The sequence below is a fragment of the Aurantivibrio infirmus genome, assembly GCF_054767315.1.
In genome coordinates this window covers 288,358-334,724 of sequence record NZ_BAAFSK010000006.1, presented here as the reverse complement: position 1 = coordinate 334,724, position 46,367 = coordinate 288,358, and the positions used below count along the sequence as shown (strand labels likewise).

The 46,367-nt window shown below is 43.1% G+C and carries 45 protein-coding genes (1 of these 45 running past the window's edge); 33 read left to right on the top strand and 12 right to left on the bottom strand.

Features of this window, described 5'->3' with window-relative positions; genetic code table 11:
* Nucleotides 1–790: 790 nt before the first annotated feature.
* The 24 genes from rpmH (at nucleotide 791) to ACYUCY_RS15205 (ending at nucleotide 24,500) form a co-directional block, all read left to right on the top strand.
* Complete coding sequence (gene rpmH / locus ACYUCY_RS15320; protein ID WP_460227390.1) at nucleotides 791–925, top strand: 50S ribosomal protein L34; 135 nt, start codon at nucleotides 791–793, stop codon at nucleotides 923–925.
* Between the two features lie 76 nt (nucleotides 926–1,001).
* Nucleotides 1,002–1,388 carry a ribonuclease P protein component gene (gene rnpA / locus ACYUCY_RS15315; RefSeq protein WP_460227389.1) on the top strand — a complete coding sequence of 129 codons (387 nt, stop codon included), beginning with the start codon at nucleotides 1,002–1,004 and terminating at the stop codon, nucleotides 1,386–1,388.
* Entirely contained in the window at nucleotides 1,376–1,684 is a 309-nt protein-coding gene (yidD, locus tag ACYUCY_RS15310) for a membrane protein insertion efficiency factor YidD (RefSeq protein WP_460227388.1), read from the top strand. The genes rnpA and yidD overlap by 13 nt, the downstream gene beginning before the upstream one ends.
* 6 nt (nucleotides 1,685–1,690) lie before the next feature.
* Nucleotides 1,691–3,391 (top strand): membrane protein insertase YidC, encoded by a 1,701-nt coding sequence (gene yidC / locus ACYUCY_RS15305; protein ID WP_460227398.1) that lies wholly within the window; start codon nucleotides 1,691–1,693, stop codon nucleotides 3,389–3,391.
* 22 nt (nucleotides 3,392–3,413) lie between these two features.
* Nucleotides 3,414–4,796, top strand: coding sequence for a tRNA uridine-5-carboxymethylaminomethyl(34) synthesis GTPase MnmE (gene mnmE / locus ACYUCY_RS15300; RefSeq protein WP_460227387.1), 1,383 nt, complete (start codon nucleotides 3,414–3,416; stop codon nucleotides 4,794–4,796).
* 492 nt (nucleotides 4,797–5,288) lie between these two features.
* Nucleotides 5,289–7,208 (top strand): tRNA uridine-5-carboxymethylaminomethyl(34) synthesis enzyme MnmG, encoded by a 1,920-nt coding sequence (gene mnmG / locus ACYUCY_RS15295; protein ID WP_460227386.1) that lies wholly within the window; start codon nucleotides 5,289–5,291, stop codon nucleotides 7,206–7,208.
* On the top strand, nucleotides 7,205–7,858 hold the full coding sequence (rsmG, locus tag ACYUCY_RS15290; RefSeq protein WP_460227385.1) for a 16S rRNA (guanine(527)-N(7))-methyltransferase RsmG: 654 nt from the start codon (nucleotides 7,205–7,207) through the stop codon (nucleotides 7,856–7,858). Before mnmG ends, rsmG begins: the two co-directional genes overlap by 4 nt.
* A 19-nt stretch (nucleotides 7,859–7,877) precedes the next feature.
* Complete coding sequence (locus ACYUCY_RS15285) at nucleotides 7,878–8,702, top strand: ParA family protein (protein WP_460227384.1); 825 nt, start codon at nucleotides 7,878–7,880, stop codon at nucleotides 8,700–8,702.
* A gap of 64 nt (nucleotides 8,703–8,766) precedes the next feature.
* Nucleotides 8,767–9,675: a ParB/RepB/Spo0J family partition protein gene (locus ACYUCY_RS15280; RefSeq protein ID WP_460227383.1), complete on the top strand. Its 909-nt coding sequence runs from the start codon at nucleotides 8,767–8,769 to the stop codon at nucleotides 9,673–9,675.
* A gap of 235 nt (nucleotides 9,676–9,910) precedes the next feature.
* Nucleotides 9,911–10,294: an ATP synthase subunit I gene (locus tag ACYUCY_RS15275; protein WP_460227382.1), complete on the top strand. Its 384-nt coding sequence runs from the start codon at nucleotides 9,911–9,913 to the stop codon at nucleotides 10,292–10,294.
* An 80-nt stretch (nucleotides 10,295–10,374) separates the two neighbouring features.
* Complete coding sequence (gene atpB / locus ACYUCY_RS15270; RefSeq protein WP_460227381.1) at nucleotides 10,375–11,289, top strand: F0F1 ATP synthase subunit A; 915 nt, start codon at nucleotides 10,375–10,377, stop codon at nucleotides 11,287–11,289.
* A 45-nt stretch (nucleotides 11,290–11,334) separates the two neighbouring features.
* Nucleotides 11,335–11,577: a F0F1 ATP synthase subunit C gene (gene atpE, locus ACYUCY_RS15265; protein ID WP_460227397.1), complete on the top strand. Its 243-nt coding sequence runs from the start codon at nucleotides 11,335–11,337 to the stop codon at nucleotides 11,575–11,577.
* A gap of 52 nt (nucleotides 11,578–11,629) precedes the next feature.
* Nucleotides 11,630–12,100 (top strand): F0F1 ATP synthase subunit B, encoded by a 471-nt coding sequence (locus ACYUCY_RS15260; protein ID WP_460227380.1) that lies wholly within the window; start codon nucleotides 11,630–11,632, stop codon nucleotides 12,098–12,100.
* Nucleotides 12,101–12,112: 12 nt separating this feature from the next.
* Complete coding sequence (locus ACYUCY_RS15255) at nucleotides 12,113–12,649, top strand: F0F1 ATP synthase subunit delta (RefSeq protein WP_460227379.1); 537 nt, start codon at nucleotides 12,113–12,115, stop codon at nucleotides 12,647–12,649.
* Nucleotides 12,650–12,688: 39 nt separating this feature from the next.
* Entirely contained in the window at nucleotides 12,689–14,233 is a 1,545-nt protein-coding gene (gene atpA, locus ACYUCY_RS15250) for a F0F1 ATP synthase subunit alpha (protein ID WP_460227378.1), read from the top strand.
* Nucleotides 14,234–14,248: 15 nt separating this feature from the next.
* Nucleotides 14,249–15,115 carry a F0F1 ATP synthase subunit gamma gene (gene atpG / locus ACYUCY_RS15245; protein WP_460227377.1) on the top strand — a complete coding sequence of 289 codons (867 nt, stop codon included), beginning with the start codon at nucleotides 14,249–14,251 and terminating at the stop codon, nucleotides 15,113–15,115.
* A 63-nt stretch (nucleotides 15,116–15,178) separates the two neighbouring features.
* Nucleotides 15,179–16,579, top strand: coding sequence for a F0F1 ATP synthase subunit beta (gene atpD / locus ACYUCY_RS15240; protein WP_460227376.1), 1,401 nt, complete (start codon nucleotides 15,179–15,181; stop codon nucleotides 16,577–16,579).
* A gap of 122 nt (nucleotides 16,580–16,701) precedes the next feature.
* Entirely contained in the window at nucleotides 16,702–17,130 is a 429-nt protein-coding gene (locus ACYUCY_RS15235) for a F0F1 ATP synthase subunit epsilon (RefSeq protein ID WP_460227375.1), read from the top strand.
* 261 nt (nucleotides 17,131–17,391) lie between these two features.
* Nucleotides 17,392–18,771, top strand: coding sequence for a bifunctional UDP-N-acetylglucosamine diphosphorylase/glucosamine-1-phosphate N-acetyltransferase GlmU (gene glmU / locus ACYUCY_RS15230; RefSeq protein WP_460227374.1), 1,380 nt, complete (start codon nucleotides 17,392–17,394; stop codon nucleotides 18,769–18,771).
* Nucleotides 18,772–18,897: 126 nt separating this feature from the next.
* Nucleotides 18,898–19,668 carry a DeoR/GlpR family DNA-binding transcription regulator gene (locus tag ACYUCY_RS15225; RefSeq protein ID WP_460227373.1) on the top strand — a complete coding sequence of 257 codons (771 nt, stop codon included), beginning with the start codon at nucleotides 18,898–18,900 and terminating at the stop codon, nucleotides 19,666–19,668.
* A gap of 70 nt (nucleotides 19,669–19,738) precedes the next feature.
* A complete protein-coding gene (glmS, locus tag ACYUCY_RS15220; protein WP_460227372.1) occupies nucleotides 19,739–21,574 on the top strand; it encodes a glutamine--fructose-6-phosphate transaminase (isomerizing) in 1,836 nt (611 codons plus the stop codon).
* 255 nt (nucleotides 21,575–21,829) lie between these two features.
* Nucleotides 21,830–22,750, top strand: a complete 921-nt coding sequence (gene rimK, locus ACYUCY_RS15215; protein ID WP_460227371.1) for a 30S ribosomal protein S6--L-glutamate ligase — start codon at nucleotides 21,830–21,832, stop codon at nucleotides 22,748–22,750.
* A gap of 64 nt (nucleotides 22,751–22,814) precedes the next feature.
* Nucleotides 22,815–23,879, top strand: a complete 1,065-nt coding sequence (locus ACYUCY_RS15210) for a succinylglutamate desuccinylase/aspartoacylase family protein (RefSeq protein WP_460227370.1) — start codon at nucleotides 22,815–22,817, stop codon at nucleotides 23,877–23,879.
* A gap of 249 nt (nucleotides 23,880–24,128) precedes the next feature.
* Nucleotides 24,129–24,500, top strand: a complete 372-nt coding sequence (locus ACYUCY_RS15205) for a hypothetical protein (protein WP_460227369.1) — start codon at nucleotides 24,129–24,131, stop codon at nucleotides 24,498–24,500.
* Between the two features lie 98 nt (nucleotides 24,501–24,598).
* On the opposite strand, the gene ACYUCY_RS15200 is transcribed toward ACYUCY_RS15205, so the two are convergent.
* From ACYUCY_RS15200 to ACYUCY_RS15185, 4 genes are all read right to left on the bottom strand, one after another.
* Entirely contained in the window at nucleotides 24,599–25,447 is an 849-nt protein-coding gene (locus tag ACYUCY_RS15200; protein WP_460227368.1) for a mechanosensitive ion channel family protein, read from the bottom strand.
* 30 nt (nucleotides 25,448–25,477) lie between these two features.
* On the bottom strand, nucleotides 25,478–25,963 hold the full coding sequence (locus ACYUCY_RS15195) for an arsinothricin resistance N-acetyltransferase ArsN1 family B (RefSeq protein ID WP_460227367.1): 486 nt from the start codon (nucleotides 25,961–25,963) through the stop codon (nucleotides 25,478–25,480).
* A 36-nt stretch (nucleotides 25,964–25,999) separates the two neighbouring features.
* A complete protein-coding gene (locus ACYUCY_RS15190) occupies nucleotides 26,000–26,506 on the bottom strand; it encodes a GNAT family N-acetyltransferase (protein ID WP_460227366.1) in 507 nt (168 codons plus the stop codon).
* Between the two features lie 140 nt (nucleotides 26,507–26,646).
* Nucleotides 26,647–27,069: a GNAT family N-acetyltransferase gene (locus ACYUCY_RS15185; protein WP_460227365.1), complete on the bottom strand. Its 423-nt coding sequence runs from the start codon at nucleotides 27,067–27,069 to the stop codon at nucleotides 26,647–26,649.
* Nucleotides 27,070–27,301: 232 nt separating this feature from the next.
* Between ACYUCY_RS15185 and hisC the strand changes: the two genes are divergently transcribed.
* From hisC to ACYUCY_RS15160, 5 genes are all read left to right on the top strand, one after another.
* Nucleotides 27,302–28,366: a histidinol-phosphate transaminase gene (hisC, locus tag ACYUCY_RS15180; protein WP_460227364.1), complete on the top strand. Its 1,065-nt coding sequence runs from the start codon at nucleotides 27,302–27,304 to the stop codon at nucleotides 28,364–28,366.
* A gap of 160 nt (nucleotides 28,367–28,526) precedes the next feature.
* Nucleotides 28,527–29,714, top strand: a complete 1,188-nt coding sequence (locus ACYUCY_RS15175) for an acyl-CoA dehydrogenase (protein ID WP_460227363.1) — start codon at nucleotides 28,527–28,529, stop codon at nucleotides 29,712–29,714.
* A 70-nt stretch (nucleotides 29,715–29,784) separates the two neighbouring features.
* On the top strand, nucleotides 29,785–30,318 hold the full coding sequence (locus tag ACYUCY_RS15170; protein ID WP_460227362.1) for an NnrU family protein: 534 nt from the start codon (nucleotides 29,785–29,787) through the stop codon (nucleotides 30,316–30,318).
* Between the two features lie 21 nt (nucleotides 30,319–30,339).
* Entirely contained in the window at nucleotides 30,340–30,771 is a 432-nt protein-coding gene (locus ACYUCY_RS15165; protein ID WP_460227361.1) for a PaaI family thioesterase, read from the top strand.
* Between the two features lie 50 nt (nucleotides 30,772–30,821).
* A complete protein-coding gene (locus tag ACYUCY_RS15160) occupies nucleotides 30,822–31,253 on the top strand; it encodes a PaaI family thioesterase (protein WP_460227360.1) in 432 nt (143 codons plus the stop codon).
* 16 nt (nucleotides 31,254–31,269) lie between these two features.
* Here the strand turns inward: ACYUCY_RS15160 and phoU are convergent, their stop codons facing one another.
* The 5 genes from phoU to ACYUCY_RS15135 form a co-directional block, all read right to left on the bottom strand.
* Nucleotides 31,270–31,983: a phosphate signaling complex protein PhoU gene (gene phoU, locus ACYUCY_RS15155; RefSeq protein WP_460227359.1), complete on the bottom strand. Its 714-nt coding sequence runs from the start codon at nucleotides 31,981–31,983 to the stop codon at nucleotides 31,270–31,272.
* Between the two features lie 50 nt (nucleotides 31,984–32,033).
* Nucleotides 32,034–32,780, bottom strand: coding sequence for a phosphate ABC transporter ATP-binding protein PstB (gene pstB / locus ACYUCY_RS15150; protein WP_460227396.1), 747 nt, complete (start codon nucleotides 32,778–32,780; stop codon nucleotides 32,034–32,036).
* A gap of 243 nt (nucleotides 32,781–33,023) precedes the next feature.
* Nucleotides 33,024–34,310, bottom strand: coding sequence for a phosphate ABC transporter permease PstA (gene pstA / locus ACYUCY_RS15145; RefSeq protein WP_460227358.1), 1,287 nt, complete (start codon nucleotides 34,308–34,310; stop codon nucleotides 33,024–33,026).
* Nucleotides 34,303–35,691, bottom strand: a complete 1,389-nt coding sequence (gene pstC / locus ACYUCY_RS15140; RefSeq protein ID WP_460227357.1) for a phosphate ABC transporter permease subunit PstC — start codon at nucleotides 35,689–35,691, stop codon at nucleotides 34,303–34,305. The genes pstA and pstC overlap by 8 nt, the downstream gene beginning before the upstream one ends.
* A 221-nt stretch (nucleotides 35,692–35,912) precedes the next feature.
* Nucleotides 35,913–36,962 (bottom strand): PstS family phosphate ABC transporter substrate-binding protein, encoded by a 1,050-nt coding sequence (locus ACYUCY_RS15135; RefSeq protein ID WP_460227356.1) that lies wholly within the window; start codon nucleotides 36,960–36,962, stop codon nucleotides 35,913–35,915.
* Between the two features lie 265 nt (nucleotides 36,963–37,227).
* Here ACYUCY_RS15135 and ACYUCY_RS15130 point away from each other — a divergent pair, with 265 nt between their 5' ends.
* The 3 genes from ACYUCY_RS15130 (at nucleotide 37,228) to ACYUCY_RS15120 (ending at nucleotide 39,718) form a co-directional block, all read left to right on the top strand.
* The gene (locus ACYUCY_RS15130) at nucleotides 37,228–37,740 is read left to right on the top strand and encodes a TRAP transporter small permease subunit (protein WP_460227355.1); all 513 of its coding nucleotides are present in this window, start codon (nucleotides 37,228–37,230) and stop codon (nucleotides 37,738–37,740) included.
* A gap of 46 nt (nucleotides 37,741–37,786) precedes the next feature.
* A complete protein-coding gene (locus ACYUCY_RS15125; RefSeq protein ID WP_460227354.1) occupies nucleotides 37,787–39,184 on the top strand; it encodes a TRAP transporter large permease in 1,398 nt (465 codons plus the stop codon).
* 135 nt (nucleotides 39,185–39,319) lie between these two features.
* Nucleotides 39,320–39,718 carry an acyl-CoA thioesterase gene (locus tag ACYUCY_RS15120; protein ID WP_460227353.1) on the top strand — a complete coding sequence of 133 codons (399 nt, stop codon included), beginning with the start codon at nucleotides 39,320–39,322 and terminating at the stop codon, nucleotides 39,716–39,718.
* Nucleotides 39,719–39,798: 80 nt separating this feature from the next.
* Here ACYUCY_RS15120 and ACYUCY_RS15115 read toward each other — a convergent pair whose 3' ends face one another.
* On the bottom strand, nucleotides 39,799–40,944 hold the full coding sequence (locus ACYUCY_RS15115) for a TRAP transporter substrate-binding protein (protein ID WP_460227352.1): 1,146 nt from the start codon (nucleotides 40,942–40,944) through the stop codon (nucleotides 39,799–39,801).
* Nucleotides 40,945–41,051: 107 nt separating this feature from the next.
* Nucleotides 41,052–43,274 (bottom strand): DNA helicase II, encoded by a 2,223-nt coding sequence (gene uvrD / locus ACYUCY_RS15110; RefSeq protein WP_460227395.1) that lies wholly within the window; start codon nucleotides 43,272–43,274, stop codon nucleotides 41,052–41,054.
* 526 nt (nucleotides 43,275–43,800) lie between these two features.
* Between uvrD and ACYUCY_RS15105 the strand changes: the two genes are divergently transcribed.
* Nucleotides 43,801–45,717 (top strand): sensor domain-containing diguanylate cyclase, encoded by a 1,917-nt coding sequence (locus tag ACYUCY_RS15105; protein ID WP_460227351.1) that lies wholly within the window; start codon nucleotides 43,801–43,803, stop codon nucleotides 45,715–45,717.
* Between the two features lie 37 nt (nucleotides 45,718–45,754).
* On the opposite strand, the gene ACYUCY_RS15100 is transcribed toward ACYUCY_RS15105, so the two are convergent.
* Nucleotides 45,755–46,367: the 3' portion of a M48 family metalloprotease gene (locus tag ACYUCY_RS15100; protein ID WP_460227350.1), read on the bottom strand. It continues 728 nt past the right edge of the window; only the last 613 of its 1,341 coding nucleotides appear in the window; the start codon falls outside the window, past its right edge — the gene reads right to left on this strand; it ends in the stop codon at nucleotides 45,755–45,757.

Genomic DNA, 46,367 nt, shown 5'->3' with positions numbered 1-46,367 from the left:
TTTAAGGCCATCTTTCACTAATTTCTGAGTCACAAAAGCCCTACGCCATCAAAACTACTGATTGCGTCTTGGCTAAAGCCATATTTGGAAGATGAGCTATTTGGCCGTACTGACGTTCTACTTTTAGCTGGCTCTGGTACCTGTTTGAGCGTAAATGTTTTTAACGGCTCGAACCTGGCTCGCCTGGGTTTTACTTTATCAACACCTAATCAACCTTATAGTAATTATTAGCCTTCACTAGGTTTTGAAATGTCCAAGCACTAACGCAACTAATCGTTGAATTAAAAACAGTCCAACTTAACTCCTTGACGCCCAAATTGTCGTTTAAACAGATTTTAGGCCTAACTAAGGATTAGCTTGGAGAAAGCGAAGTCTACTCTCGTTAAAGGAGTTTATCCACAGCCAAATGTAAAAATCTTTAATATTTTTAATTTAATTTTATTCTTAATAATCAACAACTTAAGCGAACAAAAAATCAACAAACAATCCACAGTATAAAATTAATTTCAGTACAAAATATAGGCGTCGCCTGTGTATAAGTTGTGGATTTATGGTTAATAAACAGTCTTATATACAGTTGTTTTGTTGGAATAGTTTGATTTTTGAACGATATGAGCTCTGCCTGACAAACAAAAGAAGTACTTTAATCTCGGATTTGCGTTGATTTGAGCGAGCGAATTCTTTAGAATCCCGCGTCCTTAAATGGCTGTCTCTCGATTAACTCAAATGTGGATCAAAAGCAGCGTTTAACAACCACCTTCTATTAATAGTTATTTGTCGGGTCCAAGCCATGAAAAGAACATTCCAACCTAGCGTACTAAAACGCAAACGAGCTCATGGTTTCCGCGCGCGAATGGCAACTAAAGGTGGCCGTAAAATTCTCGCTCGTCGTCGAGCAAAAGGTCGTAAGCGCCTTTCAGCGTAAATTCGTCATATCGCTAACTGACATTCATTGGTAAAAGCATTTCGATAGTGCGATTCCGGTTACTGTGGGGTAGCGAGTGGCCAAGTTCCCATTTAAAAAACAATCTCGTCTACTTCTCGCCGCTGAGTTCACCCGGGTGTTTCAATCCGCCGACTTTAAGATCTCTAGCGCCCAGCTACTCATCCTAGCCAGTAACAACCGGCTTAACCGTCCGCGTCTCGGCCTCGTCATTGCAAAAAAAAATGTTCGCCTGGCGGTTCAAAGAAACCGAATCAAGCGTCGTATCCGAGAAACTTTCCGCTTAAAACAGCACAAAATGCCAAATATCGATGCTATAGTGCTGGCCCGGCGCGGCATCGATAAACTGAGCGACCAGCAACAGACCGCGCTATTAGATCAACAATGGCAACGCTTAATTAAACGCGTTAACAAAAGCAGTGTGACACCTTCATGCGAAAGCTAGCCGTCTTACTAATACGCGGATACCGATATCTAATTAGCCCATTACTGGGTAACTGTTGTCGTTTCTATCCGAGCTGCTCTCATTACGGTGAAGAAGCCATTCAACGCCACGGCATCATCGCCGGTGGCTGGCTAACGACTAAACGAATACTTAAATGTCACCCTTGGCATCCAGGTGGCATTGATGAAGTTCCGGACTTTACTCAAACACTCTTTTTTAAATCGAAGCATCAAGATGCTTTATCAAACAAACAAGTAACCACCCTAAATTCAACTCAACCCGAAATACGGCAGTAATTAATGATGGATTGGCAACGAACAGGTTTATTTATTGGTATGGGCGTTATCGTCGTCCTTCTATTAATAGAATGGAGCGAGTTTCAAGAACGTCAGCAACCCGTTGTTGCAACAAACACTGCAACCTCGACCTCGATGAATAACAACAATATTCCTCAACCCGAAAACACCAACACGATTCCTGTTGCGAACGCACCAACAGATAGCGGTATTCCAACCATTACCCCAACTCAAACAGCGCCCGTAATCAACAATCAACAGGGTTCGCAACAGATTAATATTAAAACCGATACCCTCGATGTCATCATCGATACCTTCGGTGGTGACATCGTTAAAACTGCCTTGCCGCAATATCCCATCGAAATCGACAAACCTAACGACCCTTTAGTGCTTCTGAATCAAAACCAATCAACTATCTATGTTGCGCGCAGCGGACTGATTGGCGCCAACGGAACCGACGTCGCCAACAAACCCCGGCCACTATTTTCGGTCGCAAAAACTGATTACGAACTCCTCGACGGAGAAGATAACCTCCAGGTTGATCTGACTCTAACTCAAAACAACGTCGACATTATCAAACGCTTTACTTTCACCCGTGGCGAAAACCTAATTAAAGTTGAATACATAATTGATAACCAAAGCGACGGCGTATGGTCCGGTAATTTTTACGGCCAAATACGGCGTGATGACCATGAGCCAGTACAAACCGGACCGAGCTTCGGCGCGAGTAGCTTTTTAGGAGTCGCAACTTCAACCAGAGAAAGTAATTACGAAAAGTTTGATTTTGATGACATCACCACTACAAAAGAGAAGTTTGATAATACTGGTGGCTGGATGGCCATGGTTCAGCATTATTTTGTTAGTGCTTGGATTCCCAAGCAGGACGATTTAAATAATTTTGAAATTTATAAACTCGCCAATACTAACGAATATATTTTTGGTTTCTTTGGACCTGCGGTAGTAATTCCACCGGGACAAAAAGGTGTGTTAGGAGCAGATTTTTATTCTGGCCCTAAAGATCTACATCGAATGCAAGAAATTGCGACCCACCTGGAGTTAACTATCGATTATGGCTTTCTATTTTTTATCTCCAAGCCTTTGTTCTATTTTCTTCACTGGATACATAGCTTTGTCGGTAATTGGGGAATCGCCATCATCTTGATGACCGTTTCTGTAAAAGCCGCTTTTTTCCATCTGTCTGCCGCTGGTTATCGTTCGATGGCGAAGATGCGAAAGTTCGCACCTAAGATGGCAGAACTTAAAGAACGCTATGGAGACAACCGGCAAAAAATGTCGGAAGAAACCATGAAGCTCTACAAAAAAGAAAAAGTTAATCCCCTAGGCGGGTGTTTGCCCATGCTGGTGCAAATGCCAGTGTTTCTCGCTTTTTACTGGGTTTTAATGGAAAGCGTTGAGCTGCGCCATGCACCCCTGTTTTTGTGGATAAACGATTTGTCGGTTAAGGATCCGTTCTTTATTTTGCCGCTCATTTACGGAGCAACTTTTTGGTTTCAACAAAAGTTGAATCCAACACCACCCGACCCAACTCAAGCGAAGATCATGCAGATGATGCCTTTTGTATTTACCGTGATGTTTTTATTCTTCCCTGCCGGTTTGGTTTTATACTGGGTTGTGAACGGCGGCTTATCTATGGCGCAACAATATGTCATTACCAAACAAATAGATCGTGCTGATACAAAAAGTTAAACTCCCTCGGTGATACATTTTTATGTCATCCAATGAGTTTCTAGATACTTCAACCATCGCGGCGGTTGCAACAGCAGCGGGCCGTGGTGGTATCGGTATCATTCGAATCTCCGGTCCACTAGCAAAACCTATCGGCGAGCATATCGCTCAGCAAAAACTCTCTCCTCGTCACGCGCACTATTGTCAGTTTTATAGCAACGACAAAAATCAAAACATCGCTATCGATCAAGGTATTGCGATTTATTTTCAAGGCCCACATTCCTTTACCGGTGAAGATTGCGTTGAATTGCAGGGCCACGGTGGTCCTGTCATTTTGGATTTAATCCTGAACACGGTACTAAAGCATGGTGCACGCTTAGCGCAACCGGGAGAGTTTTCGCAACGTGCTTTTCTAAACGACAAAATCGATTTAGCACAAGCTGAAGCGATCGCAGATCTTATCAACGCCAACTCGCAACAAAGTGCACGTAACGCCCTCAATTCTTTACAGGGGGTATTTTCAAATAAAATAGACGCCTTGATCGACCAACTCACTCATCTTCGAATTTATGTCGAAGCCGCCATTGATTTTCCTGAAGAAGAAATCGACTTTCTTAACGACGGAAAAATAGCAACCTTTCTCGGCGAAATTCGCTCTCAATTAAAAGACCTTCTAGAAAAGTCACAACAGGGGATCATTATGAGAGAGGGAATTCGCATCGTAATTGCTGGCAAACCGAACGTTGGAAAATCAAGTTTATTAAATGCCTTAAGTGAGAAAGAGTCTGCCATCGTGACCGATATTGAAGGCACCACCCGGGATGTCCTTCGCGAACATATCAATATAGAAGGGGTACCGATCCATATTGTTGATACGGCTGGATTGCGCGATAACCCAGACAAAGTCGAAGAGATCGGCATCTCACGAGCTCATCAAGAGTTCGAATTGGCGGATCGCGTATTATTAGTTGTTGATAGCAATACAGAGGCGGAACTAGACCTCGAATCTATCTGGCCCGCTACCGGTGGACAGCAACCCGACCCTCAACGCGTGACCATACTTTGCAACAAGATCGATTTAAACGCCAAAGCACCTGGCGTCGTAAAGGGCCAAGAAATAACGACCATCAATATATCAACGCAAGATAAACGAGGTATTGATGACTTACGAAGGCATTTACTCGAGGTTGCTGGGTTTTCAAGTACCACTGAAGGAAGTTTTACCGCCCGCCGCAGACATCTAGACGCATTGATTCGAGCACAAGAACTCGTTGAACACGGCGCGAATCAACTATCGGTAAATGCTGGTGAACTACTTGCAGAGGACTTACGTTGCGCACAACAAGCTCTCGGTGAAATTACAGGAGCGCTGAATGCAGATGAACTACTCGGGAAAATCTTTTCTGATTTCTGTATTGGAAAGTAATAAATACCGGCTTAAATCCATAAAACCAACAACTTATCCACATCTAAACTCACCATCCATTAAAGTTGTTCACATTCATCCACAGGTTTATCCCCTAAGCGTTTGATCTTTTTAGATTTTTTATGAATTATGTTTATAACCCAGGAACTATTGATAGCAAAAGCCCTGAATCAATTTGTGAATAAAACCTCTTTTGCCACGCTCTGTTGATAAGGGCTATTTCAATACACAGCTTATCTTGATCCTACACTCAGCTAATTCGTGAAACACAAACAGGGTTAGCATTCACTTATATTGTTGTTTTTAATAGTTTTTTATGGGTTTTCCACAGCGGTATGCGTGCCCTATTACTATCACTACTACTAAAACTAAATATACTTACTAAATAAATATACTTATTAAAACTATTAAGAAGTCAGTAAGTATTTTGAACAGCTCAATGAGTGGCCCTATAATGCTCGGTTCATATATCCCTTCTTGAGATAAACACCCATGCGTCATCCTGAACAATTTGATGTCATCGTCATCGGCGGTGGTCATGCAGGTACCGAAGCCTGTCTCGCAGCGGCGCGCATGGGGTCTAAAACCTTGTTACTGACACACAGTATCGAGACTTTAGGGCAAATGTCCTGTAATCCCGCAATAGGTGGAATTGGTAAGAGTCATTTGGTGAAGGAAATTGACGCACTTGGCGGCGCCATGGCCAGAGCGACTGATAAAGCCGGAATCCAATTTCGTTTATTAAATGCTCGCAAAGGGCCTGCAGTAAGGGCGACTCGAGCACAAGCAGATAGGGAGTTATACAAAGCGGCAATTCGCCAAGAGTTGGAAAACCAGGCGGGTCTAAAAATATTTCAACAGGCCGTAGACGATCTCATTATTGAAAATGGTTGCGTCGTCGGTGTCGTTACACAGATGGGGCTGAAGTTTTTTGCGAAAACCGTTGTGCTCACAGCGGGTACGTTTCTCGGTGGGGTTATTCATGTTGGTATGGAAAACCACAGTGGCGGACGGGCAGGTGCTCCCCCTTCAATCGCCCTTGCAGATCGTTTGCGAGAACTACCCATCCGTGTGTCGCGATTAAAAACGGGAACACCCCCTCGAATCGATTCGCGCAGTATTGATTTTTCTGAACTCGAAGAACAGTGGGGGGACACACCTACTCCCGTTATGTCGTTAATGGGAAGTGAAGCCGATCACCCAGAGCAAATTTGCTGTTGGATAACTCATACCAATCAAAATACTCACGATATTATTCATAGCGGTTTAGATCGTTCGCCAATGTATACCGGTGTTATCGAAGGCATTGGCCCTCGCTATTGCCCATCGATTGAAGACAAAGTTCATCGCTTTGCTGATAAAACGTCACACCAAATCTTTATCGAGCCGGAAGGTTTGAACACCCACGAAATATATCCCAATGGTATTTCCACTAGCTTACCTTTCGATATTCAAGAAAAGTTTGTTCGTTCAATCAAAGGGTTTGAAAACGCACATATAACGCGCCCGGGTTATGCGATTGAATACGATTTTTTCAACCCGCAAGATTTGAATTACAGCTTAGAAACAAAATATGTGCAGAACTTATTTTTTGCTGGACAAATAAATGGCACGACAGGCTATGAAGAAGCGGCGGCACAGGGGTTGTTAGCGGGAATAAACGCGGCTTTGCGTGTTCAAGAAAAAGAGCCTTGGTGTCCTCGTCGAGATCAAGCTTATATCGGTGTTTTAGTTGATGACTTAATTACCATGGGAACAGCAGAACCCTATCGTATGTTTACTTCCCGAGCGGAATATCGATTGTTGTTGCGAGAAGATAATGCAGATTTACGACTAACCGAACAAGGTCGGGATTTAGGTGTGGTTTCCGATGATCACTGGAAACTGTTTTCAACTAAGAGAGAATCCATTGAGCTTGAAACTCAGCGCCTAAAAACGACGTGGGTACAAGCGAATTCAGAGCAGGCGGATCGCTTGCTTGAAAAATTGCCGTCTCCTTTGAATCGTGAATACAGTTTGTATGATTTACTAAAACGCCCTGAACTTGGTTATCGTGATGTCGCTAATTTAAAAGGCGAAAGCGTAAGTGATGCTCGCGTTGCAGAACAAATAGAAATCTCAGCAAAATATTCTGGGTACATAGATCGACAACAAGAAGATATCGACCGTTTAAAAGCCTATGAGAATACTAAAATTCCTGATTCTTTTGATTATGGAATAGTTGATGGCTTATCGAATGAGGTAAAACAAAAATTAATCTCATCGAAACCAGAAACTTTAGCGCGAGCATCCAGAATTTCTGGAGTTACACCTGCTGCAGTTTCCTTGCTTTTGGTGTATTTAAAAAAACAAGGATTGCTACGTAGAAATAAATTATCTGATAGCGATGAGTCAACCGCGCGGGTATCGTGAAAATTAGTGAGGACAAAAAAGCTGATCTTTTGGTTGAGTTGGGTGCTGGACTCGAACAGCTAAATATCAATGCAACGGATGAACAAAAAAACTTATTGATAGGTTATCTTTGTTTATTACAGCAGTGGAGCCAAGCCTATAATTTAACAGCGATAAAAAATGTCGGTGATATGTTGTATCTTCACATTCTCGATAGCGTCGTGATTGCCCCCTACTGTGAAGGAGTTAATTTTATTGATGTTGGAACTGGTGCTGGTTTACCAGGTATTCCTCTAGCAATTTTATTTCCCGACAAACACTTTACTCTGCTCGATAGTAACGGCAAAAAAACTCGATTTTTGTTTCATGTGAAAACAAGTTTGGGTCTACACAATATCACTGTGGTCCAATCAAGAGTTGAAACCTACCAGGCAGATCACTTATTTGACGGTGTATTAAGCCGTGCTTTTGCAAGCATTGGTGATATGCTAGCGGGCAGCGAACACTTGCTTGCCGAGAATGGTCATTTTTATGCGATGAAAGGTTTGAGCCCAACAAACGAGTTGGCGGACGTTTCTGAGTCGATTAGGGTGGAGCATAATTATTCGCTTCAAGTACCAGGGGTAGATGCCGAACGACACCTCACAGTATTACAAAAAATTAAAAATTAAAAATTAAAAAATTATTATTATGAGTCAAGCACATATATACGCGATCACGAACCAAAAAGGCGGAGTTGGCAAAACAACAACCTGTGTGAATTTGGCCGCGTCTTTAGTGGCGACTAAAAAGAAAGTGCTATTGATAGATATTGATCCTCAAGGCAACGCTACTATGGGCAGTGGGGTTGATAAAAACGATCTGGAATATTCTGTTTATGATGTGCTTTGTCATCAAATGCCGATCTCCGATGTTGTGCAAAAAAATGTGTTACAAGATTCAATTGCAACATCATACGACGTGCTTCCGGCAAACGCGGATTTAACTGCCGCCGAAGTTGAAATGTTGTCACTTGAAAATAAAGAGCAACGTTTGAAACAAGCGTTGGAATCGGTGCGGGAGTATTACGATTATATATTGATTGATTGTCCACCATCCTTGAACATGTTGACGGTAAATGCGCTTACCGCGTGTGATGGTGTCATTATTCCAATGCAGTGTGAGTATTATGCATTGGAAGGGCTCTCGGCTTTGGTGAATACGATTAATCAGATACAACAACACTTAAACCCCAAGTTAATGATCGAGGGGATTTTGCGGACTATGTATGACCCTCGCAATAGTTTAACCAATGATGTGTCACAGCAATTGACTAATCATTTTGGTGATCGTCTGTATCGTACTTGCATCCCCCGTAATGTTAGATTAGCTGAGGCGCCAAGCTTTGGCGTGCCAGTGTTGGTTTACGATAAACAATCGAAAGGCGCAATTTCTTATTTAACCTTGGCGGGCGAGATAATTCGTCGCAAAGAACAAATAGAAAAAAATAGAGCGCAACAATCACAAGCTTTTTAACAAGACCTTGTAAAAATTTAACCCCGTAAGAATAATAAAAATTAGTATTTAACGAGTAAGCAAAATGAAAAGAAAAGGTTTGGGACGAGGTCTCGATGCACTTTTAGGTGGTATTAATAACCAGACGCCACCCGTTGCTGTATCGCCAGGCACGCCAGAAGAAAGTGCCTCTGTTGATGCTGAATTAAAAAAAGACTTATCACACGTACCTTTAGATTTAATTCAGCGCGGTAAATATCAACCACGCAGAGATATCCAATCTGAAGCCTTGGAAGAATTAGCAGCTTCAATAAAAGCACAGGGCGTAATGCAGCCCATTGTTATTCGTCCGATTGATAATTCTCGCTACGAAATCATAGCCGGCGAACGGCGCTGGCGTGCTGCGCAGTTAGCAGGCTTAGATAAAATCCCTGCGGTTATTAAAGATGTTCCTGATGAAGCTGCCATTGCCATGGCGCTTATCGAAAACATTCAACGCGAAGACCTAAACCCAATCGAAGAGGCTTTTGCTTTAAAGCGTCTACAAGATGAGTTTGAGTTAACCCATCAAGAGGTTGCTGAAGCGGTAGGAAAATCGCGAACGACTGTAACCAACTTGTTGCGTTTAATTTCTCTAAGTGATGAAGTAAAAAAACTTCTAGAGCATGGTGATCTAGAAATGGGCCATGCGCGTGCGCTGCTCACTTTAGATGAATCCGAACAAAGAGATCTAGCTCGACAGGTTATTGCGAAAGAATTGTCGGTGCGACAAACAGAATCTCTGGTTCGACGCCTTCAGCAGCAAACGACAAAAGCCGTTCCTACCCACAAAATTGATCCCGATATCAAGAAACTTGAGGATAGTCTTGCCGAGCAAATTGGTGTTCCGGTGGCGCTCCAGCATTCAGCGAAAGGCAAAGGCAAACTCACCTTGAAATACAACAGTCTTGATGAGCTAGACGGAATCTTGAAGCATTTGAATTACCAGCAATAATTCAAATTTAACCTACACTCTTAGAGTTGAACTCAAACGTTCAAACCCCTATAATGCCGATCGCTTTTTTGGGCCAGAAGCTTCACCAAGCTGAAGCTAACTGTTGAATCATTTCTTGGATTTAACGGACACATTGAAAATCAAGCGAAGTCCCTGAAATACTGCCAAGTGCTGAGATTGGTCGGGTCGCTTTAATGCATAGGGTAGCCGGCAACACAGCAAGGTGCTGCCGCGAATGAATAGCATTAAAAAGCCGCCGATACACCTAATCCCGCTGGGGCAGGTGCTTGCGCTTGTGCCGATCTTGCTAATAGCGACTTTTTTTGATTTGACCTTGGTGTATTCCCTCGCATTGGGTGGAGTGATTCAAATACTCCCCAATTTATACTTCGCAATGCAAGCATTTCGCTTTCAGGGCGCAAGGGCTACACGACAAACGTTAATAGCGTTTAACAAGGGAGAGGTGGGTAAATTTATACTCACCATTATTGGTTTTGCAGTAGTGTTTGCGATGGTAAAACCACTAAATGTGGCCGCGGTGTTCGGTGCCTATGTTGCAATGTTGTTGGTTCAGGTGATTGTTACGCATAACATCATCCAGGCCAATAAAACCAAATAGCGAATATACAACCGCGTAAATGTGGCAAAAACAGCGGCATTTACCAACCCTAAAACTAACAGTGTTTATTGAGATCGACTATGGCAGGCGAATCTGGCGGTGGCCAAACCAGTACTGAATATATTCAACACCATCTCACCAACCTCACTTACGGTAACTTACCTGCCGGGTATGAGCGTCACGAAGCAGACGGCTCTATCCATGTACTAGAACACAGCACCTGGACTATGGCGCATAGCTCTGAAGAAGCTGCGGCTATGGGTTTTAAAGCCATCCATCTCGATACTATGGGTTGGTCGATCGGCTTAGGTTTGTTGTTTTGTTTTTTCTTCGCTCGAGCGGCAAAAAAAGCCGATAGCAGCGTTCCGAGTGGTTTTCAAAGTTTTGTTGAGCTCATTGTTGAGTTGGTCGATACCACTGTTAAAGATTCCTTTCATTACACCAGTAAATTTGTCGCCCCATTAGGCCTAACGATTTTTGTCTGGGTGTTTATGATGAATTTCATGGATATGATCCCTGTAGACTGGCTTCCCTGGCTAGCAGGCAAGGCAGCGGGCGACTCGCATTTTTTCTTTAAAGTTGTTCCCACTACCGATCCGAACACTACCTTTGGTTTAGCTATCGGTGTGTTTATGTTGATGATTTTTTATAGTGTTCGCGAAAAAGGGCTAATCGGCTTTGTAAAAGAATTAACGCTAAACCCGATTAAGCATTGGGCAGCGATTCCTTTTAACCTGGTTTTAGAATTGGCTAGTTTGTTTTCGAAACCGCTTTCCCTGTCATTGCGATTGTGGGGAAACATGTTTGCGGGCGAAGTAATATTTATTCTTATCGCGCTGTTGTTTAGTGTCGGTTTGCTTTGGGGTATCGTTGGTGGTGTTTTGCAGTGGGCATGGGCGGTTTTCCATATCCTGATTATTTCGTTGCAAGCGTATATCTTTATGATTTTAACGGTTGTTTATATGGCGATGGCCTATAACACCGAAGAACATTAATTTTTAAATTTAATTTAATAGTCGTTTAAAAAACGGGAGAAAATGATGGAAACTGTTGGTTCGTTGTATATTGCTGTAGGCATTATTATGGGCTTAGGCGCATTGGGTACAGGTATTGGTTTTGGTTTGTTGGGTGGTAAGTTGTTAGAAAGCTCAGCACGTCAACCAGAGCAGTCACCTGCACTTATGACAAAATTCTTCCTCGTTCTTGCACTACTCGACGCCCTTCCAATTATTGGTGCTGGTATCGGTATGTATCTTTTGTTCGCGATCGCTCCAGGCCTATAAGCCTGATTAAGCAAAATTATGCTTTTGAACAACTTCGCAACGAGGTGCAATTGTGAATATTAATTATACGCTCATAGGTCAAACCATTACGTTTTTCATTTTTGCAGCTTTCTGCATGAAATTCGTGTGGCCTCATCTGCTTAATGCAATGAGAGAAAGGGAGCAAAAAATCGCGAGTGGCTTAGAGGCTGCAGAGCGCGCTTCCAAAGACTTAGAGCTGGCACAAAACAGAGTATCTGAACAACTCAAAGAAGCTAAATCGCAAGCGGCGGAAATTATTGAGCAGGCAAACAAACGCGCCTCACAAATAGTTGAAGAAGCAAAACAAAAAGCGATTGAAGAAGCCGGTCGACAAAAAGCCGCTGCTGAAGCTGAAATTGAATTAGAAATTAATCGTGCTAAAGAAGAGCTGCGCGGAAAAGTGGCCGCTCTTGCTATAGCTGGCGCAGAAAAGATTTTGCAGTCATCTGTCGATCAACAAGCTCATGGCAAGTTGGTTGATGAATTATCTGCAAGTTTATAATCGGGAAACGTCATGGCTGAATTAACGACCATTGCACGACCTTATGCTAGAGCAGCGTTTGAATTCGCACGAGATGTGAATGCACTTGATCGCTGGTCCAACATGTTGGCAACAGCAGCCACTGTTGCGATGCATGAGGGAGTTGCAAAATTACTCGGCTCTCCCGGGATTCCCTCTCTTAAGAAGGGTGAGATTTTTGTCGATACTTGCGGCGATGATCTCGATGGTAAAGTTGGAAATTTTATAAAGCATTTGGCGAAAAATAATCGCCTAACATTGCTTTCAGAAATTCGTGAAATGTTTGAGCTATTAAAAGCAAACCACGAAAAAACTATGGATGTTGAAATTACATCAGCGTTTGAAATTTCTGAAGAGCAGTGCAGTAAATTAGCAAAAGCATTGAGTACAAGATTAGCACGCGAAATAAATTTACAGACGTCCGTAGATAGTTCGTTAGTTGGTGGCGCAGTCATTCGCGCTGGCGACATCATGATTGATGGTTCAGTAAGAGGTCGTTTGGCCAAACTTTCTGAATCCATCAATATTTAAAACACACGATTATTACTTTTAAGGTTTGAGGACCGAAGCATGCAGCAGCTGAATCCTTCTGAAATCAGTGAGATTATTAAACAACGCATCGACAATCTAGATGTGTCTACCGAAGCCCAAAACGAAGGCACTATCGTTTCCGTTTCTGACGGTATTGTTCGCATTCACGGTTTAGGTGATGTGATGTACGGGGAAATGATTGAGTTCGAAGGTGGCATATTCGGTATGGCCTTGAACTTAGAAAGAGACTCTGTTGGTGCGGTTGTGCTCGGCAGTGCTTCTGGCTTGGCTGAAGGCCAAACCGCACGTTGTACTAGTCGAATTTTGGAAGTGCCAGTTGGCCCAGAGCTATTAGGCCGCGTGGTTGATGCCCTTGGTAACCCAATTGACGGTAAAGGCCCAGTCAATGCGCAACTTACTGATGCAATTGAAAAAGTTGCACCAGGTGTAATCGCCAGACAATCCGTGTCTCAGCCAGTACAAATTGGTTTAAAAGCGATTGATTCTATGGTGCCAATCGGTCGAGGACAGCGCGAATTAATTATTGGCGATCGCCAAATTGGTAAAACAGCGATTGCGGTTGATGCCATCATTAACCAAAAAGATTCGGGCATTAAATGTATCTATGTTGCTATCGGCCAGAAAGCCTCGTCGATTGCGGCAGTGGTTCGCAAACTTGAAGAACACGGCGCGATGGATCACACCATTGTTGTCGCAGCGACGGCATCTGATGCTGCTTCGATGCAATTCTTAGCGCCTTTTGGCGGCTGTACCATGGGCGAATATTTTCGTGATCGTGGTGAAGACGCATTAATTATTTATGATGATTTAACCAAGCAAGCTTGGGCCTATCGTCAAATCTCACTGTTGTTACGACGTCCGCCAGGCCGTGAAGCCTACCCAGGTGATGTTTTCTATTTGCATTCTCGTTTGTTAGAAAGAGCAGCGCGGGTAAATGCTGAGCACGTAGAAAAAATAACGAATGGTGAAGTTAAAGGTAAAACAGGATCATTAACAGCGTTGCCTGTTATTGAAACCCAAGCCGGTGACGTTTCTGCTTTCGTACCAACTAACGTAATTTCTATTACCGATGGTCAGATCTTCTTAGAATCTTCTATGTTTAACGCCGGTATTCGACCAGCGATGAACGCCGGTATTTCAGTATCTCGTGTTGGTGGTGCTGCACAAACACCAATCATTAAAAAATTGTCTGGCGGAATTCGTACGGCGCTTGCTCAATATCGTGAATTGGCGGCGTTCTCTCAGTTCGCATCTGATTTGGATGAGGCAACTAAAGCACAGCTTGATCACGGCGAGCGCGTGACCGAATTAATGAAGCAAAAACAATACAGCCCGCTTTCTGTTGCAGAAATGGCAATTGTTATTTATGCCGCAGACAAGGGTTATCTAAAAGAAATTCCGGTGAATAAAATCGGTGATTTCGAAGCTTCACTACTGTCTTACATGAACAGTGAGCACGGCGATTTGATGAAGAAAATCAATCAAACTGGCGAGTACAACGATGAAATCGTTGATAGCTTTAAAGCAGCCCTAGAAAAGTTTATTGCCACACAAACTTGGTAAGCGGAATAAGTTCTTATGGCCGGTACTAAAGAAGTACGAACAAAAATATCTAGCGTTAAATCCACGCAAAAAATTACTTCTGCGATGGAAATGGTTGCTGCCAGTAAAATGCGCAAGTCTCAAGAACGCATGAAACTTGGTAAACCTTATGCGACAAGAATTCGCGCTGTTGTTGGACACCTTGCTAACGCGACATCTGAATACAAGCATACGTATTTGGAGGAGCGCGAAACGATAAAGCGTGTTGGCTATATCGTGATTTCCAGTGATCGTGGTTTATGTGGTGGCCTAAACATTAATTTGTTTAAAACAACCATGAAGTCCATGAAAGAATGGCATGACAAAGGTATTAGTGCGGATATCTGCGCAGTTGGCAATAAGGCAGTCGATTTCTTCAAAAACTTTGGTGGCAACATTGTAGCGGTGTCTCGAGATGTTGGCGATGAACCTTCGGCCGATGATTTAATTGGCAGCATTAAGGTGATGTTGGATTTATTTTCTGAAGAAAAAATTGATAAAGTTTTTATTGTCAGTAATGAATTTGTTAACACCATGACCCAAAAGCCAACTGTCAGACAGCTACTTCCCTTGTTGGCAGATGAAGACGAAAAATTGCAGCACTCATGGGATTATCTTTATGAGCCAGATGCTAGTGAATTATTAGAAGGCCTACTAACGCGTTACATCGAGTCTCAAGTGTATCAAGGCGTTGTAGAAAACAAAGCCTGTGAGCAAGCGGCGAAAATGGTAGCGATGAAAAGTGCTACAGATAATGCCGGCGAACTTATTAAAGAATTAGAATTGATTTACAACAAAGCGCGACAAGCGGCTATTACACAAGAACTTTCTGAGATCGTTGGCGGAGCCGCAGCAATCTCATAAGCCGTTTGTCATATCAAAGAATTTAGTTTTTAACATTTAAAGTATGTTTAAGAGGAACACCAAATGAGTAGCGGACGTATCGTACAAATCATTGGTGCGGTTATCGATGTCGAGTTTCCACGCGACGCCGTACCCCAGGTTTACGACGCACTGAAAGTTACCGAGAAAGGTTTAACTTTAGAAGTGCAGCAACAATTGGGTGATGGCGTTGTTCGTACCATTGCAATGGGTTCTTCTGAAGGCGTTAGCCGCGGATTATCAGTTGAAAACACACAGGCACCCGTTTCGGTTCCTGTTGGTGTTGAAACCCTCGGTCGCATTATGGATGTCTTGGGTAATCCCATCGACGAGTGCGGGCCCATCGGCGAGAAAGAAAAAGCATCGATTCACCGTAAAGCCCCGGCTTACGATGAGTTGTCTGCGTCTTCTGAATTGCTTGAAACCGGTATTAAAGTTATCGACTTGGTTTGTCCATTTGCCAAAGGTGGTAAGGTCGGATTGTTCGGTGGAGCCGGTGTTGGTAAAACCGTAAACATGATGGAACTGATTAACAACATTGCAACTGAGCACAGTGGTTTGTCTGTATTCGCGGGTGTTGGTGAGCGAACTCGTGAAGGTAACGATTTCTATCACGAAATGCAGGAAGCCGGTGTTGTTGACACTAAGGAATTCCAAAAATCTAAAGTGGCCATGGTTTATGGTCAGATGAATGAGCCCCCTGGAAACCGTTTGCGCGTTGCATTAACCGGTTTGACTATGGCTGAAAAATTCCGTGATGAAGGTCGAGACGTTCTTTTGTTCGTTGATAACATTTATCGTTACACCTTGGCGGGAACCGAAGTATCGGCACTGCTCGGTCGTATGCCTTCTGCGGTTGGTTATCAGCCAACACTTGCGGAAGAAATGGGTGCTTTGCAAGAACGAATTACTTCTACGAAAACCGGCTCTATTACTTCAGTACAAGCGGTTTACGTTCCAGCGGATGACTTAACCGATCCATCACCAGCAACAACCTTTGCTCACTTGGATTCAACTGTTGTACTAAGTCGTGATATTGCTGCGAAAGGTATTTATCCTGCGGTTGATCCATTGGATTCAACGTCGCGACAGCTTGATCCTTTATTGGTTGGCCAAGAGCATTACGACGTAGCTCGTGGCGTACAAACAGTATTACAACGCTATAAAGAACTGAAAGATATTATTGCGATTTTGGGTATGGATGAGTTATCTGAAGAAGATAAGCAAACCGTATTCCGCGCACGAAAAATAGAACGCTTTTTATCGCAGCCATTTACTGTTGCGGAAATCTTCACTGGTTCTCCCGGTAAATACGTATCGCTAAAAGATACGATCGCTGGATTTAAAGCAATTATTAGCGGTGATTACGACGATCTTCCAGAGCAGGCCTTCTACATGGTTGGCTCTATTGAAGAAGCCGTTGAAAAAGCAAAGACTTTAAAATAAAAGTCTTTGAAATAAACTGAAAAAACACCGAAATAAATTTTTAAGGGTAAACGCTCTGTTGTTAATTTTTCCTTTTTAGATCTAGGAAATTAGTAAATAGAGCGAAAATCTGAGAGATCTAAATGGCAGCTATGACAGTTCACTGTGACATCGTGAGTGCAGAAGAAGAAATATTTTCTGGCCTCGTTGAAATGATTGTTGCTTCAGGCACCGAAGGTGATTTGGGCATTAGTTATGGCCACGCACCTTTGTTGACAGGGTTAAATCCTGGCCCGGTAAGAATTATTAAACAAGGTGGTGAAGAAGAAATTTATTATCTATCCGGTGGCCATCTGGAAGTGCAGCCTCACCTCGTTTCTATTCTTGCAGATACCGCTCTACGAGCAGGTGACATGGATGAAGCCGCTGCACTTGAAGCGAAGAAAGAAGCTGAACAAGCCATTCAAAACCAAAGTGGTGAGTTCGACTACTCACGAGCAGCCTCACAATTAGCTGAAGCCGCTGCGCAATTGCGCACCTTGCAAGCGATTAGAAAGAAAGCTGGTAAGTAGTAACAGTTATTTCGTCACTACTTACTTTTTTAACCCCTCTCTAGCTTTAATCTCTTTGTTTCTGCCTTCTTATTTTTTACGATTATTAGGCTGTCACACAAACTTCAGCACCTAAAACCTCCAGCAGAAACACGTAACCAGTAGGATTGTGTCAACTACCTGTAATCGCGCTCGTGCAGAATTTAGTATTGAAAAGAGTTAGCATAGCGCTCAAATTTATCAGCCCGATTTTACGTAACGCAAAAGTCTTTACGCATCAACATGGAAGCCCAACAGATTATGCTCAATATCGTGATTCTCGCCGCCGGCAAAGGCACTCGAATGAAGTCCAGCTTACCCAAGGTTCTGCACCCTGTCGCAGGCCGATCATTGTTGGGTCACGTGATTGATACGGCGCGCACGCTTAGCAAAGGTAAGTCCATCAATACCGTTGTTGGCCATGGCGCAGACCAAATAATAGCGTCACTTGCGGCGGATGATATCAAGTTTATTGAACAGAAAGAGCAGCTTGGAACGGGCCATGCGGTTGCTCAAGCGCTCCCGAACATCAACCATGAAGACCTCGTATTAATTCTTTTTGGTGATGTACCGCTGATAAAGCAAAATACCTTGGAGCACCTTGTCAGCAAAGTTAGTGATAACTCACTATCACTGCTAACCCTGAGTCTGGGCGACCCAAGTGGCTACGGGCGTATTGTTAGAGACCAAGACAATCAAGTAATAGCGATTGTCGAACAAAAAGATGCCAGCACCGAACAATTACTAATTAACGAGGTAAACACGGGGATATTGGCCGTTGGTGGCGACAAACTTCATCGTTGGTTGCCGATGCTTTCAAACAGAAATGCACAAGGGGAGTATTACTTAACGGATATTATCGCCCTAGCTAAACAGGACGGTTTAACCATAGAGACTTCACAACCTACCAATGAATGGGAAGTCCTTGGGGTTAATAACCGCTTACAGCAGGCTGAGCTTGAGCGTGTTTATCAGGCTCAACTGGCTGCCGAATTTATGACTGAGGGGCTAACCCTAATCGACCCTCAACGCTTTGATTGTCGTGGTTCTTTAAGGTTTGGCACCGATGTTACGGTTGATATCAATTGCGTCATCGAAGGCGAGGTAGAACTTGGCGACAATGTTTCAATAGGCCCGAATTGTTGTTTAAAGAACGCCAAAATTGGTGACAACTGCGTTATTAAAGCTAACACCATCGTTGAAAACGCCTCCGTCGCTGAAAATTGTGAGGTTGGCCCCTTTGCTCGTTTACGTCCAGGGGCAGATCTCCGTCTCGGCGCCAAAGTTGGTAACTTCGTAGAGATTAAAAAATCTGTTATTGGCATCGGCAGCAAGGTCAATCATCTCAGTTATGTAGGGGACGCTAACCTGGGAGAGCGCGTTAATGTAGGGGCAGGAACAATAACCTGTAACTACGACGGCGTAAATAAGTTTGTTACCGAAATCGGTGACGATGCATTTATTGGTTCAAACACAGCACTCGTTGCGCCGGTTTCTGTTGGCAAAGGCGCAACAATTGGCGCCGGATCAACCATCAATAAATCGGTCCCCGACAACCAGTTGTCAGTCGCACGTGGCAAGCAACAAAATATAGAAGGCTGGGAAAGACCTAAGAAGAAATAAACTGATTCTCTTTATCTGTCCAGTTACCGCTATATCGCCCCGCTCATCAGTTCTCTGATAATTTTCTTGCGTTTTTCTTTCGATTGACTAAAATAACTTTCAAATCGAAAGAAAAACGAAAAAATAATGACCAAACGAAACACCCAACAACGCAGAAGAGCGATTCTAGATTGCCTCACCCAGCTTGGTGAAGTCAGTGTTGAGTCCTTAGCGGAGCAGTTCTTTACTTCAGAGGTCACTATTCGTAAGGATTTGGCGGCACTCGAAAGTAATGGATTACTGCTGCGGCGCTATGGCGGTGCGGTGCCAGTGCCACAGGAGATGATTGCAGACACCTCCAATGAGAAAGTTTCGATTCGCAAACAGGCAATCGCCCAGTCAGCGGCGGAACTCATCCGCGACCACAACAGAATCATCATTGATAGTGGCAGCACAACAACGGCCGCTCTCTTACCCGAGCTATCCCATAAGCAGGGCCTTGTTGTGATGACAAACTCAATCACCATTGCCTACGCTTTAAGAGAGTTGGAAAACGAGCCGACGATTTTAATGACAGGTGGTACCTGGGATCCAAAGTCAGAAGGTTTTCAGGGTCAGTTGGCAGAACAAATGCTGCGCTCCTATAACTTCGATCAATTTTTTATTGGTGCGGATGGCTTAGATTTAGAGCGCGGAACGACAACGTTTAATGAGCTGTATAGCTTGAGTCGAGTGATGGCGGAAGTTTGTCGCGATGTCGTGGTGATGGCGGAGTCAGAAAAAATTGGCCGCAAAATTCATAACCTCGAACTACCATGGTCAATCGTTACAACATTAGTGACTGACTCGAATATTTCCGACGGTGATAAAAAAACAATTGAACAACAGGGCGTACAAGTTATTTGTGCGCCGGTATAGAACGCAATATAAAAATTTGTGTTAACGAACCCCTTTTCATAAACAGCAGCAACAGTCAAAGGAGAAAGTTATGTGCGGTATCGTTGGAGCGGCGGCGCAAAGAAACATTACTGCGATTTTAGTTGAAGGTCTAAAGCGTCTTGAATATCGCGGTTACGACTCTGCCGGAGTTGCTGTACTTAACAAAGATAAAGATCTACAGATTCGTAAAGCCGTTGGCAAAGTCGTCAGCCTCGAAGAAAAAATAAATAGCTCGCCCATTAAAGGTGGTATCGGTATTGCGCATACACGTTGGGCGACCCATGGTAAACCCAGTGAAAATAACGCTCATCCGCATTATTCAATGGCTGAAGATGTTGCTGTAGTACATAACGGGATTATTGAAAATTTTGATGTGCTTCGAGATAAATTAATTGCGAAAGGTATTCAGTTTAAATCGGAAACCGATACAGAAGTACTCGCGCATTTGGTAAAAAATTATCTTGAACAAGGTAGCACGCTCCTCGATGCAGTACAGAAAACCACTGCAGAATGTGAAGGTGCTTACGGCGTCGCAGTTATTCATGCTGATCAACCAAATACCATTGTCGTTGCGCGTAGCGGTAGTCCGTTGGTCATTGGCGTCGGCATAGAAGAAAATTTTATCGCGTCTGACCAGCTCGCCTTACGTCAAGTAACAGATCGTTTTATCTATCTCGAAGAAGGCGACACCGCTGAGATTACTAAAGATAGCTATAAAATATTTGATGGCAACTTAAAACCTGTTGAGCGAGAAGTTCTGCAAATCACCGAAGGTGTCGAAGCCGCCGAACGAGGAAAGTTTCGACACTATATGTTGAAAGAAATTTATGAACAGCCTGAAGTTATCAAAAATACGTTAACTGGACGCATCGGTAAACAACGAGTGTTGGAAGAAGCATTTGGTATCGATGCGAAAGCCATTTTTGAAAAAGTGGAGTATGTACAAATTGTCGCATGCGGCACCAGTTATCATGCCGGCCTCGTTGCAAAATATTGGCTCGAAGATTGGGGCGGCTTACCTTGTACCGTAGAAGTAGCGAGTGAATTCCGATATCGAAAGACAGTGGTACCTAAAAACGCATTATTCGTTACGATTTCTCAATCGGGAGAAACTGCAGATACTTTGGCGGCATTACGTGGTGCAAAAGCATCGGGTTATTTAGCGGGCCTCGCTATATGTAATGTTGCGAACAGTTCTTTGGTAAGAGAATCTGATTTAGCTTTAATGACTTTAGCTGGGCCAGAAATTGGTGTTGCGTCTACGAAAGCATTCACCACACAATTAACCGCCCTACAGCTTTTAGCTATTGTGCTGGGTCGTTACCACGGTTTAACGCCGGATAAAGAAAAAGAATTGGTCGCAGCGTTACACCAATTGCCGGCACTTTGTGAAAAGGCGCTAGCACTTGATCCAATCATTGAAAAAACCAGTGAAGCGTTTGCAGATAAACACCATGCTTTATTTTTAGGCCGTGGCGTTCAATATCCCATTGCCTTGGAAGGCGCCCTAAAACTCAAAGAAATTTCCTATATTCATGCCGAAGCTTATCCAGCAGGAGAATTGAAACACGGGCCTTTGGCATTAGTTGATGCAGACATGCCCGTCGTTGCAGTGGCACCCAATGATGATTTATTGGAAAAATTGAAATCAAACTTAGAGGTGGTGCAAGCGCGTGGCGGTAAACTTTTTGTTTTCGCGGATGCTGATGCGGGTTTTACCAACGATAATGAAACCACCGTTATTAACCTTACTCATATCGCTGATAGCATCGCGCCAATAGTCTATACCCTGCCCTTACAGCTTTTGTCGTACCATGTGGCGGTTCTCAAAGGTACAGATGTAGATCAGCCGCGAAATTTGGCGAAATCTGTTACCGTCGAATAAAAAACACCCCCACAATAAGGCATCTAAGTCTTTATTTACTGGAGCCACAGTGCAGTACTATGTACTATGGCTCCTTACGCTCAGAATCAAGATTGAGAAAAATAACAATCCTTGCCTTATCGCTATCAAACACAATGAGTTTCTAAGCGCAAAATTCACATTGAGTTTGACCAGCTTAAAACTAGGTGTATCGGTTCACAGGCTTGATATCAACCCCACAAACTTTTTAGCATTTAAAATTAAACCGAGGTGCTTGTGAAAATCGCAGTGTTGTCACGAAACAGTAAGTTGTACTCCACGCGCAGGCTTGTAGAAGCTGCGAAAGCCAGAGGCCATGAAGCAAGAGTTATCGACGTACTCAAGTGCTACATGAATATTACGACGAACAAACCCTCGGTTATGTATAAACCCGGAGGAAAAGGCGTTGCCGAAGAGGTGAATGTCGATGCCGTTGTTCCGCGTATTGGTTCAAGTATAACGATGTATGGTTGTGCCGTGCTGCGCCAGTTTGAAGTGGGTGGTGTTTACTCGATCAATGAATCAATAGCAATTACGCGTTCAAGAGATAAATTGCGAGCCCATCAGTTATTAGCGCGCAAAGGTGTTGGACAACCGATTACCAGTTATGCGCATTCAGCAGATGCCACCGGGGATATTATTGAGTCCGTAAATGGTGCTCCGCTCATTGTAAAAATAATTGAAAGCACCCATGGTGATGGTGTTGTCCTTGCAGAAACCAAAAAAGCAGCAGAGAGCTTAATCAATGCCTTTAGAGGTTTGCAGGCAGATTTTCTTGTCCAAGAATTTATTAAAGAAGCCGGCGGCGCCGATATACGTTGTTTTGTTATCGGCGAAAAAGTTGTTGCCGCGATGCAACGAACAGCTCAGCCAGGAGAATTTCGTTCAAACTTGCACCGAGGTGGAACGGCAGAAGTTGTTAAGTTACGACCTGATGAACGTCGTTTAGCGGTTAAAGCAGCACAAGTAATGGGTCTAGATGTTGCTGGCGTCGATATCATTCGCTCTAGTCATGGCCCACTGGTTTTGGAAGTTAATTCATCACCGGGATTAGAGGGAATTGAAACGGCGACGGGAAAAGATATCGCGACGGATATTATTGAATATATTGAAAAAGATTCATTAAAAGGACCGAACAAGCTAAAAGGCAAAGGTTAAGCCGTTTTTATAAACAGGCTTTGGCAAAGCAAAATAGTTTTTTCGAGGTAAATTAAATTAAAGTATGATAAAAAAAATTGTTGGCAATGAAATAAAAATTGGCGAGCAAACAATACACCCTGGGCAAAGGGTTCGAATGGAGTTGGAGGTTGCCCAGCTTTATACTCATACACCTCTGTCTATTCCTGTCGAAATTGTAAATGGTAAATATCCCGGCCCAATATTATTAGTGAATGCGGCAATTCATGGCGATGAGTTAAACGGTGTCGAGGTCGTTAGAGAATTATTAGAACGTATAAAACCTAAAACGCTCAAAGGTACACTTATCGCCGTACCTATCGTAAATATATTTGGCTTTATTCATCAAAGCCGGTATCTCCCAGATCGACGTGACTTAAATCGCTTTTTTCCAGGCACGGAAAAAGGATCGATCGCCGGTAGAATTGCTTATCAATTTTTTAATCACGTCGTAAAAAAATGTACCCATGTTGTTGATCTTCACACTGGTGCTATTCATCGAACCAACCTTCCGCAAATTCGCGCGAATTTAGAAAATGAAACTGTCTCTGAAATGGCGCAAGCATTTGGTGCCCCAGTCATTGTCGATGCGTCACTACGCGAAGGTTCTTTGCGATCTGAAGCAGAGAAAGTAAATATCCCCGTTATTACATACGAAGCTGGAGAGGCCTTACGTTTTGATCCCATCGCGATTGCCGGCGGTGTAAGAGGCGTACTTGGGGTAATGAATTATTTAGCAATGATCGGCCGCACAAAAAAGAAATCAAAATCTCAACCTGTTATAGCACGGTCGACAAATTGGATTCGCTCACCACAAGACGGCATCGTTAGAGCCCGAGTAAACTTGGGTGACAAGGTTGTAAAAGATCAGGTTCTTGCCGTTATTGGAGCGCCCCTTGGCACAGGCGCTTGTGAAATTAAGGCACCAAGAGGGGGAATTGTAATTGGCCAACAAACAATTCCCTTGGTTAATGAAGGCGATGCGGTATTTCATCTTGCGTACTTTGAAGAATCCGACAAGCTCGTCGAGAAACAAGTCGATGCTTTTATAGATGAAGTGCTGACTGATGACGATAACGTTGAACTCAACGCTGGAATAGGCAAATTCTAGGGGCAAGCTAAATTTAAAATAAAAATTGCTACCATGGTTAAACTTTGCTGACTCCATAGACACTAAACGTTTTGAATTAAATACATTGTCTACATCGAGACTGATATTTTTTTGGCGCGAATTAAGTGACGCAAAGCCCATAAAAACCGACATCTACACAGTTCTTTACCGACTTCCCTTAACTATTATTGCGATGCGCAGATGAAGCACATAGAATATTCCCTCACCTAACAGGGGGGTTTTACAACAATGAAGCAATCACATATTTTTAAGAAAATGGCCGTTTTAGTTACTGGATTATTTTTCAGTGTAATGGCGTTTGCAGATTTAACCGGATCTTGGTTATTGGAAGTAACGACCGATGCGGGTTCTGGCGCACCGACTTTTGAGTTAGTCCAAGACGGCGAAAAAGTGACAGGTAAATATACAGGCCAATTGGGTGAAGCCGATGTTGAAGGAACTGTCGATGCAGAAGGTAATTTCAGCATTGTATATTCAGCGGATATGGGCGGACAGAAACTGGAAGTGACTTATTCTGGAAAAGCTTCTGGTGACTCAATGGAAGGTAAGCTTGATCTAGCAGGAATGGGTGGCGGCACCTTTACGGGTAAAAAACAGTAGTCTATTTTTTTACTTCGGACTATAAAAAAGCACAGCTATTTTGCTGTGCTTTTTTTTGCTTGAAAGAAAAGCTGCACGCAGTTTAGAAAACCCAATGGTTATTCTATTTGATCTATTTCACCGCTGCTAAGGCCTCCTAACAGATCGAAAAATGCTTCTGAAATTTCTCTTTCGAGCACTAGGGTGTCATTTTTATGAGAAGTAATTGTAAATACAAAACCTATTTTCGCTGTATTAGAGGTAACTATTCGAATGCTTGGTTCGTAAGAATCAAGCAACAAACGTTTCGACTTTGACTGACTTTTAAAGTTAGGCTCATTCAGTGTTGCTTGCCACTTGTCTTCCAGTAAAGCATTCAACTTTGCCAATAGTTTACTTACTGCACTACTGTTATTTCCATCGATAAACAATGTAAAGGAATGAACAGAATAGGGGTTCAGATTAGAAATATTTCGAACCGCATTGGTTAAAAACAGACTGTTCGGCAGAATAACTTTGTTCCCCGAGGGCTTCAAACTAGTGGCATCGACTTCTTGAAGTTCAGTTGTCAATAAACTCTGGTCGATAACAAATCCCGTATGCCCGCTAAATTCGATCAGATCGCCAATGGTAAAAGTACTGCTACTAGCCCGCACCAAAGAGCCGCTGACACAAAGAATTAATTCTTTGGTTGCGATAACGATAGCGACCGCAACAGCTGTTAAGGAAAGCGCGAAGGTTCTAAGTTGCGGTGCCCAAATCAAAGACAAACCTACGATGGCAATCAACAAGATCGTATTTTTTAAAAACACCTGCCATTTTGCTTTTAATGCACGGGATAGTGGTGCTTTACGCTTGATATAGCGTAATAGCAACCAGCGAATGACAAATAACATTAGCAGCAATAAAATTGTCGCGGGCACACCGCTTGAAGAGACAGAGTCCCATAATTCTTTAATTGAATACACGAGCTAACCTATTCGAAAAAATTAATATGATCACAATGATTTTTGCCAATACCCCACATCTATCCAGCGATCATGTTTAAATCCCACTTCTTTAAAATGCGCTACTTTCTCAAAACCGAGTTTTTCATGTAAAGCGACACTGGCTTCGTTGGGTAGAGCAATACCGCCAATGACAATATGAAATTCGAGGGCTGAAAGCGCTTCAAATAACTGCGCGTAAAGTTTAGAGCCAACACCCTGCCCCAAGCTATCCTTGTCTAAATAAATTGTTGATTCTACGGAATGTCGATATGCCGAACGAGATCGCCACAAGCTCGCATAGGCAAAGCCCAAAACATTTTCACCTGATTCAAATACTAACCAAGGTAAATTCGCGGTGGAGTAATATTGAATGCGCTCGCGCATATCACTTACGGCAATTTGTTCTTCTTCGAAAGTAATAACCGAGCTCTCGATGTAATAATTATAAATTTCCGCTAATCGCTGGGCGTCATCAAGGGTAACATTTCGGATCATATAATATTCGCTAGTAAATTTTGTCTACCAACATGCTTACCAAGGCAAACTATCAATTGAAATATCATTTTTAGGCCATAAAAAATTTGAGATCGGATGAATCATGGTAGCGGCGGGAAATATAACCATGCCTTGTGGCTGATAAACCTTTACTTTAGATTCAATTAACTTCCAGCTCAGAGCTTGATAAAAAGCCACCATCGACGGTAGACAGAATAGCAATGCCGCGTCCGACTTCCATTCTTCGTTCGCAATTCGCAGGGCCTCTATCAAAACGTTACGCGCATATCCATGATGGCGAAACGGTGGTGCGGTAACCACGCCACCGATTCCGGTAAGCAAAATACGTTGATCATTAACTTCAATTTCTTGTTTGATCAAACCACACTTACTTTTTGCTTCACCCTGATCATAAAGCACCACTTGTAATTGCTTTGGTCGCCAGACAAGATTGAGCGCTTCGGAGTTATATATATCCTCTCCCCAATCGACAAGGACTTGTTTTTCCTTTTCGTTTAAGGAGATGCGACGTTCAAATTCCATGCGGTATTCAATCTGATTAATTGACCAAAATTTGGCAAGGATTACAGAAGCCAGGAAGTATGTCTAGATAGCTGAAAGAGAAATAACCTTCTCTGAATGAAAAGTTGAGATAGAGAATACTGAAAGGAAATATATAAAAATTAGCTAATTTTCTTAACGTAGTGGGCTTCACCTGCTTTATAACCCGCATTGAGCAAAATCTTTCGCGCTACAGAGCGCATGATTGAGCTGGTAACCTCAGTTGTTAAGCAGCCCGACTCTTTGAAAAAGGCGTCGGCGGCTTCAACTAGCATTGTTCCGGCGCGATTGCCGCGATAACTTTCTTCGACAATAAAAGTTGTAATTCGCCCAATTGTACCTTTGGTATGAAAGGGGCAATAAACATGTAAACCAATAATGCCCTTGATGGAGACATCTTCCATGTCGATCATGACCTTGTACTCGTTGCCGGTTTTATAAGCATCAAGCCTCGATTCGAGCATGCTCAGGGAGGTACTGTAACCTAAGCCTTTTAACAAAGACGAGATTCCCAATAAATCAGATTCTTCTACGTCCTTGATCATATTCAAATACCTTTGGTGAATTACTTTGAGAGCGACGAGCTTTTAGACGCGCCCATTGTCCTCATCTACTCCGCTCATCGTCAAGTGATTAATGTCTTGAAAGTAATTAATTCTCGAATACTAATAACTCTCAAGACTAATACGGCAATTTTTATCACGGTACTTGCTTCAGTTTTGTTGGCAAATCATACTTGCGACCCGCTTTTCATCTAAATCGAATTGAGTATTAGTCATGAGTAAGTACTGGAGCAATATTGTTAATAAGCTCACCCCTTATGTCCCTGGTGAGCAACCAAAACAATCAAAGCTCATAAAAATAAACACCAACGAAAACCCATTTGGTCCTTCGCCAAAAGTGGTTGCGGCGATTAAAAATGAAATTGGTATGGATCTGCGCTTGTATCCTGATCCCAACTCAGAAAAATTAAAACAAGCCATCGCTCAATACCATGATATTGAAGAAAACTGTGTCTTCGTCGGGAATGGCTCTGATGAAATATTGGCCCACACCTTTAATGCCTTACTGAAACACGATAAACCGATCTTGATTCCGGATATTAGCTACAGCTTTTATCCAGTTTATTGCAGGCTGTATGAAATTGAGTTCGAGCAGGTTCCCTTGGCTGACGATTTAAGTATTGATGTCGAAGATTACAAGCGCCCTAATGGCGGAATTATCATTGCTAATCCAAATGCACCTACCGGCTTATTATTACCCTTGAAAGCCATAGAAGCTTTGGTCAAAAGCAACCCGAATTCCGTGGTCGTAATCGATGAAGCGTATATCGACTTTGGCGGTAATACGGCAATTCCTTTGACTCAGCGCTACGATAATTTATTGGTTGTACAAACCTTGTCTAAATCACGAAGCTTAGCTGGCTTGCGCGTCGGCTTTGCCGTCGGTGATAAGCAACTGATTGAGGGTTTGGAGCGGGTTAAAAACAGCTTTAATTCATATCCCTTGGCCCGTATGACCATCAGTGGCGCGGTGGCAGCGATTGAGGATGAAGAGTACTTCCAACAAACTCGGGCGGCGGTTTTAGCGACCCGAGATTTATTACAGGATGAACTCAGTAAGCTAGGTTTTGAAGCCCTACCCTCGGCGGCGAATTTTGTTTTTGCCAGCCACCCAAAATATGAAGCCAAAGCACTCGCCCTTGCACTGAGAGAACACAGTATTATTGTTCGTCATTTTGAGATGCCCAGAATCAGTCAGTATTTGCGGATAAGCATCGGTAGTGATGACGAAATCAACACGCTTATAGACACCCTAAAAAAGATCGTTACGGCCAGTTAAGCCCCCATTTTCAAGCTCAGCTAACAAGACTCAACAGCCGCATTCTGCTATAGTGTGCGGCTATTTATTAGGCGCCAGATGTTAGAGCGTCCATACCTTTAGAACCCTTTTATTTAGCTACAAACACCACTATTTAGTCACGAATCCAGAGGAGTGCAATATGTCCGGCAAGACCAAATGGGCAAAGTTTAAATGGGAAGATCCGTTTTTATTTGAAGAACAGCTCAGCGAAGAAGAGCGCATGGTGAGAGATACCGCTTATCAATATTGCCAGAGCAAATTGCAACCTCGAGTACAAGCTGCCTTTCGAAATGAGTCAACAGATCCTGAAATATTTCGGGAAATGGGAGAGCTTGGTTTGTTAGGTTCACCCATCGAAGGATATGGTTGTCCGGGTGTTAATTATGTGAGTTACGGACTCATTGCTCGCGAAGTAGAGCGTGTCGATTCCGGTTACCGTTCAATGATGAGCGTGCAATCCAGTCTCGTGATGTACCCAATTTATAATTACGGCACTGAAGAACAAAAACAAAAATATTTACCGAAACTTGCGAGTGGTGAATATATTGGCTGTTTCGGTTTAACAGAACCTGATTTCGGTTCTGACCCCGGTGGTATGATAACCCGCGCTAAGAAAGTAGACGGCGGCTATCAAATGAATGGCGCCAAAATGTGGATTAGTAATTCACCTATTGCCGATGTATTTGTTGTCTGGGCTAAAACAGAAGACGATGTGATTCGTGGTTTTATTTTAGATAAAGGCATGAAAGGTTTATCCGCACCAAAAATTGAAGGCAAACTTGCTTTACGTGCTTCAATTACCGGTGAAATTGTTATGGAAAATGTTTTTGTACCGGACGAAAATTTAATGCCAGGCGTCGAAGGACTTAAAGGCCCATTCGGTTGTTTGAACAGCGCACGTTTAGGTATTTCATGGGGCGCGTTGGGTGCAGCAGAAGCTTGTTGGCATGCCGCGCGAGATTACACCATGGAAAGAAAACAATTCGGACGACCTCTGGCAGCGAATCAATTAATTCAGAAAAAACTCGCCATCATGCAAACTGATATAAGCTTAGGTTTGCAAGGTTGTTTACAAGCGACCCGCTTAAAAGATCAAGATAAATTAGCGCCTGAACTGATTTCATTAATGAAACGAAACAACTGTGTAAAAGCCTTAGAAGTTGCCCGAGAAGCGCGTGATATGCATGGTGGCAACGGTATTTCTGATGAATATCCAGTAATGCGTCACATGGTAAATCTTGAAGTCGTGAACACATACGAAGGTACGCAAGATGTTCACGCTCTTATTCTCGGTCGGGCGCAAACGGGAATCCAATCTTTTTATTAGGCGATTAAATTATTGAACGCATGGACGCGTGAAAATATCGAGGTGAAACATGATTCTCTTGGTAATAGGTATGACGGTTTTTTTCCTAATTCATCTATTGCCAAGTTTGGTTTCATTTCGTCAATCACTGATTCATAAGCTCGGTCTCTCAGCCTATAAAGGTATATTCGCCCTCATTGCTGCGGCTGCTTTAGTATTGATCGTTATCGGAAAAATCCAAGCAGATTATGTTGCCCTTTGGCTGCTTCCTGCCTGGACACGTTACCTTACTATTCTTCTTGTTTTTATAAGCTTCATTTTATTTCCCGCTGCACAAATGCCCGGTAATATAAAACGCTATACCCGCCATCCCATGCTGTGGGGCGTAGTGCTTTGGAGTATCGGGCATTTATTAGCAAACGGGGATCTATCTTCTCTAGTATTATTCGGTGGTTTTCTTGTTTTCGCTTTGTTAAATATGCTTTCGGCAAATTTACGAGGGGCGCAGTTGCAACAACAAATACTTCCACTACGTAAAGATTTAATTGTTATCGGGGCGGGTATCGGCGTTTTTATTGTTCTATTTTTTCTTCATCCGTACTTATTCAATGCCCGAATACTTTAACACCAATTTATAAGACCAATAATGATGAATAAAGATAATTTTTTTTGGCGTATGCAACGTGGAGAGCTGCCGCCACCTAGTATTGGCAAAAGGTTTAACACGCGATTTGAAAACTGTGATGCAGTCAATGGCTCCTTAGAAGCACATTTCACTATTGGAAAAGAGTTTACCAATCCCATGGGCAATATTCAGGGTGGAATTATCTCCGCTATGCTGGATGACACGATGGGGCCCTCGGTCGCAATACTGCTTGAAAACGATGAGTTTGCGCCAACACTTAATTTGAATGTTTCATTTATTAAGGCAGGGAAACCCGGCAATTTCTTGGGCAAAGGTAGAGTCGTAAATAAAGGCCGAAGCGTTTGTTATTTAGCTGGAGAATTATTTAACGAAACGGGAGAGTTACTAGCAACGGCGACGGCAACGGCAAAAATCATTAAGATCCCGAGCTAGATAATTAAACAGTTTTTACCGAAGCACTTACAAAAACAATATTGGGGAACATGAATAGTAATAATTTTGCGGCTAAAATGATGCGTGGTGAAATAGCGCGGCCGCCTATTGCACAAACACTCAATGCAGAGTTTTTAGATTTTGATTTAGAGCTGAAAACTCTTCGTTCAACCTTTCTTATTGGCGATCAATTTCTTAATCCCATTGGCCATGTTCAAGGCGGTATTCTAAGCGCAATGTTGGATGGTACTATGGGGCCAGCGGCAGGTTTGCATTTAGAAGAGAATCAATTTGTACCCACTTTAAACCTAAACACTTCTTTCATTCGGCCAGGTAAAGCAGGCAAATTTATTTGTCAGGGCAAGGTAATAAATTTAGGAAGAACGATCTGTTATTTGAGCGGCGAACTATTTGATGCTGAAGATAAATTAGTGGCGACTGCCACCGCTACTGCAAAAATTGTTACCTTTGTGAATAAGTAAACAACAACGAATAAATTCATTGATTCATCCGTTCTTCCATTTCCTTAACACTAACGTGGCGGACATCTTTCCCTTTCACCATATAAATTAAATGTTCCGCCAGATTGCGGGCGTGATCGCCGATTCTTTCCAGAGAACGTAAAGCCCACAGTACGTTCATTGCCCGCGATATAGAACGAGGATCTTCCATCATATACGTCACTAGCTCGCGCAAAGCAGTTTTATATTCTTGGTCAATTCTTCGGTCTTCCTTTACAACGTTTAAAGCTAATTCGGCATCGTAGCGCGCAAAAGCATCGAGGCTATGTCGCAACATACTTTGAACACCTGAGCCGATGTGTCTAAGTTCGACGAAGCCATGTGAGCTAGCGCCGTCTTCCGATAATTTAATCGCCATTTTGGCAACTTTCTGTGCCTCGTCACCCATTCGTTCTAAGTCACGAACCGCTTTGGTAACAGTTAATACCATGCGTAAATCTGATGCTGCAGGTTGGCGTTTAGCTAAAATAATTGTACTTTGTTCGTCGATAGAAATTTCCATTGCATCGACTTTAGGTTCGTTCTCCATAACTCGTTGTGCAATTTCACTGTCGACATCTTCGATGCTTCTAACGGCGTCGGCGATTTGTTTTTCAACTAGTCCACCCATCTCTAGAAATTCAGACTTAAGTGCTTCTAAATCAGCGTTAAATTGCTGAGAAATGTGGTTATCTAAATTTAATTTATCCATGGCGATATCCTGATGACAGGGAGTGAAATTGAAATTAACGTATATAAGGCTTAACCAAATCGGCCAGTAATGTAGGCCTCGGTTAGCGAATGTTCTGGGGTGGTAAATACTTTTTCGGTTTTATTCACTTCGATCAATTTACCCAAATGAAAATAAGCGGTGCGACTAGAGACACGCGCGGCCTGTTGCATCGAATGAGTAACAATAGCGATAGTAAAATTTTCACTGAGCTCTGCGATAAGCTCTTCAATTTTTGCCGTAGCAATTGGATCGAGTGCTGAGCAGGGTTCATCCATCAAGATAACTTCTGGGCTCACGGCGATTGTTCTCGCGATGCATAAACGTTGTTGTTGACCGCCAGAAAGTCCAGTGCCCGGTTGATCCAGTCGATCTTTCACTTCTTCCCATAAACCTGCACGCTTCAGGCTATTTTCGACCGCTTCATCAAGTTCCGCGCGATGGTTTACTAAACCGTGAATACGAGGGCCGTAAGCAACGTTGTCGTAAATCGATTTTGGAAAAGGATTAGGTTTTTGGAACACCATACCGACCCGCGCGCGCAATGGCACTACATCCAGCTTAGGGTCATAAATATTTTCACCATCCAAATTTATATCGCCTTCAATTCGGCAACTTACGATAGTGTCATTCATACGATTCAAGCAACGAAGAAAAGTTGATTTACCGCAACCTGAAGGGCCAATCATGGCGATCACTTCATTTTCGCCAATATCTAAACTGACATCGAATAAGACTTGTTTGTCATCATAAAAAACATTGACGTCTCTGGCGCCCATTTTTGCGGAATCCGAATAAGCTTTGCCCACAGTTGGCTTGGTAAAAAATTCGGCAGAGGTATCGAAGTTTTCTTCGCCTTTTTTTGCATTGGTAGATGGATCCAACTGTTTAGTACTCCGTAATTGTATTGCGTCAGATTCTGAAGCCTTAGCGTTGTTTTTACTAGCCAGGCCGATTGACGTATTTTGCGCATCTGCGATATCTAAAGTCATATAGTATAACCTGTAATTTCGTTGCCGTTTTTACCAGCGGCGTTCAAGTCTCTTCCGCAGCCAAATGGCGAAAGTATTCATTACAATTAAAAACGCTATCAATACCATGATTGCGGCGGAGGTTCGCTCAACGAAAGCGCGCTCGGGACTGTCTGCCCAAAGAAATATCTGAACCGGTAAAACCGTTGCAGGGTCAGAAATTCCACCAGGAACATCGACTATAAAAGCCACCATTCCGATCAATAGTAAGGGAGCGGTTTCTCCCAATGCCTGCGCCATTCCAATAATGGTTCCTGTTAACATACCGGGCATGGCTAAAGGCATTAAGTGATGCAGGATCATTTGCATTTTAGAAGCACCAATACCAAAAGCCGCTTCACGAATTGACCCTGGCACCGCCTTAATTGCAGCGCGGCTAGAAATAATTATGGTAGGCAAAGTCATTAAAGTGAGGACCAGACCTCCCACTAAAGGGATGGATCGCGGAAGGCCAAACCAATTAATAAAGATAGCGAGACCTAACAAACCAAAAATGATTGACGGTACCGCAGCTAGGTTATTGATATTGACTTCAATAAGCTCAGTTAGCTTATTTTTTGGTGCATATTCCTCTAGATAAATTGCAGCGGCAACGCCAATTGGAAATGACAGCGCGAGCGTTACTAAGAGCGTGAACAGTGAGCCGAGAGCTGCGCCTAAAATACCGGCTTGTTCGGGTTCTCTTGAGTCGCTAGAGGTAAACAAAGTGGTATTAAATTCTTTTTTAATTTTGCCTTCGGCGAGTAAGGCCTCTACCCATTCAATTTGTTTTTCGTTCAATCTGCCTGTGAACGCTTCACCATTAGACTTTCGACTCTTCACATAGGTGTCGATATCATCGTCTACCAGAACCCAAAGGCTGAGAGTATTTCCGAGTAACGAGGGGTCGCTTCTTAGCATATCCTGCAGATCATAGCCCGCACTGTTGCTGATCAAAGCGTTCAAGCTACGGCGGTCACTGCGGCTTGTTACATCTGGAAAGCGATTGCGTAATGCTTGACGAGCAATACCGTCAAAGTTGCCAATGCGCAACTGTTCTTCATTTCTAGCATCACTAATGTCTAATATGTCGGGATCGAATTCGACCTCAATCTCAATAACCGTTTGTAAAAAAGCGGGAATGCCTTTGCTGATAATGTCGCTAAATAAAACAACTAAGCACAGCAAGCCAAAACAAATCGACAAAATACCGTAAGCCTGAAATAGTTTTTCAGATCGTCGGCGTTTCGCTAAAGTTCTTTCTACTTTTTCGATCGTGCTCGTCGGGGTTTTACTCATACTGTTCTCTATATTTTTTAACTACATGTAGGGCAACATAGTTTAAGCCTAGGGTTACGATAAATAACATTAGACCTAAAGCAAAAGCAGATAGGGTTTTCGCGCTTGCAAATTCCTGATCACCTACGAGTAATGTGGCAATTTGCACAGTTACTGTTGTCACCGTTTCTAAAGGATTTGCTGTTAAATTCGCAGCGAGTCCAGCGGCCATTACCACAATCATGGTTTCACCAATGGCACGAGACGCTGCTAGCAACACACCGCCGACAATACCGGGTAACGCGGCGGGAATGACGACGAGCTTAATAGTTTCTGATTTGGTGGAGCCTAATCCTAAAGAACCGTCGCGCAGTGATTGTGGAACGGCATTGATAACATCGTCCGACAATGAAGATACGAAAGGAATAATCATTACCCCCATTACCAAGCCTGCAGCTAACGCACTTTCGGAAGAAACTGACAAGCCTAAGCTTACCCCTAGATCTCGAATTACCGGCGCTACCGTTAGGGCGGCGAAAAAACCATAAACAACAGTTGGTACGCCAGCGAGTATTTCTAATAAAGGTTTTACGATTGAGCGAATTCGATTGGAAGCATATTCGGATAAATAGATCGCGGACATTAAACCGACGGGAACCGCTACAAACAGTGCGATTGCGGAAATTAATAAGGTACCGGTAAATAAAGGTACCGCACCAAATGCGCCGGAACTTCCTACTTGGTCAGCGCGTATAGCCGTCTGCGGACTCCATTCTGTTCCAAATACAAATTCACTAATGGGAACTTCTTTAAAAAATAAAATTGACTCGAATAACACCGAGAGTACGATGCCGATGGTGGTAAAAATCGCTACACATGAACACAACAACAACAACGTTTTAAAAACGGCTTCAACATGAAAGCGTGCTTTAAATGTGGGAGATATTTTCATCCACCCAATTATTAGCCCAGTCAATGCAAAACTAATGACAACCGCTGCCATGCTCCAACCGCCGATCGAACGAAGCGTTTTCAGGTGGTTTGCGGCTTTTTGTAGCTCAGCGTTAATCTCAGTACCGACTTGATTGCCAGCATTCATGTTTTCCAGTGAATTTAACACCAAGCCAATTTCCGATTTGGACATGTCTTTGTATTGTGCTGGGAGATCGTTAAGTAATAATTTGTTGATAATGATGTCGTCGAAGGCAAGCCAGGAAGTGAATACCACTAAGCTAGGAATAGCACACCAGAGTGCGGTTAGAGTGCCGTAATAAAAAGGCAGAGAATTCAAGTAGCGAACGCCACCGATCTGCGCTCCCCTTTGTATCGATCTACCGCGACCGAGAATATAAGCTGCAGCGACAAAGGCAAAAAGAATAACGAGTAATGTTGACGATGCCATGCTGCAAGCCCAAAATTTTGATTAAACGTTTGTAAGCAGAAAGCCTTTGAATTATTCCAAGCTTTCTTAAATGTTTCGTTGTTTTAAACAACACTTAATTTTGAAAAATTTTTATAACGCGTTCTAAATTCCTGAAGACATAGAAACCAATAGCCCGATAAGAAAACCTTACCGAGCTATTAGTAACATAAAGATATTGTTGAAATTATGACAATGTGAATCTAAAGAGAGAGATTTTTCAACTCTTTCACTGCGGTGCCAATTTCTTTACGTTCTTTGTTACTCAAAGGAATCATACCTTTTTCTGCTAAATAGCCGTCTTCACCCCATGCTTTTTCGCTAGTGAATTCAGCGAGGTACTCTTTAATGCCGGGAATTTCATTCACGTGAGCCTTTTTAACATAGAAGTATAAAGGTCGTGATACGGGATAGCTGCCGTCCGCAATTGAGTCAAACGTCGGTGGCTTGCCATCAATTATTGAACCTTGAACTTTGTCGGAGTTTTGATCGAGAAAACTAAAACCAAACACGCCTAAAGCGTTTGGGTTAGCTGCTAGCTTTTGGACGATCAAGTTATCATTCTCGCCGGCTTCAACATAATGATTGTTGTCTTCGCGAACGGTATGACAAGTCGTTTTGTATTTGTCCGAGTTTGAATTCTTAAGATCGGCGATCCAATCAATTTTTTTACATCCACCTTCTAAAGCAAGTTCTGCGAATGCATCACGAGTACCGGAAGTTGGCGGTGGGCCCAACACTTCAATTTTTGTCGCTGGCAAGCTGGGGTTTACGTCTTTCCAGGTTTCATAGGGGTTGGCGACGAGAGTTTTCGAGCCATCTGGATTGGGTACATTTTTAGCCAAGGCTAAGAAAATATCCTTTCTGGTTAGCGATATCTGCTGGCTTGAATTCGAATTGGCAACGACGATACCGTCATAACCAATCAGTACTTCAACCACTTCCTTAACACCGTTGCTGGCACAAAGCTCAACTTCTGAAGATTTAATACGTCGAGAGGAATTGGTAATGTCCGGATGATTTACCCCAACACCTTGGCAAAACAACTTAAGTCCGCCACCTGAACCAGTAGATTCAACCTTAGGGGTCTTAAAGTTTGAGCTTTTTCCAAAACGCTCCGCAACAACCGTTGAAAATGGGTAGACCGTCGATGAGCCAACAATGCTGATATAATCGCGGCCTTCGGCCAACACGTTTGAGGTGATGGCGATGCTCGATGTGGCCAATGCGGCCGTGATTAACAATTTTTTCACGCTATTTCTCCTGGAGCTTGCGCTAAGTGGGGGATTTCTGGGAATCCTAGGCAGCTGAGATGACAATTATATGAATGTAATATGACACTTATGTTACGTTCCTGATTATTGGTGCTAAAGGCGAAACACCTCAAAGCCCTATGGGCAGTATTAAAGGCCCTGAAATCAGGCCTTGTATCGAGAGTTGGAAGCAAAGTGGCTAAAAACCGGCCCTTGCCCACGCAATAAATCGTATTTCAGATTTAAGAGTCTTAAGTGTGAACAAATGAAAACAGTCGTATCGCTAATCGATGGGATATCCGAGCGTACTGGCACTTTGGTCGCTTGGCTTTGCATTCTAATGTTGCTACTCATGGTTAGTGTGGTAGCTGTTCATGGCCTCCAGCTGAACTCAAATGGTCTTAAAGAGGCCGTCATCTACCTCCACAGCACGGTTTTCCTTCTGGGAGCGGCTTATACCCTTAAGGCTGATGGTCACGTGAGAGTCGATATTTTTTATCGCCGTTATAGCCTGCGGACAAAAGCGTGGGTAAATAGCATAGGCCATATTGTTTTTTTACTGCCTTTTTGTGTATTTATTTTTTTTATTTCTTGGGACTTGGTAAGCACCTCGTGGCGAGTACTGGAAGTTTCCAATGAGCCTGGCGGTTTGCCCGCCGTGTTTGTTCTCAAAACGCTAATTCCTGTTGCCGCGTTTAGTCTTGCTTTGCAAGGTATTGCAGAGATACTACGAAGCTTAATCCTTCTTTTAACTCTGCAATCAGATGAAAAGCTATAGCCGTATTTTTAACGAACCACATAATAATTAATAAGATGCGTAGAAAATGATTGATCTTATCCCGCTGTTTTTATTTGCGGCAGTTTGTCTCTTCCTCATACTTGGTTTTCCCGTCGCCTTTACGCTCGCGGGAACCGCTTTACTTGCCGCGGGTTTAGGAATAATCGCTGGCGTTTTCGATCCAAAAATTCTATTGGCTTTTCCCGATCGAATATTTGGCATTATGAATAATCAGATTTTAATTGCCGTACCCCTTTTTGTACTTATGGGCGTGATGTTAGAAAAATCTCGCATCTCGGAAGAGTTGTTAGAAAATATGACAAAAGTTTTTGGCCGTTTTCCTGGTGGTCTGGGCATCGCGGTTATTTTAGTGGGTGCCTTATTGGCAGCGAGTACAGGGGTAGTCGGGGCAACCGTCGTTACTATGGGCTTGATGTCCTTACCGACCATGTTAAAACGCGGTTATAGCCCTTCATTGTCGACCGGTACGATCTGCGCAACGGGCACTTTGGGACAGATAATTCCACCCTCAATCGCCCTAGTCTTATTAGGTGATGCATTGTCCAGCGCTTATCAGCAAGCGCAAATAAATATGGGTATTGATAATCCGCTTTCTATTTCCGTGGGAGATTTATTTGTTGGCGCAATAATTCCGGGCTTAGTTTTGGTATTGCTTTATTTAAGTTATTTAATAATTACCGCCACTTTGAACCCTAAAGCTATGCCACCAGCACCGACTATAAAAAACGCTGCGGGTTCTGATTTTGACGGCGATATTACGGTGCCGCGATTATTATTAAGTTTACTGCCACCACTCATTCTAATCGTCTGTGTTTTGGGATCAATTATTGCCGGTGTAGCGACACCGACCGAAGCAGCTGGCTTAGGCGCGCTAGGTGCGTGTGTATTGGCATTTGTGCGCAAACAATTCAACGTAAAGATATTAAGAGAAGTTGCGCAGTCGACGACAAAAATTTCTGCAATGGTGTTCACCATTTTATTAGGGGCTTCTTTATTTTCTTTAGTTTTTAGAGGCTTTGGTGGCGACAGTTTAATAGAAGGCTTTTTTCAAACTTTGCCCGGTGGTACTTTCACAGCAATATTAATCGTTATGATCGTAATATTTCTCCTCGGTTTTATTCTCGATTTTATTGAAATTACTTTTATCGTTGTGCCGATTATTGGCCCAATATTATTAGCTATGGATATTAATCCGATTTGGCTAGGCATTATGATTGCAGTCAACCTGCAGACGTCCTTTTTAACCCCGCCTTTTGGTTTCGCGCTATTTTATTTGCGCGGTGTGACACCCGCTAGCATACCCACAACGGTTATTTATCGTGGCGTCATTCCATTTATTGTGATCCAATTGCTGCTTATGATTTCAATGGCCGTTTGGCCGCAAATAATTACTTGGTTGCCACAGATATTGTCCACGAACTGATAAAGGAAATATTGAACCTAGTGAACTATAGTCGGTCAGTGAATGGAATCTTTCCAGCAGATAGTAAGCAGCAAATTTATTTTGACCAATAAAAGTGCAAAATTTAAACCCTAGAAAATTATAGGTAATACGAAAATGTCAGATATCGATGAAGATCCGAAGCCCAGCGGAATTTTAACCCTGCAAACGCTAACCATGCCCGCAGATACTAATTCAAATGGTGATATTTTTGGCGGTTGGTTAATGTCACAGATGGATTTAGCGGGCGCAATTTTGGCTCACGATTATGCCGAGGGTCGGGTCACCACTGTTGCAGTTGGCGGTATGAGTTTTCTAAGACCAGTACCTGTGGGTGCAACAGTGAGTTGTTATACCCACGCAATTGAAACCGGTCGTTCTTCTGTTCGAATGTTGGTTGAAGTATGGATTAAATCGAATCGTGATGGTGGTGTAGAAAAAGTGACGGAGGGTGAATTTGTTTACGTGGCGATCGATGATAACGGACGAACCCGCCCGTTAAAACGTAAGTTGTAAACATAATCGTTTGAAGAAAAAAGTTAGTTGCTAGTTATGGGGTAATGTTAAGGAATAGTTGAATACGCAAAAAATTTCCATTACCTCAGATCGTAATATGCCTGCTCAGATATTTCGTGATATTCACTTACTTGTTCAGAAAAACTTCTATAAGCGTCATATACTTTTTTAAATGCCGGATCTGCAGCTGCGGTTTCCGCATAAATTTCTAAAGACACCTCTCTCAACCTTGCAATGACGTCGTCGGGAAGTCGACGAATCTCAATATTGTTATCGAGCTTAAGTTGTTGCAAGGCACGATTATTTCGCGCGGTATATTCATCGAGCATGTCTTGATTTACAGCGCGAGCTGCATTTTCAACGATGAGTTGTAAATCCGTAGGCAAACTTTCGTAGGCTTTTTTATTGATAATCAATTCCAAGGTGGGGCCGGGTTCCTGCCATCCTGGGTAATAATAATACTTTGCGACCTTGTGTAAGCCGAAGGCAACGTCGTTGTAGGGGCCGACCCACTCTGTCGCATCGATTAGCCCGGTTTGCATTGCGGTATACAATTCGCCACCGGGAATGGTGACTGCGGTGCCTCCGGCGCGATTGAAAACTTCTCCTCCGAGGCCGGGGATACGCATTTTTAAGCCTTTAAGATCGGCGACAGAATTAACTTCACGATTGAACCACCCTGCCATTTGAACGCCGGTGTTACCCGCAGGAAAAGGAACTAAATTAAATGGGTCATAAAGTTCACGCCACAGATCAATGCCGCCACCATAAAAAAGCCAGCCATTCATTTCTTGCGCGTTCATCCCAAAAGGCACCGACGTAAAAAACTGAGCTGCGGGAATTTTACCTTTCCAATAGTAGGCACTGGTATGCCCCATTTCGACGCTACCACTTGAAACCGCATCAAACACGCCGAGAGCAGGGACTATTTCATCAGCGCCGTGCACTCTGACATGAATTCGACCGCCACTCATTTCATTGATAGAGCGAGCGAGATTTTCAGCGGCAACACCAAGACCAGGAAGGTTTTTCGGCCATGACGTAACCATGGTCCAAGAATATTCTTGACCATTGAAACGCTCATCGAGACTTTGATTAGAATGCGAAGTGACTGAAGTACGATCGTCTTTGGCTTTTTCTAGTACATATAAAGCAAACAAAGCAACCAGTGCCGCAACCAGTACGAGCGTTACGGCGGGCAAAACAGAATTAACTCTATTGTTCATGATGCTGAGACCGTAGTAATTATTGTTCTTATAGGTAAAAAACTATAGCCAAAAATAATCGAAGTTTACGTAGTTTGGAGTCGACGAGTCGGTCTGAATCAGTGTGTCTAAACGGCTTCTAATTTTGCGTACTGAAGAACTAGCCATTTGCTGCCTTCACTATTGAAGTTGACTTGGACTCGGGCGCTGCCACCCTGGCCTTCAAAGTGAAGCACCACACCTTCACCAAACTTCGGGTGCACTACTTGCTGCCCCAAGCGAAAACCGGCTTCGGTTTTGGTGACTAGATCAGCGGATTGTCGTGGTTGCCGATAACTGACTGGACGTGAAATTGAACTTTTGATTCTGACCTCGTTGATTAATTCTTGGGGGATTTCGCGAACAAATCGGGAAATCTTGTTGAAATTTTCATTACCATGCAGACGTCTAGCCTCAGCATGGGTAATCACTAATTTACTCATTGCTCGAGTAATACCGACATAGCATAAGCGCCGTTCTTCTTCGAGTCGAGCGGGATCTTCAGCAGACATGCGATGCGGAAATAGATTTTCCTCCATCCCGACCAAAAACACCAAGGGAAATTCCAAACCTTTGGCGGAGTGAAGCGTCATCATCTGAACTGCATCCTCAAATTCATCGGCTTGGGTATCGCCAGCGTCGAGTGCAACGGTATCGATAAATTGCTGCAAGGGGCTTGGCAGTGAGCTTTGTTGAGTAAAACCAATTTGTTCGGTTTCGCTAGTGTCGACTTCAACTTGCTCTGTTTCTGGGGTGAATACTCGACATGCATTAATAAGCTCATCTAAGTTTTCAATGCGCGCCTGACCCTTTTCGCCTTTTTCATTTTCGTGATAGGCATACAGCCCACTGAGTTGCATCGCGTGCTCGGCGATTTCATGTAAAGCCATGGTTTCTGAATCGAGACTTAGTTTTTCGATAAGCTGTATAAATCCATTAACAGCGGTGCCAGCGCGAGGCGTAAAACTTTTGTGTTGCAACAGTTTAGTCGTAGCTTCCCACAAGGAGCTGCCTTGCTCGCGAGCACTGAGTCGCAACATTTCAATAGTTTTATTACCGATGCCTCTTGGCGGTGTGTTGATCACACGTTCGAATGCAGCGTCATCATTACGATTTACCAATAAGCGCAAATAGCCCAGGGCATTGCGAATTTCTAAGCGTTCGTAAAATCGTTGGCCACCGTAAATGCGATAGGCAAGACCTTCTACTAATAAGGCCTCTTCCAAAACCCGCGACTGGGCGTTAGAGCGATAAAGTATGGCGCAGTCACTGTAGCTATTACCGTTTTGCATCCAATTTTTAATTCTTTCGACAACAAAGCGTGCTTCATCTTGTTCGTTAAAGGCCGCATACAAATCAATTTGTTCGCCATCAACACTATCTGACCAAAGATCTTTGCCGAGGCGACTATGGTTGTTAACAATGACCGCGTTGGCAGCCTTCAAGATACTATTGGTTGATCGGTAATTTTGTTCGAGTCGTGTGGTAACGGCACTCGGAAAATCTCGCGTAAATTGATGGATATTTTCGATCTTCGCGCCGCGCCATCCGTAAATAGATTGGTCGTCATCACCGACCGCCGTTACGTAGGATTTGTCTCCGGCGAGTACTCTCAGCCAGGCATACTGAATCGTATTGGTATCTTGAAATTCATCGACCAATACAAACGGGAAACGTCGCTGATAGTGGGCTAATAATTCGGGGTTGTTCAACCATAACTCATGAGCGCGTAACAAGAGTTCTGCGAAATCGATCATTCCGCCACGCTGACAGGCCTCTTCATAAGCACGATAAACTTTTAGCATCGTGCTAACAAAGATATCGCCGGTCTCTTGGATGTGTTGAGGTCTTAAACCCTCATCTTTTTGTCCGTTAATAAACCACTGAGATTGTTTAGCAGGCCAGCTAGATTCGTCGAGGTTGAGGGCCAAGCTGACTCGCTTTACGAGCCTTAGTTGATCATCGCTATCAAGGATTTGAAAATTTTGTGGCAGTTTTGCTTCACGCCAGTGTGCCTTTAATAAACGATGAGCAATACCATGAAAGGTCCCCACCCACATTCCTTGTACAGAACTACCGAGAAATTCTTCAAGACGGCTGCGCATTTCCCGCGCGGCTTTATTAGTGAAGGTCACCGCCATAATGCCGAAGGGTGATACGCCCTCGACTTTGATCAACCAGGCCATGCGATGAACGAGTACGCGCGTTTTTCCGCTACCGGCTCCGGCAAGTACGAGTTGGTGGGTGGGATCACAGGCGACGGCATCGCGTTGAGCGTCGTTTAAAGAATCTAATAGTTGAGATACATCCATCGCGGCATTGTAACAAACAAAGTCGCGAGTGTTTTCCCGAACAAACACATTTGATGGTTTAGTAGAGTCGGAATTTTGCACTGAACGAACTGAACCTTATAAGGAAAATTAAAAAACAGAGAATACTTAGGTAAAGAAATCGTTAGTTATGTCTTGTTAGAAAAGTAGTAACTGAGGCGCTGGAGGACTGATGACTGACCAGGCTAAGGTAGCTGTGAGGCGCCGCAATTGAATTGTTGGATTGACGCGCCATTCAACCCGAATAAGAACCGGACAGAGCTTTGTTGATAAAACAAACGACTTATTCACGGTAGTATTCGGAGCAAGTGAACGATCAGTAATTATGAAACTGTTAAGTTTCGTATATCCATAAAATTACGTTTGTATCGAGTCTTTTACAACAATTTGACGGATCGTGTTTCTCAGAACGACCTTCTCTGTAAATCGCCAATTAGTCACTTTCTTAGTTATAAGCATCTATTTTGGGTCTGCTAGACTCTTAAGAACTTAGTTCGGAAGTTCCGTTATGAAGTTGTTAACCCTAGTTTTTTTCTGTTGGCTTGCCTTGTTGCAGGCCACAGTAGGGTATGCACAAGAAAACATGGTAATTATTGATCCAAATTTAGCATCCGTTAAAGTCAATAAGCCCGAACGTCTATTAGTAACGAAAGATCACACGCCGGATGAAATCGAAAGTTTATACGGTGAGAAGTGGGATGCTAATCTTGGCCCGAGCCTGCGATCCCTGGATGAAGAAGCGAGACACTGGTTTCGTTTCGATGCCGTTTATAACGGCGAAGGGGCAATTGATCGTTGGGTCGTGATTGCATGGCCCTTACTCGATCATGTCCAAATGTATACCTATGATCATGAATTCGATACCTGGAGAACTCTGCGACCATCTGGCCAAGATTATCCTTTGTCCGCACGCTACGTAGAAAATAGAAATTTTATCTTTCCACTGCATTTAGAAAAAGATCAGCACAAAACTGTGTACATTTCCGTACGCTCTAAAAATTTAGTTGCGGTGCCGATTAGTATTTGGAGTCGAGTTGAATACATCGAGCAAAATCAATTAGATCTTGTTTTATTAGGGGTCTTTTTTGGCTGTCTAATAATTATGTTTTTTTACAATATGTGTTTGTATTTTTTCGTTCGCGACAAATCATATTTTTATTATTCGTTCTATATTGGTGCGGCTATCTTATACCAGCTGTCTTTGACCGGACTGGGATCATATTATCTCTGGGAAAATTCAACTTGGCTCAAACAAAATTCATTTGGATTTTTTGCAAACCTTACATTTTTATGTGTGGTATTTTTTGTTAGACAATTTTTAAATCTTAAATCCTATAAAGGATGGTTGATTAGGGCGAACAATGCCCTTCTCATTTTTTGGTCAGTTTTTCTTGTTGTGAATTTATTTGATTCGGGAGTTTGGTCCCGCGTTACCCTTGCCTGGGGATCTTTAGTTACTTGCTTTGTTGGCTTGGTAATGTGTGTGTATCTTTGGAACAGAGATAAGTACCGAGCGAGAATATATACATATGCTTCATTAGTAGTTGCGGCTGGAACGGTAATTTTTGTATTAGCGATCGTCGGGTCTTTACCGTTAAATGTGTTTACTCTCTATAGTCAGATGGTTGGCTTGGTTATTGAATTTACTCTACTGTCGCTAGCTTTAGCCCATATAATTAATGAGGAAAAAAAGAAAGCGGATGACGCACAAACTGAAGCATTAAGATTAGCACAACGGGTTAGTGAAGAACGTCGCGAACGTTTGCGCGCACAAATGGAGACATTGGATATTCAACAACAACTCAATGAAGATCTAGAAGTGCACGTTAACGAGAGAACAGAACAGCTGAAAGAAGCGATGGCAAATTTAGAGTTGGCGAATGCAGAGCTCACTAAGCTCAGTGTTACCGATTCCTTGTCGAAAGTTCATAACCGACGACACTTCGACGATACCTTAATATCAGAGTACAAACGCGCACATCGAGCAAATCAATCGCTGGCAGTTATCTTAGTCGATATAGATTATTTCAAAAATATCAATGACCATTACGGCCATAGTGTTGGCGATGAATGTATTGAGTTGGTGGCAGAAGTGTTAGATGGCCTAGTCCATCGGCCCGGCGACATGTTCGCTCGCTATGGCGGCGAAGAGTTCGTTTATGTTCTTCCAGGTAGTGATGAAGCCAGTGCACTTAAGCTCGCGAATGCAGCGCGCTTAGCGGTAGAAAAAATTCATTACACCTGCGGTGATGAACTAGTTCCGTTAACCATAAGTGCAGGTGTTGCCGCCTGGGTTCCTAGCGTTGAGAACGCCTATAAAGAACTACTCAATGCCGCGGACACAGCTCTTTATCGTGCGAAAGAAGCTGGGCGAAATTGTGTGATGGGCTCACAAGAAATTGATTCGATAATAAGACCTCAATAGTGATCTGATTTTTTACAGAATGTTTATCGCTGCGTACCTACTGATTAGTAGTTTGTGTAGTTATGCCTAACTGTTCCAATTCCTTTGTCGCTGCTTGACCAATATCTCCCCCTGCTGCTACAGCAATCTGAAAATATTGAATAGCCTTCGCCCTTTGTCCCAAGCCGAGATTAGCGTGCCCTAACATAAAATTTGTCACGGGCGTATCAAGTAATTTTTGGCTGGCGAGCAGATCTTTTTCAGCACTAGAAAAATCATTTAGCTTTAACTGAATAACACCTCTGGCGAGCAGAGGACTAAAGTATTCGGGATAAATCGAAACCGCTTGATTGAGCGCTGCTAGTGCTTCTTTGGGTTTATTTTGTAAATCAAGAATTTGCGCTTTCGTTTCCCAAAATAAATTTTCTTTCGGTTGGGCTTTTATCGCCTGCTCGTTTAGGGTAAGCGCTTTATCAAAATTATTATTCTTTATTTCGCTGATGGCTTGTTGGTGTAATTGATAGGCTGGCTGATCGTTGCGAATTTTAGCTGTAGCATTCTGAAAGGCTTTTACATTGCGAACGCCGCCGCGATCTTTGAGTTTTTCTGCACGCTCACGATTTAATTTAACACGCTCTTGCGAAGGCGGGTGACTGGCGAATAATCCAGAA

What these genes read in the sequence shown, in the direction of transcription:
- rpmH (WP_460227390.1), top strand. Translation starts at nt 791, where the DNA reads ATGAAAAGAACATTCCAACCTAGCGTACTAAAACGCAAACGAGCTCAT.
- yidD (WP_460227388.1), top strand. Translation starts at nt 1,376, where the DNA reads ATGCGAAAGCTAGCCGTCTTACTAATACGCGGATACCGATATCTAATT.
- yidC (WP_460227398.1), top strand. Translation starts at nt 1,691, where the DNA reads ATGGATTGGCAACGAACAGGTTTATTTATTGGTATGGGCGTTATCGTC.
- mnmE (WP_460227387.1), top strand. Translation starts at nt 3,414, where the DNA reads ATGTCATCCAATGAGTTTCTAGATACTTCAACCATCGCGGCGGTTGCA.
- mnmG (WP_460227386.1), top strand. Translation starts at nt 5,289, where the DNA reads ATGCGTCATCCTGAACAATTTGATGTCATCGTCATCGGCGGTGGTCAT.
- ACYUCY_RS15285 (WP_460227384.1), top strand. Translation starts at nt 7,878, where the DNA reads ATGAGTCAAGCACATATATACGCGATCACGAACCAAAAAGGCGGAGTT.
- ACYUCY_RS15280 (WP_460227383.1), top strand. Translation starts at nt 8,767, where the DNA reads ATGAAAAGAAAAGGTTTGGGACGAGGTCTCGATGCACTTTTAGGTGGT.
- ACYUCY_RS15275 (WP_460227382.1), top strand. Translation starts at nt 9,911, where the DNA reads ATGAATAGCATTAAAAAGCCGCCGATACACCTAATCCCGCTGGGGCAG.
- atpB (WP_460227381.1), top strand. Translation starts at nt 10,375, where the DNA reads ATGGCAGGCGAATCTGGCGGTGGCCAAACCAGTACTGAATATATTCAA.
- atpE (WP_460227397.1), top strand. Translation starts at nt 11,335, where the DNA reads ATGGAAACTGTTGGTTCGTTGTATATTGCTGTAGGCATTATTATGGGC.
- ACYUCY_RS15255 (WP_460227379.1), top strand. Translation starts at nt 12,113, where the DNA reads ATGGCTGAATTAACGACCATTGCACGACCTTATGCTAGAGCAGCGTTT.
- atpA (WP_460227378.1), top strand. Translation starts at nt 12,689, where the DNA reads ATGCAGCAGCTGAATCCTTCTGAAATCAGTGAGATTATTAAACAACGC.
- atpG (WP_460227377.1), top strand. Translation starts at nt 14,249, where the DNA reads ATGGCCGGTACTAAAGAAGTACGAACAAAAATATCTAGCGTTAAATCC.
- atpD (WP_460227376.1), top strand. Translation starts at nt 15,179, where the DNA reads ATGAGTAGCGGACGTATCGTACAAATCATTGGTGCGGTTATCGATGTC.
- ACYUCY_RS15235 (WP_460227375.1), top strand. Translation starts at nt 16,702, where the DNA reads ATGGCAGCTATGACAGTTCACTGTGACATCGTGAGTGCAGAAGAAGAA.
- glmU (WP_460227374.1), top strand. Translation starts at nt 17,392, where the DNA reads ATGGAAGCCCAACAGATTATGCTCAATATCGTGATTCTCGCCGCCGGC.
- ACYUCY_RS15225 (WP_460227373.1), top strand. Translation starts at nt 18,898, where the DNA reads ATGACCAAACGAAACACCCAACAACGCAGAAGAGCGATTCTAGATTGC.
- glmS (WP_460227372.1), top strand. Translation starts at nt 19,739, where the DNA reads ATGTGCGGTATCGTTGGAGCGGCGGCGCAAAGAAACATTACTGCGATT.
- ACYUCY_RS15210 (WP_460227370.1), top strand. Translation starts at nt 22,815, where the DNA reads ATGATAAAAAAAATTGTTGGCAATGAAATAAAAATTGGCGAGCAAACA.
- ACYUCY_RS15205 (WP_460227369.1), top strand. Translation starts at nt 24,129, where the DNA reads ATGAAGCAATCACATATTTTTAAGAAAATGGCCGTTTTAGTTACTGGA.
- ACYUCY_RS15195 (WP_460227367.1), bottom strand. Translation starts at nt 25,963, where the DNA reads ATGATCCGAAATGTTACCCTTGATGACGCCCAGCGATTAGCGGAAATT.
- ACYUCY_RS15190 (WP_460227366.1), bottom strand. Translation starts at nt 26,506, where the DNA reads ATGGAATTTGAACGTCGCATCTCCTTAAACGAAAAGGAAAAACAAGTC.
- ACYUCY_RS15185 (WP_460227365.1), bottom strand. Translation starts at nt 27,069, where the DNA reads ATGATCAAGGACGTAGAAGAATCTGATTTATTGGGAATCTCGTCTTTG.
- hisC (WP_460227364.1), top strand. Translation starts at nt 27,302, where the DNA reads ATGAGTAAGTACTGGAGCAATATTGTTAATAAGCTCACCCCTTATGTC.
- ACYUCY_RS15175 (WP_460227363.1), top strand. Translation starts at nt 28,527, where the DNA reads ATGTCCGGCAAGACCAAATGGGCAAAGTTTAAATGGGAAGATCCGTTT.
- ACYUCY_RS15170 (WP_460227362.1), top strand. Translation starts at nt 29,785, where the DNA reads ATGACGGTTTTTTTCCTAATTCATCTATTGCCAAGTTTGGTTTCATTT.
- ACYUCY_RS15165 (WP_460227361.1), top strand. Translation starts at nt 30,340, where the DNA reads ATGATGAATAAAGATAATTTTTTTTGGCGTATGCAACGTGGAGAGCTG.
- ACYUCY_RS15160 (WP_460227360.1), top strand. Translation starts at nt 30,822, where the DNA reads ATGAATAGTAATAATTTTGCGGCTAAAATGATGCGTGGTGAAATAGCG.
- phoU (WP_460227359.1), bottom strand. Translation starts at nt 31,983, where the DNA reads ATGGATAAATTAAATTTAGATAACCACATTTCTCAGCAATTTAACGCT.
- pstB (WP_460227396.1), bottom strand. Translation starts at nt 32,780, where the DNA reads ATGGGCGCCAGAGACGTCAATGTTTTTTATGATGACAAACAAGTCTTA.
- pstA (WP_460227358.1), bottom strand. Translation starts at nt 34,310, where the DNA reads ATGAGTAAAACCCCGACGAGCACGATCGAAAAAGTAGAAAGAACTTTA.
- pstC (WP_460227357.1), bottom strand. Translation starts at nt 35,691, where the DNA reads ATGGCATCGTCAACATTACTCGTTATTCTTTTTGCCTTTGTCGCTGCA.
- ACYUCY_RS15130 (WP_460227355.1), top strand. Translation starts at nt 37,228, where the DNA reads ATGAAAACAGTCGTATCGCTAATCGATGGGATATCCGAGCGTACTGGC.
- ACYUCY_RS15125 (WP_460227354.1), top strand. Translation starts at nt 37,787, where the DNA reads ATGATTGATCTTATCCCGCTGTTTTTATTTGCGGCAGTTTGTCTCTTC.
- ACYUCY_RS15120 (WP_460227353.1), top strand. Translation starts at nt 39,320, where the DNA reads ATGTCAGATATCGATGAAGATCCGAAGCCCAGCGGAATTTTAACCCTG.
- ACYUCY_RS15115 (WP_460227352.1), bottom strand. Translation starts at nt 40,944, where the DNA reads ATGAACAATAGAGTTAATTCTGTTTTGCCCGCCGTAACGCTCGTACTG.
- uvrD (WP_460227395.1), bottom strand. Translation starts at nt 43,274, where the DNA reads ATGGATGTATCTCAACTATTAGATTCTTTAAACGACGCTCAACGCGAT.
- ACYUCY_RS15105 (WP_460227351.1), top strand. Translation starts at nt 43,801, where the DNA reads ATGAAGTTGTTAACCCTAGTTTTTTTCTGTTGGCTTGCCTTGTTGCAG.